General features: G+C 28.9%; 59 protein-coding genes. 10 read left to right on the forward strand and 49 right to left on the reverse strand.

The genetic code is table 11. The annotated features are described in order from the left end of the window. Positions 1 to 239: 239 nt before the first annotated feature. The 7 genes from IO99_RS15120 to IO99_RS15150 form a co-directional block, all read right to left on the reverse strand. Positions 240 to 764 carry a biotin transporter BioY gene (locus IO99_RS15120; RefSeq protein WP_035134924.1) on the reverse strand — a complete coding sequence of 175 codons (525 nt, stop codon included), beginning with the start codon at positions 762 to 764 and terminating at the stop codon, positions 240 to 242. Between the two features lie 266 nt (positions 765 to 1,030). Further along, a complete protein-coding gene (locus tag IO99_RS15125; protein ID WP_035134925.1) occupies positions 1,031 to 1,570 on the reverse strand; it encodes a DUF402 domain-containing protein in 540 nt (179 codons plus the stop codon). A gap of 36 nt (positions 1,571 to 1,606) precedes the next feature. After that, a complete protein-coding gene (locus IO99_RS15130) occupies positions 1,607 to 2,146 on the reverse strand; it encodes a 2'-5' RNA ligase family protein (RefSeq protein ID WP_035134927.1) in 540 nt (179 codons plus the stop codon). Between the two features lie 159 nt (positions 2,147 to 2,305). After that, entirely contained in the window at positions 2,306 to 2,836 is a 531-nt protein-coding gene (locus tag IO99_RS15135; protein WP_035134929.1) for a 2'-5' RNA ligase family protein, read from the reverse strand. Between the two features lie 4 nt (positions 2,837 to 2,840). Continuing rightward, the gene (locus tag IO99_RS15140) at positions 2,841 to 3,881 is read right to left on the reverse strand and encodes a S66 family peptidase (RefSeq protein ID WP_035135000.1); all 1,041 of its coding nucleotides are present in this window, start codon (positions 3,879 to 3,881) and stop codon (positions 2,841 to 2,843) included. Positions 3,882 to 3,961: 80 nt separating this feature from the next. Beyond that, a complete protein-coding gene (locus IO99_RS15145; protein WP_051824185.1) occupies positions 3,962 to 4,438 on the reverse strand; it encodes an NUDIX domain-containing protein in 477 nt (158 codons plus the stop codon). Between the two features lie 370 nt (positions 4,439 to 4,808). Further along, entirely contained in the window at positions 4,809 to 5,675 is an 867-nt protein-coding gene (locus tag IO99_RS15150; RefSeq protein WP_051824187.1) for a CAP domain-containing protein, read from the reverse strand. A 371-nt stretch (positions 5,676 to 6,046) separates the two neighbouring features. Between IO99_RS15150 and IO99_RS15155 the strand changes: the two genes are divergently transcribed. Both IO99_RS15155 and IO99_RS15160 read left to right on the forward strand, forming a co-directional pair. Further along, on the forward strand, positions 6,047 to 6,658 hold the full coding sequence (locus IO99_RS15155; RefSeq protein ID WP_035134931.1) for a histidine phosphatase family protein: 612 nt from the start codon (positions 6,047 to 6,049) through the stop codon (positions 6,656 to 6,658). Between the two features lie 30 nt (positions 6,659 to 6,688). Beyond that, complete coding sequence (locus IO99_RS15160) at positions 6,689 to 7,222, forward strand: GNAT family N-acetyltransferase (protein ID WP_035134932.1); 534 nt, start codon at positions 6,689 to 6,691, stop codon at positions 7,220 to 7,222. A 142-nt stretch (positions 7,223 to 7,364) separates the two neighbouring features. Here IO99_RS15160 and IO99_RS15165 read toward each other — a convergent pair whose 3' ends face one another. From IO99_RS15165 to IO99_RS19175, 10 genes are all read right to left on the reverse strand, one after another. Continuing rightward, positions 7,365 to 9,131, reverse strand: a complete 1,767-nt coding sequence (locus tag IO99_RS15165; protein ID WP_035134934.1) for an ABC transporter ATP-binding protein — start codon at positions 9,129 to 9,131, stop codon at positions 7,365 to 7,367. Continuing rightward, on the reverse strand, positions 9,128 to 10,873 hold the full coding sequence (locus IO99_RS15170; RefSeq protein WP_035134936.1) for an ABC transporter ATP-binding protein: 1,746 nt from the start codon (positions 10,871 to 10,873) through the stop codon (positions 9,128 to 9,130). Before IO99_RS15170 ends, IO99_RS15165 begins: the two co-directional genes overlap by 4 nt. 110 nt (positions 10,874 to 10,983) lie before the next feature. Then, complete coding sequence (locus IO99_RS15175) at positions 10,984 to 12,285, reverse strand: alpha/beta hydrolase (RefSeq protein WP_035134937.1); 1,302 nt, start codon at positions 12,283 to 12,285, stop codon at positions 10,984 to 10,986. A gap of 138 nt (positions 12,286 to 12,423) precedes the next feature. After that, on the reverse strand, positions 12,424 to 12,966 hold the full coding sequence (locus tag IO99_RS15180) for a GNAT family N-acetyltransferase (protein ID WP_035134938.1): 543 nt from the start codon (positions 12,964 to 12,966) through the stop codon (positions 12,424 to 12,426). 688 nt (positions 12,967 to 13,654) lie between these two features. Next, on the reverse strand, positions 13,655 to 15,340 hold the full coding sequence (locus IO99_RS15185) for a bifunctional metallophosphatase/5'-nucleotidase (protein WP_051824191.1): 1,686 nt from the start codon (positions 15,338 to 15,340) through the stop codon (positions 13,655 to 13,657). Positions 15,341 to 15,526: 186 nt separating this feature from the next. Next, the gene (locus IO99_RS15190) at positions 15,527 to 15,946 is read right to left on the reverse strand and encodes an RDD family protein (protein ID WP_035134939.1); all 420 of its coding nucleotides are present in this window, start codon (positions 15,944 to 15,946) and stop codon (positions 15,527 to 15,529) included. 190 nt (positions 15,947 to 16,136) lie between these two features. After that, positions 16,137 to 16,382, reverse strand: a complete 246-nt coding sequence (locus IO99_RS15195) for a YgjV family protein (protein WP_035134940.1) — start codon at positions 16,380 to 16,382, stop codon at positions 16,137 to 16,139. Positions 16,383 to 16,620: 238 nt separating this feature from the next. Further along, a complete protein-coding gene (locus IO99_RS15200; RefSeq protein ID WP_051824193.1) occupies positions 16,621 to 17,604 on the reverse strand; it encodes an IS1595 family transposase in 984 nt (327 codons plus the stop codon). A 210-nt stretch (positions 17,605 to 17,814) separates the two neighbouring features. Further along, positions 17,815 to 18,633, reverse strand: coding sequence for an Mrp/NBP35 family ATP-binding protein (locus tag IO99_RS15205; protein WP_035134941.1), 819 nt, complete (start codon positions 18,631 to 18,633; stop codon positions 17,815 to 17,817). 295 nt (positions 18,634 to 18,928) lie between these two features. Then, positions 18,929 to 19,096 carry a hypothetical protein gene (locus IO99_RS19175; RefSeq protein ID WP_156964381.1) on the reverse strand — a complete coding sequence of 56 codons (168 nt, stop codon included), beginning with the start codon at positions 19,094 to 19,096 and terminating at the stop codon, positions 18,929 to 18,931. Positions 19,097 to 19,485: 389 nt separating this feature from the next. On the opposite strand from IO99_RS19175, the gene IO99_RS15210 reads away from it, so the two are divergent. The 3 genes from IO99_RS15210 (at position 19,486) to IO99_RS15220 (ending at position 22,959) form a co-directional block, all read left to right on the forward strand. Beyond that, entirely contained in the window at positions 19,486 to 21,078 is a 1,593-nt protein-coding gene (locus IO99_RS15210; protein WP_035134942.1) for an ABC transporter substrate-binding protein, read from the forward strand. 83 nt (positions 21,079 to 21,161) lie between these two features. Next, positions 21,162 to 22,121, forward strand: a complete 960-nt coding sequence (locus tag IO99_RS15215) for an ABC transporter permease (protein ID WP_035134943.1) — start codon at positions 21,162 to 21,164, stop codon at positions 22,119 to 22,121. After that, entirely contained in the window at positions 22,114 to 22,959 is an 846-nt protein-coding gene (locus IO99_RS15220) for an ABC transporter permease (protein ID WP_035134945.1), read from the forward strand. Before IO99_RS15215 ends, IO99_RS15220 begins: the two co-directional genes overlap by 8 nt. Positions 22,960 to 23,079: 120 nt before the next feature. On the opposite strand, the gene IO99_RS15225 is transcribed toward IO99_RS15220, so the two are convergent. The 16 genes from IO99_RS15225 to IO99_RS15290 form a co-directional block, all read right to left on the reverse strand. Further along, positions 23,080 to 23,958, reverse strand: coding sequence for a DegV family protein (locus tag IO99_RS15225; RefSeq protein WP_035134947.1), 879 nt, complete (start codon positions 23,956 to 23,958; stop codon positions 23,080 to 23,082). A gap of 150 nt (positions 23,959 to 24,108) precedes the next feature. Further along, positions 24,109 to 24,672 (reverse strand): ferritin family protein, encoded by a 564-nt coding sequence (locus IO99_RS15230; RefSeq protein ID WP_035134948.1) that lies wholly within the window; start codon positions 24,670 to 24,672, stop codon positions 24,109 to 24,111. A 177-nt stretch (positions 24,673 to 24,849) separates the two neighbouring features. Then, positions 24,850 to 25,710 (reverse strand): polyamine aminopropyltransferase, encoded by an 861-nt coding sequence (gene speE / locus IO99_RS15235; RefSeq protein WP_035134950.1) that lies wholly within the window; start codon positions 25,708 to 25,710, stop codon positions 24,850 to 24,852. Positions 25,711 to 25,736: 26 nt separating this feature from the next. Next, complete coding sequence (speD, locus tag IO99_RS15240) at positions 25,737 to 26,546, reverse strand: adenosylmethionine decarboxylase (protein ID WP_035134951.1); 810 nt, start codon at positions 26,544 to 26,546, stop codon at positions 25,737 to 25,739. Between the two features lie 188 nt (positions 26,547 to 26,734). Then, positions 26,735 to 26,875, reverse strand: coding sequence for an LDCC motif putative metal-binding protein (locus IO99_RS19180; protein WP_156964382.1), 141 nt, complete (start codon positions 26,873 to 26,875; stop codon positions 26,735 to 26,737). A 132-nt stretch (positions 26,876 to 27,007) separates the two neighbouring features. Beyond that, positions 27,008 to 27,223 carry a hypothetical protein gene (locus tag IO99_RS15245; protein ID WP_035134953.1) on the reverse strand — a complete coding sequence of 72 codons (216 nt, stop codon included), beginning with the start codon at positions 27,221 to 27,223 and terminating at the stop codon, positions 27,008 to 27,010. A 258-nt stretch (positions 27,224 to 27,481) separates the two neighbouring features. Beyond that, positions 27,482 to 29,503, reverse strand: a complete 2,022-nt coding sequence (locus tag IO99_RS15250; protein WP_035134955.1) for a methyl-accepting chemotaxis protein — start codon at positions 29,501 to 29,503, stop codon at positions 27,482 to 27,484. Between the two features lie 287 nt (positions 29,504 to 29,790). Continuing rightward, positions 29,791 to 30,798, reverse strand: coding sequence for a hydrogenase expression/formation protein HypE (gene hypE, locus IO99_RS15255; RefSeq protein ID WP_035134957.1), 1,008 nt, complete (start codon positions 30,796 to 30,798; stop codon positions 29,791 to 29,793). A gap of 84 nt (positions 30,799 to 30,882) precedes the next feature. Next, complete coding sequence (hypD, locus tag IO99_RS15260; protein WP_035134959.1) at positions 30,883 to 31,974, reverse strand: hydrogenase formation protein HypD; 1,092 nt, start codon at positions 31,972 to 31,974, stop codon at positions 30,883 to 30,885. Position 31,975: 1 nt separating this feature from the next. Continuing rightward, positions 31,976 to 32,194 carry a HypC/HybG/HupF family hydrogenase formation chaperone gene (locus IO99_RS15265; protein ID WP_035134961.1) on the reverse strand — a complete coding sequence of 73 codons (219 nt, stop codon included), beginning with the start codon at positions 32,192 to 32,194 and terminating at the stop codon, positions 31,976 to 31,978. Between the two features lies 1 nt (position 32,195). Beyond that, positions 32,196 to 33,323, reverse strand: coding sequence for a Kae1-like domain-containing protein (locus tag IO99_RS19515; RefSeq protein WP_341349100.1), 1,128 nt, complete (start codon positions 33,321 to 33,323; stop codon positions 32,196 to 32,198). Continuing rightward, positions 33,302 to 34,498 (reverse strand): Sua5/YciO/YrdC/YwlC family protein, encoded by a 1,197-nt coding sequence (locus tag IO99_RS19520; RefSeq protein WP_242844136.1) that lies wholly within the window; start codon positions 34,496 to 34,498, stop codon positions 33,302 to 33,304. The genes IO99_RS19515 and IO99_RS19520 overlap by 22 nt, the downstream gene beginning before the upstream one ends. Before the next feature lies 1 nt (position 34,499). Continuing rightward, positions 34,500 to 34,841, reverse strand: coding sequence for a hydrogenase maturation nickel metallochaperone HypA/HybF (locus tag IO99_RS15275; protein ID WP_035134962.1), 342 nt, complete (start codon positions 34,839 to 34,841; stop codon positions 34,500 to 34,502). Further along, positions 34,834 to 35,295 (reverse strand): hydrogenase maturation protease, encoded by a 462-nt coding sequence (locus IO99_RS15280; protein ID WP_035134964.1) that lies wholly within the window; start codon positions 35,293 to 35,295, stop codon positions 34,834 to 34,836. Before IO99_RS15280 ends, IO99_RS15275 begins: the two co-directional genes overlap by 8 nt. After that, entirely contained in the window at positions 35,292 to 36,707 is a 1,416-nt protein-coding gene (locus tag IO99_RS15285; RefSeq protein WP_035134966.1) for a nickel-dependent hydrogenase large subunit, read from the reverse strand. The genes IO99_RS15280 and IO99_RS15285 overlap by 4 nt, the downstream gene beginning before the upstream one ends. Before the next feature lie 2 nt (positions 36,708 to 36,709). Further along, positions 36,710 to 37,582, reverse strand: a complete 873-nt coding sequence (locus IO99_RS15290; protein ID WP_035134968.1) for a hydrogenase small subunit — start codon at positions 37,580 to 37,582, stop codon at positions 36,710 to 36,712. A gap of 202 nt (positions 37,583 to 37,784) precedes the next feature. Here IO99_RS15290 and IO99_RS15295 point away from each other — a divergent pair, with 202 nt between their 5' ends. Next, on the forward strand, positions 37,785 to 38,330 hold the full coding sequence (locus tag IO99_RS15295; RefSeq protein ID WP_035134970.1) for a glutathione peroxidase: 546 nt from the start codon (positions 37,785 to 37,787) through the stop codon (positions 38,328 to 38,330). 16 nt (positions 38,331 to 38,346) lie between these two features. Continuing rightward, positions 38,347 to 38,775 (forward strand): MarR family winged helix-turn-helix transcriptional regulator, encoded by a 429-nt coding sequence (locus IO99_RS15300; RefSeq protein WP_035134972.1) that lies wholly within the window; start codon positions 38,347 to 38,349, stop codon positions 38,773 to 38,775. A gap of 65 nt (positions 38,776 to 38,840) precedes the next feature. On the opposite strand, the gene IO99_RS15305 is transcribed toward IO99_RS15300, so the two are convergent. The 4 genes from IO99_RS15305 to IO99_RS15315 all read right to left on the reverse strand — a co-directional run bounded on the left by IO99_RS15305 (position 38,841) and on the right by IO99_RS15315 (position 41,427). Continuing rightward, entirely contained in the window at positions 38,841 to 39,788 is a 948-nt protein-coding gene (locus IO99_RS15305; protein ID WP_035134974.1) for a 4Fe-4S binding protein, read from the reverse strand. Positions 39,789 to 39,991: 203 nt separating this feature from the next. Beyond that, entirely contained in the window at positions 39,992 to 40,732 is a 741-nt protein-coding gene (locus IO99_RS15310; RefSeq protein WP_051824195.1) for a LysR substrate-binding domain-containing protein, read from the reverse strand. 4 nt (positions 40,733 to 40,736) lie between these two features. Next, positions 40,737 to 40,895, reverse strand: coding sequence for a helix-turn-helix domain-containing protein (locus IO99_RS19525; protein ID WP_242844137.1), 159 nt, complete (start codon positions 40,893 to 40,895; stop codon positions 40,737 to 40,739). A 157-nt stretch (positions 40,896 to 41,052) separates the two neighbouring features. Then, a complete protein-coding gene (locus tag IO99_RS15315; protein ID WP_035134976.1) occupies positions 41,053 to 41,427 on the reverse strand; it encodes a YkvA family protein in 375 nt (124 codons plus the stop codon). Between the two features lie 316 nt (positions 41,428 to 41,743). Here IO99_RS15315 and IO99_RS15320 point away from each other — a divergent pair, with 316 nt between their 5' ends. Beyond that, the gene (locus IO99_RS15320) at positions 41,744 to 42,484 is read left to right on the forward strand and encodes an acyl-[acyl-carrier-protein] thioesterase (protein ID WP_035134978.1); all 741 of its coding nucleotides are present in this window, start codon (positions 41,744 to 41,746) and stop codon (positions 42,482 to 42,484) included. A gap of 60 nt (positions 42,485 to 42,544) precedes the next feature. Here IO99_RS15320 and IO99_RS15325 read toward each other — a convergent pair whose 3' ends face one another. From IO99_RS15325 to IO99_RS15335, 3 genes are all read right to left on the reverse strand, one after another. Then, the gene (locus IO99_RS15325) at positions 42,545 to 43,501 is read right to left on the reverse strand and encodes a patatin-like phospholipase family protein (RefSeq protein ID WP_035134980.1); all 957 of its coding nucleotides are present in this window, start codon (positions 43,499 to 43,501) and stop codon (positions 42,545 to 42,547) included. 143 nt (positions 43,502 to 43,644) lie between these two features. Continuing rightward, positions 43,645 to 45,051, reverse strand: a complete 1,407-nt coding sequence (locus IO99_RS15330; protein WP_035134982.1) for an MATE family efflux transporter — start codon at positions 45,049 to 45,051, stop codon at positions 43,645 to 43,647. Between the two features lie 84 nt (positions 45,052 to 45,135). Beyond that, entirely contained in the window at positions 45,136 to 46,041 is a 906-nt protein-coding gene (locus IO99_RS15335; protein ID WP_051824198.1) for a putative ABC transporter permease, read from the reverse strand. Positions 46,042 to 46,432: 391 nt separating this feature from the next. Here IO99_RS15335 and IO99_RS15340 point away from each other — a divergent pair, with 391 nt between their 5' ends. Then, positions 46,433 to 46,972: a beta-class carbonic anhydrase gene (locus IO99_RS15340; protein ID WP_035134984.1), complete on the forward strand. Its 540-nt coding sequence runs from the start codon at positions 46,433 to 46,435 to the stop codon at positions 46,970 to 46,972. A gap of 68 nt (positions 46,973 to 47,040) precedes the next feature. On the opposite strand, the gene IO99_RS15345 is transcribed toward IO99_RS15340, so the two are convergent. The 4 genes from IO99_RS15345 to IO99_RS15360 all read right to left on the reverse strand — a co-directional run bounded on the left by IO99_RS15345 (position 47,041) and on the right by IO99_RS15360 (position 50,863). Beyond that, complete coding sequence (locus tag IO99_RS15345; RefSeq protein ID WP_035134986.1) at positions 47,041 to 48,027, reverse strand: permease prefix domain 1-containing protein; 987 nt, start codon at positions 48,025 to 48,027, stop codon at positions 47,041 to 47,043. After that, a complete protein-coding gene (locus IO99_RS15350; RefSeq protein ID WP_035134988.1) occupies positions 48,014 to 48,358 on the reverse strand; it encodes a PadR family transcriptional regulator in 345 nt (114 codons plus the stop codon). Before IO99_RS15350 ends, IO99_RS15345 begins: the two co-directional genes overlap by 14 nt. 246 nt (positions 48,359 to 48,604) lie before the next feature. Beyond that, positions 48,605 to 49,939, reverse strand: coding sequence for an MATE family efflux transporter (locus tag IO99_RS15355; protein WP_035134994.1), 1,335 nt, complete (start codon positions 49,937 to 49,939; stop codon positions 48,605 to 48,607). 105 nt (positions 49,940 to 50,044) lie between these two features. After that, positions 50,045 to 50,863, reverse strand: a complete 819-nt coding sequence (locus IO99_RS15360; protein WP_035134997.1) for a MerR family transcriptional regulator — start codon at positions 50,861 to 50,863, stop codon at positions 50,045 to 50,047. Positions 50,864 to 51,241: 378 nt separating this feature from the next. On the opposite strand from IO99_RS15360, the gene IO99_RS15365 reads away from it, so the two are divergent. After that, positions 51,242 to 51,925, forward strand: coding sequence for a Bax inhibitor-1/YccA family protein (locus IO99_RS15365; RefSeq protein WP_051824203.1), 684 nt, complete (start codon positions 51,242 to 51,244; stop codon positions 51,923 to 51,925). Between the two features lie 23 nt (positions 51,926 to 51,948). On the opposite strand, the gene IO99_RS15370 is transcribed toward IO99_RS15365, so the two are convergent. The 5 genes from IO99_RS15370 to IO99_RS15385 form a co-directional block, all read right to left on the reverse strand. After that, complete coding sequence (locus IO99_RS15370) at positions 51,949 to 52,377, reverse strand: bacteriohemerythrin (RefSeq protein WP_051824207.1); 429 nt, start codon at positions 52,375 to 52,377, stop codon at positions 51,949 to 51,951. Positions 52,378 to 52,492: 115 nt separating this feature from the next. Then, complete coding sequence (locus IO99_RS19185) at positions 52,493 to 52,639, reverse strand: hypothetical protein (protein ID WP_156964383.1); 147 nt, start codon at positions 52,637 to 52,639, stop codon at positions 52,493 to 52,495. A gap of 34 nt (positions 52,640 to 52,673) precedes the next feature. Then, positions 52,674 to 53,363, reverse strand: coding sequence for an ATP synthase subunit B family protein (locus tag IO99_RS15375; protein WP_035134998.1), 690 nt, complete (start codon positions 53,361 to 53,363; stop codon positions 52,674 to 52,676). A gap of 4 nt (positions 53,364 to 53,367) precedes the next feature. Continuing rightward, entirely contained in the window at positions 53,368 to 53,817 is a 450-nt protein-coding gene (locus tag IO99_RS15380) for a hypothetical protein (protein WP_035134999.1), read from the reverse strand. Between the two features lie 4 nt (positions 53,818 to 53,821). Further along, positions 53,822 to 55,178: AAA family ATPase (locus IO99_RS15385; RefSeq protein ID WP_035135017.1), on the reverse strand; the 1,357-nt coding region annotated here is incomplete at its 5' end.

A 55,178-nucleotide genomic window follows, 5' to 3' on the forward strand; every position in this document is an offset into this window, starting at 1 on the left:
AAAATGTCTTTTAAATTCATCAGTATATGTAATTGATTTTGATGAAATAGTCTGTACATATTTGTTTTGAGATAAGTTCTTAATTTGATATTCAGTGAAAAATTTGTTGCTCATATAATCACTCCTAAAGCTATATATTAATTTTATTATACATAAAAATACCCTATATAATAGACTTTTTTTAAAGTGTCTACTATATAGGGTACATTTTAAATATCTACCGTGCTTTTATTAATCCTCTATACATATTTTTTTAACCTTTTAACTAAGAAAGCTGATAAAATTATTTTTAATATATCTCCAATTAAAAATGGTACTACACACATAAGCAACGCCTCTATTAGTCCATTTCGAGTTATATGCATAAACCATACTGTTCCTACGAAGTAACATCCTAAGATACCTACTACCATAGCCACTGTATAAGAATATATACTGTTCCCTAACCTTTTAACTATAACTCCAATTATAATTGTAGTTATAATATATCCTACTATATATCCTCCTGTAGGACCAACTAGAATTCCAAGCCCCCCTGTAAAGTTTGCATAAACAGGAACTCCAATAGCTCCAATTATTACATATACCAATTGACTAATTGCACTTATCTTAGTTTCTAACAAGCCACCTGCAATAAAAACTGATATCATGGCAAGATTTATAGGAACAGGAGTAAATGGCAGTGGTATTGATATTTGTGAGAGAATAGCTGTTAATGCAGCAAAAACAGCGCATAATATAATGTTCTTAGTTGTAATTTTCAATGTTGTACCTCCCATATTAATACTTATTATATTTTATTTCAAATATTTATTCCCTCATATATTAACATATGTGTGCATCCATTTCTATAGATTTTGCGAAAATTGTAATCTTTTTATTCAGATCAGGTTTACAATTTCTTTTATGGATTTTTTTAATTATACCTATACTAAAAAATATTACACGAATCCTTATGAAATCTTCAATTTTGTTTGAAACATGCTTAGAGGTATCTTATACAAAACATTTCTTATATGTAATATATTTCCTAAGAAATATTTTGTAAATGGTTATAATATTTCTTAGTAAGTTCATATAATTTTTCAAAGTTTTTATTTATCCATACAATAAGTTCCTTAGCCTGTTCTTTTGCATCTCCATATTGTTTTTCTGTTATTTCCTTATTATTTAAAGCCTCTTCTAATTCCTCTTCGTCTAATAAAATTACTTCTCCTGTAGTTAACACTACTATATCCAAAAATAAGTCATCATAAAAAGGTATTCCATCCTCAGTAAGTTCATATTTTTCTGAAATGTCAAAATACCATTGAATTATATTGTGTTTTTCATCAATCATAACTGTTAATACATAGTTTTTATTTTCTGGAAAATACTGAATCCAAGAATATTCCTTATCCACAATACAATAATCCACACCCTTAGTTTGTATAATTAAGGGTTCTGTTATCTCTTTCATATGGATACTTGATATATATCCTCTTAACTCTTCATTATCTATGAATTCAATTTTAAACTCTTTCCTTAATACTCTACTCCAATCTGGCTTATTAGCAAATCTTCTCTTCATTATATATCGTCTCCTTATAATGCTTATTAATATAATCTACTCTTGTAAATTAATCTCTATTTCCCTAATCGATCTGTCATTTTTAACTACAATTTCTGCAGATATCTTGTCCACCTTAGAAAAAAACTTTTCTTTCATGTTTCCAATTTTTTTATAAGCAATATTTAGCTCTTCCTCAGAACTAAATTTACCAATAGTCATATGTGGTATAAATTCAACCTGACTTAACCACTGTGGCTTATACGCCTTAAGTATTCCATAATATAATCTACTGTGAATTTCTCTTATTTCTTCTTTGCCTTTCTTTACCTCTAAACATAAATATAAACTTGAATCACTGCTAATTTTTATTATTCCTTCAAGTTCCACATTAAAGGGCTTTACACCCTTTAATGCTTCATTCATCCAATTCCTCAATTGGTACTCTTTAATTTTACTTTCAAAAGGAAAGACTAACGTTATATGAGGGCTCACATTATTTACAAAAGGATCATAAGTTTCTCTTATTTCATTAATTGTATTTATATTTTGAAACTCTGGAAATATCATTATACATCTTTTTATATCATTACCCATAGCTACTCCTATCCAGATATATATTATAAATATATAAAGTTTATTCTAGCTTAAACTAAAAATTTATTGTAATTTTAATTATATATATAACTATATCTATATTAATTTTCTATAATAACTATTGATATTAAATTATCACTCAGTAGTTATTATATTATTTTACTTTTGGAAAAGATACTCTCTATGTAATACCCAAGTATTAGTCTCCCACCTATAAATACATACATTATCAAAATAGCCATGAAAATTGCATGGATACTTATTTACATAATTCCAAAGATCATAATATATGGTTTTTATTCCTTTTGAACCTATGGTAATATGAAATATTTTATCCTTACCATCTTTATTAGTAAATTCAATATAAGGAATCCTACTCATTTCACTAATTAATTCATCGTGAAGAGCCTTTCCCTCTTCACTCATTTTCATATCCATATATATCACTCTATCATCAAAGTGATTATAACCTTTAATCTCTAAAGGCTCTCTTTTATGAGATTTACAATAATTTTCTATAGATCTCTCTAGTTCTTTAATATCTCCATCATATTCAAAGGGGGCTTTTATAGTAAAATGTGCAGGTAATTTTGAAGACCTAGCTTTAAACTTATCATAAACTTCTTTTCTAAGATTATTATTAAAATCTCCAGCTTCCCCCTTTATGACTGAAACAACAACGTATCTCATTTTATCACTTCCTAACTCCACTTTCTATTATTGAAAAACCCTTCTCTTCGCAATCTATTTCAGCCTTTGCTCCATAAGGAATTGTAATCATAGGTGCAGTGTGTCCAAAATTCACATTAAATAGTATTGGTAAATCTTTTAGTTTCAATTCATCTCTTATGACCTTAATAAAAGCTTCCTTATACTCATTATAATAAACATTATCATAAGGTTTCCCAAAAACTATTCCATTTATATTTTGTAAAATTCCTTGAGCACCATAGTTTCGTAGCCAACATTCCAAATAAGTAGGTTCTGGTTTATCTTCTGATGTTTCCAAAAACAATATTCCATCTTTCCACATGTCACTACTTGGCCATACTTCAGTTCCTTTTAACATTTCTAATACATCAATACAACCACCTATTAAATGTCCTTGAACCTTTCCACTTCCTTGCAATAATTCATATCCCATATTTTTATTTACTTTTCTTGAAATAAATTTATTCTTTACTTCCCAAGGTAAATATTCACTTGTCCAAATTTCTGATGGTCTAATATTACCAATAACATCATTAGTAAATAGTACTCTGTTTATATAAAACTTAGTATAGTCAAACATTTTTATATTTTCTGCAAATTCAGAAAGTACCGCAGGTCCATAAAAACTACAAATTCCAGCTTTCATACATATAAAATGTGTAACTGTACTATCAGAATAACCAATAAAAATTTTAGGATTATTCCTTATTATTTCGTAATCAATATAAGGTAAAATTCTTATGCTTTCATTGCCTCCGATACAAGAAAAAATACCTTTAATCGAAGGATCTTTAAAAGCTTCCATCAAATCCTTTGCCCTTTCTTCCGGATTATTATATATATATTCTGTACCCTTAAGAGTTGTCTTCATTTCCATAACTTGAAGCCCAAAATCTTCTTGAAGTCTTTTTTTCCCAACTTCATATCTCCAAAGAATATCTTCATCTCCTGCTCCACCCCAAGATAAACTTATAGTTGCAACTTTATCTCCTTTCATTAACATAATAGGTTTTTTAAGTCCCATGGAGTTTAAATCATTTCTTTTATTATTATAATCTGATTTTAACATATCTTCAAAGTTTTTTCCCATTTTTTAACTCCCTTCTACCTAATACTTATAGGTTTATTTAATTTTGCTCCATCATCTAAAGTATATATTCTGTTAACTTTATTAAATAAATGAGGCTGTATTAATGGATAAGTAAGATTTTTAGGTTGATTATCAAATAAGCAAATTTCCCCAATTTCCAAGTTAGGAAGTTCACCTAACTCCTCAATATCGGCAAAGAAAAGTGCCCCATAGGATTCATCATATTCATCAGTGTCATTACTCTCCCTTACAACAGAGTATATATTTACAGGATTAAGTTTAAATTTTATAGCTCCTGTTTCTTCTCTCAATTCTCTATTTGCAGTATCCTTTATACTTTCATTCTCTTCTCTATGTCCTCCTGGAATCTCCCAAGTATCTCTTTCTTTATGCTTTACAAATATCCATTGATTCATATATCTTGCCATTATTACTGCAAATTTCAATTTATAATCATCTATTTCGCTAAATTTATAAAAATTAACTTTCATTATTCCACTCCTTACCAATATAAGATTACTCTATAAACAGAGTTCTTAGCTTCTCTGAAGGTTACTAACAGAATTCTTAGTATCAATTTATTTGATACTTAGAATTCGTTGTCCTTTAGGGGAAATCGTTATCCAGGGACGTACCAGCTCTTAACCCCCACTTTAAAAAAAGAGGGAGTATTAGAGCTGGTAGTCATCGGATTAACCTTTATTATATATTACAATAAACTTACAGTATTAACAAATGAATAATAACTTTTAATAAATGTTTTATGTAAAATAAAAGCACTAAAGATATTTTTTATCTTAGTGCTTTTTTAATTTAATCCTTAATTACATATTTACAGTGAAACTTTTAATGCTTGTACTATTATTTATAAAACTCTTGTGTAGCATAGTATCTATTCCCAGCTTTATATACACCAACACCTATACTTGTAAAGTTAGGGGATAGTATGTTTTCTCTATGCCCTTGTGAATTCATCCAATTTATCATAAATTGATTTGCAAGTTCATTTATATCAGATACTCCACCTATATAAGCTATATTCTCTCCCCAAGATCTATAAGAAATACCGTCTCTAGCCATTTGTGCTGTTATAAGCTCACCCTCTAGATTTCTATGGTCAAAATAATTTTTATCTCCCATATCCTTTGATTTTATTCTTGCGTATTTCTCCATAAGAGTACTGTAACTTAGGGTGCTCATACCCGCTCTAGCTCTCTCTTCATTTACTTTTGTAAATATAAGCTGTTCTATTTGCGATGAAAAATCACCTGTAACTGTTGTAGTCGGTGTAGTTGATTTAGATGGTGTATTCACTTTTTCCTGAGATGGTACCGATGACTTTTCAGTATTACTATAAGAATTATCTTCAGTTATTTCTTCTTGATTATTAACTGTAGTATTAGAACTTTCTTTTTCCTCTAAATTCCTTCCTTCATCATTATTAACTACATTTTTATCATTTTGTGAATTATCAGCTTGTCCACTACCTCGAGATAACCTAGTATCTTTACTAAGGTTTATTTCTTCATTACTGTTTTTATCTTCTTCATTTACTTCATCATATAAAGCAATTTCATTTCTCTTGTCCCCTATTGTGTCTTCTTTTTCATCTACACTTTCAATAGCTGAATTATTAATGTACTTAGAATTATTTTGTAAAGTTAATCCTACCAGTGCAGTGCCTGCTAATGCTCCACATATAATTAATGTAATAAGTTTCCTCTTCATTAGTATCACTCCTTTTAATTCCCTTATTATTTATTTATAACATAAAATATAGAATTTTTTATTAGTAGAACACTTCCTATGATTCTATAATAATTAATAATTTCATATTATTTACTTATAATAACGTTCCTCTCTTCTATAAATTTTTCTACTAACTATAATACAAATGCTATAATTGTTACACTTTTCCAGATTAATAAATGAATATAATCTATATATAAATTTTAATTTATTTAAAAATTTATTATTCTTCACCTATGAATAGCCACTTAATTGCAATTATATTTAACTAAAAATTCATATAATTCACTTTATTTATATTATATAATTATTTTATAACCTTAAATTAATTATGAGGGGGAACTATAAATTTGGATATCATTGTAATTAGACATGGTCAATCAGAAGCAGACATATTAAATGTTCATGAAGGAAGAGCAGATTTTCCATTAACAAAGCTTGGAAATAAGCAAAGTTTAGCTATGTCAAATTTTTTATCAATTAATTATAATATTGATAAAATTTATTCCAGTCCGTTAAAACGTGCTAGTGAAACTGCTAAAATATTATCTAATGCTACTAACATTCCTATTATATATGAAAATGGACTTATGGAATTTAATAATGGACTATTAGCAGGGTTATCTAGAGAAGAGGCAAATGAACGCTATCCTGAACCTGCTATAAGATGGCCACACACATCTATGTATGGAATGGAAAGTATGATAGAATTCAGATCCAGAGCTGAATCCATATTATCAAAGATAGTTAGCGAAAACTCCTCTGATTCTACTATAGCCATTGTTGCTCATGGTGGCATTATAAATATGCTTTTTAGAAGTTTTCTTGAGCTTCCTATAAATTCACAACTTTTTATATCTACAGGTGATACTGGAATACACCACTGGCAGATAACTAGCTGTTGTCATAGAATAATTTATACAAATAAATTATCTCATTTAGATACCTTAGATAGTAAATAATCTATTAATATAAGTTATGAAAGGAAATAAATGATGATATATAAAGAATTAAAAATAACTGACTTGGTTCCTGAACTATTAAATGATTTTGATAGACATGAGAAAATATACAGAGCTTGGAGACTAAGAGATGATGGAAGTGAGTATCTAAAAGATATCTATTATGAAGAGAATTGGGATAATAATGAGCTATTATGCATATGTAATGAATTAAAATCTACATTTGAAAAAGGTGGTTCAGTTTTTGCAGCCTTTGATGAAAGTAAATTAGTAGGATTTGCTTCCCTAGAAAATGAATTCTTTGGGAGTAAAAAACAATATATTCAATTGTCCAATCTTCACATTACAAACAGCCACCGCCATAAAGGTATTGGGAAAACACTATTTAACATGTGTATTGATAAAGCTAGAGAATTAAAAGCTAGTAAAGTTTATATCTCTGCCTCATCTTGTGAAAATGCTCAAACCTTTTATAGGTGTATGGGATGTATACTAACTAAAGAAGTAAATAAAAAGCTATATAATCTTGAACCCTTTGATTATCATATGGAATATATCTTATAAAATATATTATATTTAACTCAGTATAAAATGCTTAAAAGGAAGTAGATTAATTAAACATGCAATTAATCTACTTCCTTCTATTCAATAGGTAAATGAATTCTAACTTTGGATATTCAAAAACTTCTTCTATATAGGCTATCTTCTAAGCTTCAAGGCCCCATATCTGCCTCATTTCTTCACAGTTTTTAAGAAGTTCTTCAAGTTTTCCCTGTCCTTCAAGTTTTCCATCCTTCATAACTAAAATTTTATCTGCATTCTTTAAGGCTACATGTCTATTAGAAACTACTAAGGCCGTTATATTTTTCCTTTCAAACATCCTATCCCAAAGCTTTATTTCTGTTTCTATGTCTAAGGCACTAGATATATCATCAAAGACATATAAATCAGCCTTTCTTGCAAACATTCTTGCCACAGCTACTCTTTGTCTTTGACCTCCGGAAAGTTTTACTCCTTTAGAACCTATCAAGGTATCTATTCCATCCTTAAAATTCTTAATATCCCTATCTAATACTGCTGAATATATAGCTTGCTCCAATTTTTCTCCTTCATCCTTTAGTCCTAAAAGAACATTATTTTTAATAGTATCACTAAATAGGTTAGAATTCTGAGATGTATAAGCTACTGTTGGCGGTGTTAGCTTTTCACTATTATTTTTAACTTCTTCATTATTTAGATAGATTTTCCCACTATCTACAGGTAACATTCCTAAAATAGATTTTATAAGAGTTGTCTTCCCTGCTCCAATTCTTCCTGTAACTACTACGAAATCACCCTTATTTACTCTTAAGTTAATATTTTCTATACCACTAGTTTCATTATACTTATAGGTTAGCTCCTTAACCTCTAAACTCTTAAATTCTATATCTTCTTGTTTACATTTCTCTTCAATTAATTCACCTTTTAGATATAATGAATTATGAGCTAATAACTCTTTTTCCATATTTTCATCTAAGAGTTTAAACATCCTCTTAAAGGCAATTCCCCCTTGCTGATACCTAGCAAAAATTTCTCCAAGGAAGCCTGCAAAATCAGCTACAAAGGGAAGATAATATAGAAATAGTGAAAAATCTCCTACTGAAAAGCTCCCTTCCAGCATATATTTACCTGTTAATAGCAATATAAATCCAGTACCAATAGTTACAGCATTTTCATATATAGCATCCATGATATTTACAAAAATCTTATCACGCACCATATATTTCATTCTTTTTTCATTAAGATTATTTAGATTGTTAATTATATACTTCTCACTTCCAGATATCTTTATGGCTTGTATTCCAGTAAATATTTCCCCGATAGCCCCTGATACATCACCAGTTGCTTCCCTAGCAGTAGTCCTGTATTTTGAAATATACTTCATAGCCTTTTGTGATAATAATATTACTATAACTAAAGGAGCAAAAATAAATAAAGTTACCTTTACATTTATGGTTAATAAAATAATTAGTGCTCCTAAAGCAAATAATCCATCCCCAATTATATCTAAGGTGAAGCTTATAACAGTCTCAATCTCTTCTATATCATCTCTAAAACAGTTCATAGACTCACCTAAAGAAGTCTTATTTTCAATTAATGGATTATTTATAATACACTCTAGTAGATTTCTTCTAAGTAATCCACTCATAGAAAATCTATGGTTAGCATCTACTCTTCCACCCATAGCTATAATAATTGATCTAGTTAATGCTACTACTAAAATTAATGCCATGAGGCTTAGAATTTCACTATTCAACCCTCCACTTTTCTCTAAGACTTCAAAAAATCTCTTAGTAATTAAACCAGGTATCAGTGGAAACATATGAATTGTTATCCATAAAAAGCAGTTGAGTAAATAATACCACGGTCTATACATTATCATCTTACCAATATACTCAAGCACTGGAATTTTCTCTTTTTTGCTTTTTATCATGCCAGCACCTCCTCCATACCCTTTTGTAGTAAATTATAAAATTTTGAATTATTATCGTTATAAAGTTTCTTTCTATTGCCGAACTCTACAATTGTTCCTTCTTCAAGAATCAAAATGCTATCTGCTCTCCCAACTGTTCCAAGTCTATGAGCTATAATTATACAAGTCCTATTTTTCAATAGTTTATTTAGTGCATTATCTATAAGTCCTTCAGTGATTGGATCAAGTTTTGAAGTAGCTTCATCTAAAATAACTAATTTGGGATTTTTAAGAAACACTCTTACAAAAGCGAGAAGTTGAGCTTCTCCTGAAGATAAGCCACTACCACCATTATCTAGAATAGTATTTAGTCCCTGGGGTAAATTATTAAGCCATGGCAATAATCCAATATCTTCAATGATATTAAGTATAGTTTCATCTTTAATACTAGGATTAAATAGTGTGAGATTTTCTCTAACTGTTGCATGAAAAATTTGTACTTCTTGAGTAACATAACTAATATTTTCCATTAAACTTTCTTTAGTGAAGCTCTTTAAATCCTCTCCATTAAATCTAATAGTTCCACTGCATACATCGTATATCCTCACAATTAACCTAGCTAGGGTAGTTTTACCACTCCCTGTATGACCTAGTACTCCTAAAATAGCATTTTTCTCTATATTAATATTTATATCTTTTAGTACAGCTTCTCCATCTTCATAACTAAATGAAACTCCATCTATAGCTACATCAATAGAATCTTTACTATTTAAACCATTATCGCCGTACTTTATTGTGCTTTTAATTTGCAAAAGCTCTTTTACACGCTTAATACTCGCTTCAGCTCTTTGAAGTTTTTGCATCTGTGATCTGATTTCTTCTAGTGGATTAGCCATAAGCTCAACATAGTGAAATATTAAATATACAGTGCCAAAGGATATTAATGAATTCCCATAAAAATAGGCTGAAAGTATTAATGCTGCAGCATTACCTAATGCAAAGACAATTATGTTAGCTATCCACATATAATAATGGCCTAAACTGGCTTTTATTTCAACGGGTAGCATTTTTCTGAATAATTTATATAAACTATTCATAGTATAATTTTTACTGCCACAAGTATTTATATCTTCCACACTAGTAATCTGTTCTCCTAAAAAACCATACAACTGTGCACTATATTCCCTTGATTTTTCCCAATGCTTTGATGAATGTTTTTCTATATATTTCATTACAACCATATCCAAAATTGCAATCATGGTTAATGTTAATCCAATCCTCCAATCTTCTTTATATAGCAATAAAATTATTCCTATTAAAAGTCCTAAATTTGATATAAATTGCAATACAAAAGTGGAGAAGAAACTAAATAGAGCATTTACATCTCCATCAACCCTTTCAAGCATCTCTCCTGATTGATGTGTTTTATGGAAATCCATATCTAAGTTTATACAGTGCTCTATTAAATCTCCTCTTAATGCATTAGTTGCTCTCCATCCAACTTTTTCACTAATATAAGTTGATATAATTTTAAATACTTGCCTTATAATTCCAAAAGCTATAAATAATAGAGCTGCTATTACTAAATTTTCGCTGCCCAAATTCTCTGTTACAGCATCAATATAATATCTCAATATTTGTGGATTTGCTAATTGTATTACTAAGTTAGTAACTAATATAAAAAATAGTAGTATTACCATATTTTTTTGCTTTTTTAAGTACTTATACAATAATCCAAAGTAATCTTTTATTGGCAACTTCATTGTCATCCCTCCTTTCAATTGATTATATTGAAACCATTTCTTTTAATTAAACTAACCTCATCTGTGTCAGCTCAAGTCCCTTTAAAAAGCCTATTTAATTAACCTCTTTACTATTGTTTATCTACTAGCAAAGCTTTTACTCCATTTGCTAGATTATCTTGCCAATCATAATAAAGATGAGCACCTATAAACGTTTCAGAAGTTACATTGTATCCCTTACTTTTTAATGTAGCTATCATTCTGTTGTTTGCCTCCACATGACCTTTTGAAAATCCCTCTAGGCTTCCCATATTTAAATAGAAGTCTATTGGTAATGCCTCTGAATCCTTGTATTCCTCTATTAGTTTACTATTTCCTTCAGAATCAAGTTGTATTTCTCCCTTATCATCAATAAACCATGCAAAGGCTCCTGATTGTGATAGAACATTTCCGAATACATCAGATCCATTAAGTGCTGCATAAGCTGCAAATTGTCCTCCTAAACTTAATCCTGTAATAATTGTATTTTTAGGATTTTTTGTCACCTTATAATTTTCCCTAACCCATGGTAATATATCTTCTATAATAAATTCAAAATATTCATTATTACAAATCAATTCTTTCGCTCTATTATCTGAACTTTCAATAAATACAGCACAGGTAGGACTTATATGACTATCACCTATGAGATTATCTAGTATTTTAGGAGCTTCTACTAAGTTTATATATTCCCATCCGTCAGTAAACACCATTAGATTGTTATTACTTCCATCTTCTTCATATCCATAAGGGGTGTATATCCAAACTCTTCTTTCCTTTTTATCTGACTTAAATTTAAATCTAGACATATGAATTTTTCCTATATTATTATCAGTTCTTTCCTTTGTCCATATTTTTTCTTTAGCCTCAGGCATCTCAATTATATTTTCGGTAGGTACAAGAAGCGCTATATCTTCTGGATTTTCTTCATCTCTTACAGGTGTATAAGTTTTAGGATTAAGAGGATCTATGATTACATCTTCATCCCTCCACTCATACTCTTCATTAACATTTGCTATCAATATATATAAACAACGAGCTTTTTTAGATAAAATAGCACTTCTATACCATAAATCACTATTGCCTAATCTATATAAATTAGTTTTTTTATCGCCTTCTCCGAACATCCAGCCTCCAAAGATTTCACTGAAAACAAATATATTATCAATTTCTCTATCCTGTTTCCAAATTACAGTTACAATTGAATTTTCTTCATCTCCCTCTATGTCTTCAATAAGAGGCGCCCCTTCTCTTTCGATCTTTTCCCAAAATATATCTATAGCATTATCATTTCCAGAATTCATATCCTCTTCAAGTTTTAGTATCATTGGACTTAATATTTTTTTATTCTTCATAATTAATTTAGCAATAAGGTTATCTAATAGATACCTCAATCACTTCCCCCTTCAATTTAAGTATATTTTAATTTATTCTTTATCTAAACTTACTGAATTCAACTATTTAACTAGTTGTATAGTTCTATATTTAAATAGTTTCATATGTAAATTTATGTATATGAAACTATTTAAAATTTAATCGTTATGAGATTGAATATCCATTACTATAAATTTAAATTCTTCATCCTCAATATACTCATCACATTTTTTAAATCCTAGCTTATTAAATAGCGCTAAGGATGGCTCATTGTTTTCTTCAATCTCCACATATATTCTGTTTATATCCATGGTATTAAATATATAGCTCATGGCTATCTTTATAGAGTCATAAGCTATGCTTTTCCTCCAATATCTTTTATCACCTATGGTAACTCCCATTTCCCCCTGCTTTGCAACTGTATCTATACTAAAGAAGTTGACAAAACCTATAAAATTTTCATCATTATCGGTGATTATAAAATACCTATACATTCGATCTTCTAATTTCTCATTGATTACATTTCTTTCAAAGTTATCACAATAAATTTTACATTCTTGAATTAATTCTCTACTATTACTTGGTATAGGTCTTGGATCATACCTATTAATCTCCTTGTCAATTCTACAAGAAAATAAATTAATTATATCTCCTTTTTCTATATCTCTTATCCTAATATTCTTATCCTCATAATAAGTCACTATTAAATCCCCCTTTTTCTACTTTATCTTTTTACTTTTTTAGAAATCCTCTTATTGTAAAATAAAAAAGCTGTAAGAAAGAATCTCTCTCTTACAGCCAAATCTAACATTTTTATTTTACTTAATTAATATACTAATCTCTGATTTAGTATATATTATCTACTTTACCCAGTATATACAGATAAAGTTTCATATTATTATACATCCTATAAATTCAAAGACACAGCAAAGTATTAAATATGTTACCATATTTACTCATACTTTAAGTCCTTCTTTACATTTATAAAATATATATTAACAAATATTATTATAAACTTAGGACACCTTGTAAATCACAAATTATTTAAAACATAAATAATTGTGGCATTCACTAAAAATAATCCTATAAAATACCCTTCTTAAGATTCACATCTTAAGCAAAGCTAATTATAATAATTAAGTAAAATTTAGAAATAGCTCAATAAGATTGATTTCATTTCAATTGTTTTAAAAAGAAGTATCACAAAAAATCCTATAGATGTACCATAGACCTATAACGTATACAAAACCTCTTTTAATTTAAATATTTTCTTTTCTCGAAAATTTAACTAACAATTGATTCTAATCAACATCTCATTGTCCCCTTCCTAAATTTAAAATTACAAGTATAATTTACCATAATAAATATATATAGTCAATACAAATATTCCTACTTAATATTAATTAAACCCATTTTTTTAAGTTCGTATATATTTAAAGCCTTATTATATGGTAATTCAATACTACCTTCATTAACTAACTTAATTATTTTTTCTTTATATGGTGATTCCAAATTAACTCCAGTTATCTCCCAGTTATTATCAGTTTGGGGAGATATAATACCTTGATTTTTAATATACTCTACAATCATTTCCCTAATTGTATTAGAAGATTTCCATATATAATTATTCTTTGCTAGCTTCCTACCTTTTAAATTTGCAAAATAGCAATAATCACTGGTTGCTAATTTTAATATTTGATTTTCTTTCACTAACTCACCTTTAAATTTTAAATCTACAATTCGATGACCTATTGGTTTAGAAATATCTACTTTATAATTTACTCCAGCAAAAAATTCATGTTGATATCCTGGAATATCCATAGTAAAACTTATAGAAATATCTCCTGGCTTCCACTGATTGTAAGCTGAGGCTGCCCATTCCATGTAATCCTTTAACTCTTTCCCAGTAACTTCTACTACATAAAGAAAAGTAGTAAACTTGTATACATTGAAAATATATCCATAAGTAATAGCACCTTTTTTTATATTACTATCATCCCTAATTAAAGAAGTTGATGTAACATCTGCACCAGAATTTATAAGCTGAACCTTATTTATCAACTCTATAAGTGGAGTATCTCTAAGCCGTCCTTCAGGTATAAAGGTTATCTCATCCTTTGGTTGAAAATCTTCTGTGGCTTCTCCTATTATTTCTGTGACAAAATCCATAGTTGTTTCATGTGCTTTCTTAATAACTGGTAATTCACTTAACTCTTCACTAGGATAATAGGGCTTCATGGATACAACTTTCACTTGTCCATCTATAACATGATTATTATTGTCCAAGGTTAAATCAAAACGAATTACTTCCTGTCCACTATCTGTAGCCCCTCCAATGAGCATTTTTCCTCTTTTTTCTTTTACTGTTATATGAAAATGCCCAACTACTAGTACATCTATCTCCGGACATAATCTCAATATTTTTTCAGCTGCATCTCTTTCATTCTTCTTATCATGTTCTGAAACCATGCTTGCATGAGCCATAACCATTATAATATCTACTTTATCCCTAATTTCACTTACATACCTATAGGCAGTTTCACCAAGATCATGAAAATTTAGATCCTTCACTAGATTTCCTACCCATCTTGGTACATTGGGAGTAGTTAACCCTATAATTCCAACTCTCACTCCACCACAATTTATAATTGTATGTGACTTTACAAAGTCTTCACCACTTTCTCTATAGGCTACATTTGCTGAAAGAAATGGAAAGTTACTTTGCTTTTCAAGAGATTTTATTAAATCAAGTCCAAAGTTAAATTCATGATTTCCCAATACCATAGCATCATATCCCATAAAATTCATAGCAGAAATCACAGGATGTTTTTCATCCTTCTTATTACTATACATTTCATCTGTTAACGTATTTCCTTGAATTATATCTCCATTATCCACTACCAAAGTATTAAGATTTTCACTCTTAACTTGCTTTATATAAGAATAAATACGATTCATTCCACTATTATTGAAGCTTTCACCCTTATCATAGTTATATCCTAAAATGTTTCCATGTATATCTGTAGTTGCTAAGATTGTAATTTTCTTATTCTTTGTTGTAGTGATTCTATTCATTTATATTTAATCCTCCAGCTTAAAACATTAATTATTAATAATAATTTTCTCAACAATAACTTCTTAATTCAATTTTTTCTTATTATAATTATATCATTTGCTTCTGTATAATATATACTTTAACATGGTATCTATCTTTTTCTCCATAAATAAAAAACGCATCTAAACACAGACACGTTTTCACTACTATAATTTAAAAATAGATTTTCCTATAGTCGTTTTTAGCTTAGTAGCTTCCATTATAATACCATATAAAATATTTACAATTACATATATTACTAAAAATCCTAATACTTTGTCTCCAAATCTATATCCAAAAGGCATTAATATTAAATTAAATAAATAGAGTAATGCAAAACTTATTAATAAACTTATGCTCTGATCAATTATATTAGCACCTAGTTTGGCTAAAAATCCACCTTTCTTTTTAACATTTTCATTAGAACACTCTTCTGCCTTTTCAGCTTCATCTATATGCTCTAATACTTCTTCATTTTCTAAAGTTGCTTCCATGTTTTCTTGTGTTTCAGCTATAGTTTCTTCTGTTACATTTTCCTCTTCTATACTTTCATTATCACTTTTTATATTTTCTTCATCCATTAACATCCAATATCCTCCTTAAATAATAATTATAAACTCTCTGATAAATATACTATACTTTAAATTATCTGTAAATTAATTCTATGTAAACTTAGTATGAATTTACATAGAAAATTAACTTTTTAATTCTATATTTAAAGCTATAGTGTAATTTTTCTATTTCACTATAGCTTAACTTTTATTATTATATTAAAATTTAAATGTTATTTTTAGTATTCATTTCTCTAAATAACTTGTATAAGTAATATAGATTTATAAAAACTATTATTGCATTAGCTATAGCTACGGGATATGCTCCAATAATCAGCCCGTATATTACAAATAATATACATCCCATTAAATTAATAAATCTTAGCTTAAATATTTCCTTCATAAACATAGAAATAGTAATTAGTATAGATGCTAAATAACCTATCCACTCAATCAATGTATCATTAAACATAGAACTCCTCCTAAAGTTTATTATATTCATTAATAAATAACAAATATTCACTCTAAACACTAACAAACCTAATGTTTTAAAAAAATATGTTTATTTATAGTTTCTCTATTATATATTTTTTTATTTATATAATAATTTTTTTTTATTTTAGTTTTTAGATTTTTATCTCTTATATAACAATGTAGATTAATCCTTAGATTTAGGCTCTGTTGAAAATTACAGTGATAGAATATCCATGCTATGAGAATATTGGTGGACGTCCCTTAAAATTCGTGCTGAAATAAGGCTTTGTGCCCCTAAAAAATATAGGCGTAGCCTCACATTTTGACTCTATGTATTTAAAGAGAAACATATAATTACTAAGATACTTAGTTGAAACACCTTTATAGGGCCTCATAAAACTTTTTACTTTGCTATGAAGGTTATTAATTCTTTGGATATTATATGAACCTACTCTGCGAGAACCCGTAGGGATTGCTACATGTTTTGATTTACTATAGGAAGATAGTGTTTTGTAACTAAACAGCGAATCGGTTACAAGCACACTATCTTTTTTTATTACACTTCCTAGTACTCTTAAAAGATCACTACTTCCTGGACGTCCCATACAGCTAGGCTCAATTATAATACTTTTCTTACTATCTAAAGCCGTGAGTACACATACTTGCATCTTAGATATTCCTCTAAATTTAGCTGGAGTTCCTCTCCTGTGAGGTTTTCTTGGCATGATAAAGCCATCCCTACTGTGATTACCTTTGAATGATTCTCTAAAGTAAATTTCATCAGCTTGAATTTGCCCACATAACTCTTTAGTTTTTAAGTTGTCTCTTAAAGCATCAAGAATCTTATGACGCCAAAGAAAAGCTGTCTTTAAACTTATGGGAATGATTTTTATAGTTTCTCTCAAGGAATATCCTTGAAATAATAAATGAACATACTCACTCCAAGTATTAATTTCTTTTCTTGAATAATATATTGGAGTATTTGTAACACTAATAAAAGATTTTAAGCAAGTTTTGCATAGATATCTCTGTGTTGTTTTATTCTTACCATTCTTTACAATACGGCTTCTATCACAGTAAGGGCAACATAACTCCTTAGCCTTTTTATTTATTAAAACATCATTCATTGTTTTACTTATTTCTAAAATTAGTTTTAATCTTTCATTTTCTTTTAATTCACTAGCTAACGCTAACACTTCGTGATAATTTGGCGAACTCATTTTCAAACCTCCATAATTAATGTTCATATAAATTCTCTCCAAGATTTATCACTTTAATCAACTACAGAGCCTAGATTTAAAACAAAAAATATAAAAACTATCTCAAATCAAAGACTTAAGATAGTTTTTATATTTTTATACTGTTATAAACTGATATAATGATACACTAATTTATAAAAAAGTTATAATAATTATCTATTATACTTACTCTTATAAATTATTAATTATGTTTTCAACAATTTTATTAAATATGTTTTTAAATTCATCTTGATGCTCTTCACCTTTTGATAAATTGCTTATACTACTTATCATAGGTAATTCACCTAAAAGATTTAAATCTAGATTTTTCAAGAACTTTTCTGTATCTTCTCCATTAAATAATTTAATTTTTTTATCACAATCAGGACACTTAATATAACTCATATTCTCAATAACGCCTAAAACTTTTATATTTAATTTTCTAGTCATATTAACTGCCTTTGCAACTATCATAGATACAAAATCTTGAGGAACAGATATCATTACTATTCCATTTATCGGAATATCTTGCATTACAGTTAGTGCTACGTCTCCTGTTCCTGGTGGCATATCAACAACTAAATAGTCTAATTCTCCCCAAATTACATCTGTCCAAAACTGCTTAACCATTCCACCAATCATAGGACCTCTCCAAATTACAGGATCTTCTTCATTCTCTACTAGCAGATTTAACGACATAACTTTTATTCCTTCTTGAGATTCAATAGGATATATATTTTTACCATCCGCCATAGCTTTTTGTCCTGTAATTCCAAGAAGTCTTGGTATACTTGGCCCTGTAATATCTGCATCTAAAATCCCTACTTTATATCCTTTTTCCTTTAATTGTCTTGCTATTAAAGTAGCCATGGATGATTTACCAACGCCACCTTTTCCACTCATAACTCCAATAATTTTTTTAACATTGTTTAAAGGATTGTTCTCAACTCCACAACTTCCTTTATCTTTACTGCATCCACCATTGGATGGACATGTATCACATGTTGACATAAAATCATCTCCTCATTATTATTGGTATTTACTAAATTTATATTACTGCTGTTTTAAATTGTTGTCAAATGCCAATAATGAAATTTATTATGATCCTATATGAATAAATTATATTTTTGTCTAGCATATTATAAAATTAAAATATAACATCTAAAAATCACTCTAATAATCCCTAAAGGACAACGACTTCTAAGTATCAAATAAACCAATACTTAGAAGTCTGTTAGCAAGCTTCATGGAGAGAAAAACTCCCTCTAAAGCAAGAACTCTGTTTATATCATTAACCCATTTAATTTTATTCCCACGTTTCACTACAGTAACTACATAATCTTTTATTGTCTAAACAATCCCTATTACCACATCGTATACATTCTTCATATCCTTCATCATAATAACTAATTTCATTTTCAAAATTATATTCTTCTCCTAAATTGTCTTCTGGTAATACATAATTATTCATCATATTTTCCTCCTAATTTTAATATTCCTTACTCCATAGAATTTAATAATATATTTTCCTGTTTTTAATATATTTATACTTAACAAACCATTTTATAATACAATTCACTATTATGAAATGTTAAGAATTTCAGAAATTATTATATGGCTTATTTCTGCTAGTTACTATTAGCAAAACTTTTAATTTATTATGTAATAAATTGTTGGTTTTTGTAGTTATAACGTTTTCTGATAGACTGATTTTATTTATTTTAATTTATAATAAGAGTTATATACTAATATTTATTATGTTATCCTATATAAGGAATTGTTGCGTATTTTCACGTAACTACAACTATCATAAATTTCATTCATAAACATGAATTGATTTTACAGTGTATAAGGGGGATTACAATGAAAAAGACTAGATTTCTCAGTATTGGACTATCTTTAATACTATCCTTGTCCTTAATTGGATGTAGTTCAAAAAATAGTTCTACTAATACTGAGTCCAAAAAGAATGAAACTGCTCAACAACAAATAAAGGATGGAGGAACAATGATATTTTCAGCTAGAACTGATCCAAGTTGCCTAAATCCTTTTTTTCAACAAAACAGGGTTACTTATACAATAAACAATGCCTTATTTGATCCACTATATGTAGTTGATAAAGATGAAGTAAGATATTACTTAGCAGAAAGTATGGAAACTTCTGAAGATAAACTTACATATACATTAAAATTAAAAGATAATTTAACATGGCATGATGGTACAAAAATAACAGCAGATGATGTTGTTTATAGTGTAAATGTAGCTAAAGATGAAAGTCAGGGAATTGATGCTAGACAAACTTTTGTTATTGATAAAAAAGAAGTCCAAGCTAATAAAATTGATGACTTAACTGTTGAATTTAAACTTCCAAATACCTTTGCACCATTCTATATATCAATTGGAGATTTTAAAATAATTCCAAAACATATCTTTGAAGGTGAAAGCAATTTAGCAGAATCAGATAAAAATAATACTCCAGTAGGTTCTGGTCCTTTTAAATTTAAAGAATGGAAAAAGGGTGAAATGGTAACCCTAGAAAGATTTGATGATTACTATTTAGGAAAACCTCATTTAGATAGTGTGGTTTATAGAATAATTCCAGATGATAATACTTCAAAAATTGCTTTTGAAAATGGAGAAGTTTCTGCAGCATACTTAGCTGAAGATAAGTTTGAAACTTTCTCATCAGATGATAGGTTTAAAACTCATTCTTTTGATGAAGGAATGCTAAACTATATTATACTTAATGAAAAAAATGAAAACTTAAGTAAAAAAGAAGTTAGACAAGCTATATCCTATGCCCTAAATAAAGAAGAGATTTTAAAAACATCCTATACTAATTTAGAAAACACTGAAAAAGCTTACTCTATTTTAACTCCAAACACAAAATTCTATACTGATGATGTAGAAAAATATGATCAAAACTTAGATAAAGCAAAAGAGCTTATGGAAAAGTCTGGTGTAGGTAATATAAAATTGAATTTTCAATACACTCCAAAAGATAGCAAAATTGCCATGGTTGTTAAACAACAACTTTCTACTATCGGCATAGAAGTAGATGCTCAGCAAATAGATGACAATGTATACTTCTCAAAAATCCTTGGGGAACAAGAAAGAGATTACGATATACTTATAAATGGATATGTAATGGGAAATGATCCAGATGGATATTCTAGTGCTTATATGTCTGGTGGTAGCTTTAATGCTCAATGTTATAATAACAAAGAACTAGACAAGTTGTGGAAGGATGGAGCTTCTCAATCAGATGATGCAAAGAGAAAAGAATTATATGAAAAAATTCAAAAGACCATAGCTGATGATGCTGTAGTATACCCATTATATTATTCAAAGTCATTAATCGGAGTTGATGCTAAATTTGGTGGAATTGAAGATGCCAAATTAGTACCTATATATATGTTTGAAGATTTATCAAAAATATATATGATTCAACAATAAAAATATATTTCTATGGCTCATTTACCCTTTCCGGGTACTTGAGCCATTTTTACATAAATTTTTTACATAGAAAGGATAGTATTATGAAAAATAAAATTACAAAGAGAATTTTACAAGCTATTCCTATGCTTTTATTTATATCTTTTGTATCTTTTTTACTTATGAATCTGGCTCCAGGAGATCCAGCTCAAGGATATATAACCCCTAAAATGTCAAAGGAACAAGCAGATTTAATAAGAGTAAGTCTTGGACTGGATAAACCTATGCTAACTAGATATTTCTTATGGCTAAAAAATGTATTAAGTGGTGATTTTGGTTACTCCTTGGTTTCTAGACAAGCTGTAGCTAGTGAAATTTCTTCAAGATTTTTTGCTACCCTTGGACTTATGGGTTCTTCCCTACTTCTAGCTATTTTTATATCAATTCCCCTAGGATTATATACGGGCATGCATAGAAATAAATTCTTAGACAGATTTACAAATATATTAAACTATATTGCAATCTCTATACCTAGCTTTTGGTTTGCAATGATATTGCTTTCAATATTTTCTTTAAAATTAAAGTGGCTTCCTAGTGTTGGTATGAGAACTATAGGTGTAACTTCAACATTAGATGTTATAAAACACGGTATATTACCTACTATAGTACTCAGTTTTTCTAATATAGCTGTTCTTACAAGATATGTACGTTCTTGTACTATAACAGAATTAAAACAAGATTATATTGTTACCGCAATTTCCAAAGGTGCAAGTAAGAATAGAATTCTATTTAAACATATCATGAAAAATGCTCTTCTTCCAATGATAACAATTCTTGGAATGAGCTTACCATCTTTAGTTTCTGGTGCATTTATCACTGAAACTATCTTTGGATGGCCTGGTATGGGGAGACTTGGCATTAACTCAATAAAAGCCTTAGATTATCCAGTTATAATGGCTATGACTTTAGTTACCTCAATAATGGTTGTTATAGGAAATCTACTTGCTGATATTAGTTATGTACTAGTAGATCCTAGAATACGTAGGGGGAATGAAAATGTTTAGTGTTAGATTTAAAGAAAACTTTATAAGAGAGCTTAAAAAAAATAAATTAGGAATATTTGCTTTAATATGCTTAACATTAATAATTATTTTATCTGTTTTTGCATTTTTGACTCCTTATAATCCCGATACTATTGATATGAGTAATCAATTTATTTCTCCAAATTTAAAAAATATATTTGGAACAGATGAACTCGGAAGAGATTACTTTACTAGAGCTTTATATGGTGCACGAATCTCCTTAATAGTAGGTGTACTCTCCATGATGGTATCTATATTCATCGGCACCCTAGTTGGTGCTATAAGTGGACTATTAGGAGGCAAAGTTGATGCTATTATAATGAGAATAATAGACATGTTAATGAGTATACCTCTATTCTTTTTACTACTAATAGTAAATTCTTATTTAAGACCAAGTATAGCCAATATAATAATCATTATAGGTATATTTGGATGGATGAGTATCGCTAGAATAGTCCGCTCAGAAACATTATCTATAAAAGAAAGGGATTATATTCTATGTTCTAAAGCCTTAGGTAGCAATAATATAAAAATAGTAAAAACACATATAATACCTAATGCTATTTCCACAGTAATTGTTGCAGCTAGCATAAATATAGCCGATGCTATACTTATGGAATCATCTTTAAGTTTTTTAGGTCTAGGGGTACAACAACCGATGGCTTCTCTCGGAAGCATGCTTCAAACTGCTCAATCCAGAATTGGTGATAAGACTTACTTAGCAATTTTTCCAGGTCTTATGATACTATTAATTGTATTAAGCTTTAATGTTCTTGGTGATATCTTGAGAGTAGCATTAGATCCGTCTCAAGGAGAGTAAATTTAAAAGAACACTTAGAATATCTAGATATATAAAAGAAGCCTAGGTTAAATTACCACTAACCTAGGCTTCTTTTGCTATATTATAAATAAATATTCCATAATAATTCTTAATAAGTTCTTATTTCAAGTTTTTGTTTCCCATAAATGTTAGACCAATCATTCCTTGTCCAGTGTGAGTTCCAATTATGGGACCTATAGTACTAATAATAATATCTTTCACGAGTTCCTTTTCTCTAATAATATTAGCAAGATACTCAGCCCTTTCTAAGCTATCTGCATGACCTATGATAATAGTTTGATCCTTCAGGTTCATACCATCTTCTAGCATCTTATCTAGTAATTTCTCCAAGGATTTTTTCTCTCCTCTTACTTTAGACACATTCACTAGCTTTCCCTCATAGTCAACACTCAATACAGGCTTTATCTTTAAGGTTGTCCCAATAATTGCTTCCACTGAAGAAATCCTTCCACCTCGTTTTAAGTGATGTAAATCTTCAACTGTAAACCAGTGACAAGTATTATTTCTATGTTCTTCTATCCACTTCACCAATTCCTCAATGGCTAAGCCTTCTTCTTTTTTCATTGCAGCATTATATACTAGAAGCCCTTCCCCAACTGAAGCTGAAAGAGAGTCAACTGATATAATTTTTCTTTCAGGGTATTCCTCTTTAAGGTCTTGTATCACTAATTGAGAGTTATTATATGTTCCACTAAGTCCCGAAGAAAATGCTATATATAAAATATCCTTTCCTTCCTTCAACAACTTTTCAAAGCACTCTCTATAAGTAAAATAATTTATCTGTGTTGTAACAGAAGTATCACCATTTTTTAGTCTCTCATAAAACTCATGGCTTGTCATTTCTCTCTCATCAGGATAGTGTGTATAAGTTTTATTTTCCATATCAAAGGCCATAGGTATAATGCCTATATTTATTTTCTCTATAATATCAAGAGGTAAATCTACCGTTGAATCTGTAATAATAACATAATCTTTCATATATTCTCCTCCTTTATAATTCATTTTTTCCATACTATATGTGCCTAAAATACTATTTTAACATTTTTTAAGCCTAATGTATATGAATAGATTTCTCAATTTGTTCATATAGTAACTAATTTTCTTGTATTTAAGCTATATAAAGCTTATTTATATTAAATTATACTCATAGGTAAGCTCTATATGTTCCTTTTCCACTTCAATTAAAGCTTCGAAAACTCTTTTTACATTTTCATCGCATACTTCATTCTTATATCTTTCATAATAGTAAACAGCATGCTCTTCTCTTTCCTTTGCCAATTTCAAAAGTGCTTCGTCACTATCATACTTGTCATAGTTTATTTTAGTCAAAGCAGGTGTTTTAGTAAAACCTCCTAATCCCATATGAACCTTTGAATGAAAAATTTCTATTTTCGATAAAGCCTGAAAAGCCTTAGAAACTTCTTCACTCTTTGCTTTTTTAGCTGCTTCTTTATAAAACTCTCCATTAAATATTTCAAGCTTAACGGCATGGTCTAAAATTCTTAATGTGTTTATATCTAGCTTCTTACTATCTACTTCAATAACTTCATCATCACCACTTAAATAAATACTGCTTACTCCACAGAACGGACAGTATACTATGTTACTTATAGAATTTTTATTTATAAAAGCAAATGAATTAAAATCATAATTCTTCTCATTAATATTCATTCCACATATTTTACACTTCATATTAATTCCTCCTAAACTCAATATACATTTTACCATATATTCAAAATGTTTAAAAATAAAAAACCTTTAAAACATGTTAAATTAATTTTAATATGTCAAAGGTTTTTTATTAATATTTTTAATTTTATCTATATAGAAAAATATATCTTCAATTTCCTTTATTATGTATATTGAATATTATTCTTCATCACAAGCATGATCTAGCATATCTAAAACATAGTTAGGGAGAGCAAAAGATCCCACATGTAAGTCTGTATTATAATACTTAGTCTTTAACCCTAAAGAGTTCCATGCCTCAGCATTTAAATCTTTTACTGGATCATACTTTTTAGATGCGAATCCAAATAACCAATGCCCTGATGAGTAAGTTGGAATATGAACTTGATACACTTTCCCTATTGGGAAGGATTCTTTTATACGCTTATGAGCTCTCTTCATAGAACTAGCATACATTTCATAATAAGGACTTTCATGTTGATTTACTAAAATTCCTTCTTCATTTAATGCATCGTAACAATCTCTATAGAATTCTTTTGTAAATAAGCCCTCTCCAGGTCCTATTGGATCAGTAGAATCTACTATTATTAAATCATAGTAATTTTTCTTATTTTTTACAAATTTAATACCATCTTCAAAGTATAAGTTTACTCTTTCATCCTTTAGTTTACTTGATGTTATAGGAAAATACTCTAAACATACATCAACTACTTTTTTATCGATTTCAACCATGTCTATTTCTTTTATTGTATTATATCTTGTTAGCTCTCTAATTGTTCCACCATCTCCAGCTCCTATAACTAAAACTTTTTCAATCTTAGGATTTGTAGCCATAGGAACATGAACTATCATATCATGATAAATAAATTCATCCTTTTCTGTTATCATAACTATTCCATCTAAAGTGAAAAATCTTCCGAATTCCTTTGTCTCAAATACATCTATTCTTTGAAAATCACTTTTTCCAGCATATATTTGCTTGTCAACCTTTATTGAAAACCTAACAGTCTCTGAGTGATTCTCAGTATACCATAACTCCATTTTTCATCCTCCTAGTTAATATAATATTATTCATTATAAACATTCTTACCACTAAATATTTCTATCATTTCTTTTCTAAGTGCATTACTTATATTAAGTCTTTCTCTTGGTAAAAATTCATGAGTATCTTTTTTAAATAGGTAGTTCTGTAAATCAATTTCCTTTATAAGCATTTTAGTATGAAATATATTTGTTTGATACATGTTTATATCCATAGCATCATACTTTTGCAAAGTCTTATCATCAATATAATCTTGAATTGATTTAATTGGTGTATCTATAAAACACTTCTTACCATTAATGTCACGAGTGAATCCTCGAACACGGTAATCAATGGTAATTATATCAGAGTCAAAACTGCTAATTAGATAATCTAATGCATTTAGCGGAGAAATTTGCCCACAAGTAGATACGTCTATATCTACACGAAAGGTTGCTATAGAATTATCTGGATGATATTCAGGATAAGTATGTACCGTTACATGACTCTTATCCAAATGTGCAACAACAGTCTCCTTAGTTTTTAAAATATATTTACCACTATTACATGATTCATCTATTACCCCATCTCCTAAAGGTTCCTCAGAAATTAATATGGTTACACTTGCACCTTGAGGATCATAGTCCTGCTTGGATATGTTTAACACATGAGCACCAATAATATCAGTAACATCGCATAATATTTTAGTTAATCTTTCTGAATTGTATTGCTCATCAATATAATCTACATACTCTTTTTGTTCTCTTTCACCCTTTGCATAGCAAATGTCATAGATGTTAAAACTTAGTGTCTTAGTAAGATTATTAAAGCCATATAATTTGATTTTATTCTCCATTCTTTTATATACACCTTTCCTTTAGATGAAATTCACTGAGTAAATTTTATTAGGAGTTGTTGAATTTGTCAATAAAAATTTAAAATATAATTATTATATTTTGTTATATGTGAAACCTTATCTATAATTTCAATGTATATACTATAAATATATCTTATAATTCTTATATTATATAAAACATTTATCTATTACTTATTTCTTATAGACTTCTTCTGATTTTGATTATTTAAATTACAGCAATCCATTTTTCTCTTCCCATATAGTTCCTCATTTTGTTTTGCAATCTTATCTAAAAAGCTATTAACCGATTTCTTTATTCTAGTAAACATGCTATCCCTCCATAATAATTATTTATTAGATTATACCAATAACTTATGTGTTTTTAATGGAGTTTTTAATTAAAATATTTTTCATAAAGTTTATGCTCTATCTTAAATAATTTATTAAATATCACTCTAAAATTATACTACGTAACATTTTATTAAGTCATCACCATCTTTATTTTTATCAGTACTTAATATTTTTTCAAGACCTTCTATGACAAAATACTCATTATCCTGTTGTCTTACCATAACTTGAGTATTACTTAACATCATAGGTTCTTTTGAACATCTATTAATTTGATCTGTTGAAACATTTTTAAGTAACTGGCTTTTGGGAATTTCTCTTATATCCATAAATATCTCTCCTTTTAACATGCACAATATTGCACGAAACTAAATATATTTTGAGTTCTAACATATAGTATAAACAAATTAAAATATTTTATTTGATATTGACCTAGGTCCTTAAATTTAATTATGCATCTACATAATACTAAGTTTCTATTACATATTATACATATTATTGAGAAAAAAATTTATCCTTTTATTAAATAACTTTTGTATAAAATAAGAAGGAATACAGCTTATTCCATATTCCTTCTCTTATAATCTTTATTCAAATTTGAAAGTATTTATTATTTCTTTTAGTTTTTCAGACATATGTTGTAACTCATTAGCATGACCCGTAAGCTCCTCTGAAATTCCTGTTACCTCTTCTGTTGAAGCAGTAACCTCTTCTGAAGACGCCGCAGTCTCTTGTGATATAGATGATATATTTTCTATCTGAGTTACTACATTATCCTTCTTTTTATTAATAACTACTATATATTCACTAATTTCAGTAACTTTACTTATTAAATCTTGCACTCCTGCCATTATATCGTTAAATACAGCCTTTGCTTCGTCTACTACACCATCTTGTTCCTCTACAATTTTTTCAGTATCCTTAATAGCCACAACAGCAATGTTAGTCTTAGTTTTTATATCATCCACTATCTTCTTAATTTCCATGGTAGAATCCTTTGATTGCTCTGCTAGCTTTCTAATTTCTTCTGCTACTACTGCAAAACCTCGACCAGCTTCACCAGCTCTAGCTGCTTCAATAGATGCATTAAGAGAAAGTAAGTTAGTTTGTTCTGTAATCTGAGAAATAGTATCTGATACTGAATTTATTTTTCCTGTACTTTCATCCATATCTATAACTAACTCTGAAACCTTATTAGTGGAAACCCTTGTATCATTAGACTTTTCTATCAATGTATCTACCATGGTCAATCCTCTGTTGCTTAGGTGATTAGCATTTTCATATACCGCACCCATAGCTTCTGTAGCTTCATTTAATAATTTTAAGTTCTCTGATAATTCAATCATAGCTGTGGCTCCGTCTTGAGCACTATTAGCTTGTTCAATGGCTCCACCAGACACATCTTCTATAGCTCTTGCTACTTCACTGATAGAAGCACTAGTTTCCTCGGCTATAGCAGATAAATTTGATGAAGTTTCTAAAACTATATTAGAAGACTTGTTAACGCTTTTAATTAATGATGATATGTTTTCTATCATTCCATTGAAATTTTCACCTAAGTCTTTAAATTCATCTCTTGACTTTATATTAACATTAACCCTTAAATCTCCATCTTTAACTTTGTTAAAAGCCGTCAATAATCTATTAATATTCTTTGATATAGAATTACTAAATATTAAAGATACTGCTATAGCTATTATAGCTATTACTCCTGAGGTTAGTATAATTATATTTAGAATATTTTGTGTATCCTTTAATAGTTCTTTCTCATCCAAAGATGCTACTATTTTCCAGCCTGTTAATTGACTTGTAGTGTAAACTGCAAACTTCTTTTCCCCATTAAAATCATATTCAGTAAATCCTTCTTTATTTGAGCTTATGTCACTCCAAACAGAAAGCTTAGCAGCTTCATCAGTACCTATGATTTCTTTATTAGGATGTGCTACTAAATTACCATTTGAATCAGATACATACATGTACCCTTCGTTTCCTACCTTAATCTCAGATAATCCATCAGAAAGATTTTTTAAACTTACATTAACTCCTACAACTCCAACTACATTGCTATTTTTTTCTATAGTCTTAGCTACAGTTACTACATTTTCACCAGTAGTTGCACTTTTATATGGTGAAGTTATCACTATTTGCCCTTTATTTTCCATAGCCAGTTTATACCATGGTCTAGATTTATAGTCATAATTAGCGTCAGTATTTGCTTCTGGGTAAATATGAAATTTCCCCTTTTCTGTTCCCATAAATACATTTAGAATATCTTCATCCGAATTTTTAACATCTGTCATTAATAGTTTAGCAAATTTAAAGTATTCTTCTTTATCTTCCGCTTCCACAATATTTATATTATTAGATAGTAGCTCTATAGACTTAGACATGCCGATAAAATAGTTATCTATTCCTCTATTCACCTCTAAAATTGTTTGTCTGCTTGTAGTTTCAAGCTTATCGCTTAAAATTGATTTTGATTGTGAGTATATAGTTATTCCCATTCCGGAAACTGGTACTAAACAAATCAGTAAAAGTATAACTATAAGTTTGACTCTAATGCTCTGTAATTTAAATTTCTTAAGCTTATTAAGTTTCTTATGTTTCATATTTTTTCCTCCTAAGTGTATAATTTTTTTTAATTTATATATTTTTGTAATTTATATACTTATTATTAATAATGATTAAATTACTTAAAAATCTATAATATTTAATCTATAAAAATATTTCTTTAACCCTTTCTTTAAATTTAATTACAAAATATATTATAAAACTTACTATTATATACTCGAGTACATCTTATTTATCTTTATAAATAATTTAATTATATTTTTATTGAATATAGGTATTTTTAATAATAAAAAAGAAGCAAAATTTCTCTCACTTCTTAAATCAATCAACATATTCTTGGGATTAATTCTCCTTGTAGCATTCCCAAAACCTTAGTTCCTCCAATGTAAGTTTTTAAATACAGCTTACTTTTGCCATCATCTAGCACTTTACCAATAATAGCGCCTTCTCTTCCTAAAGGATTTGATTTAATTACATTTAAAACCTTATGAGCATCTTTATTACTCACAATACAAATTAACTTGCCTTCATTAGCCATATAAAGAGGATCAAATCCTAAAAGATCACAAAAACTCCTTACATCACCTCTTATAGGTATATCCTTTTGCCATATTTCCATAGACTTTCCACTAGTGCTCACTAACTCCTTTAAAGTGTTAGCTAACCCTCCTCTAGTTGGATCTCGCATTACTCTAATTTCATTGCTAGTATCCATTATAGCTTTTGTTAGTTCATTAAGAGCAGCACAATCACTCTTTAAACCTGACTCTATATCTAAATTTTCTCTTTCATTTATAATAGATGTGCCATGATCTCCAATAGTACCACTTATAATTATTGCATCCCCTTCTTTTATCTCCTTTATGTTTAACTGATAATTATTTTTTTCTATATATCCTATTCCTGTTGTATTAATATAAACTTTATGACCTTTTCCACTTTGTACAACCTTAGTATCTCCTGTTACTATTTTAACTCCTATTTTATTAGCAGTATCAGCCATAGATTTTACTATTTTCTCTAAATCTTTAAGTTCTAATCCTTCTTCAAGAATAAAACCAGCAGATATATATAGGGGAGTTGCACCACTTACGCACAAATCATTCACAGTGCCACAAATACTCAGTTTCCCTATATCTCCACCCTTAAAAAACAGAGGATCTACAACAAAACTATCTGTAGTTACTGCTACTTTTCCCTTAATCATATCTAATATAGCTGAATCCCCTTGTTCCTTTAAGATATCATTATTAAAATACCTTAGAAATACATTCTTTATTAATTTATATGTTTCCTCTCCTCCACTACCATGGGCTAATGTTATAACTTCCATAGCTCCTCCTAATATTAAACTTCAAAATAATTTAAATATGCATATAATTAAACTTGTTAACTTATTCTATGTTAAACTTATAATCTACAATTCTTTTGTACTGTATAGAATGCCACAACTTCCTTCTTTAGATACCATGCATGGACCAATTGGAGTCCTTGGTGTGCACATCTTTCCAAAAGCATTACAATCCATAGGACTTTTTATTCCCCTTAATATATCTCCACAAATACACTGATTATTTTTATTTACAATTTTATTTTTTAAAGAAAATTTATTTCTAGCATCAAAGTAGCTATATTCCTCTCTTAGTTTATATCCTGTACCGTCTATTTCTCCAAACCCCCTCCAAAAACTAGATGAAGTTTCAAAGACCTGATTTAATATCTCTTGTGCTTTTCTATTTCCTTCTGGATAAACAAAACCTTTATATAAATTTTCACATCCATAATTACCTCTCTCCTTTTTATCTATGACATAAAGTATCCCAGCTAATATATCTATAGCCTTGAAGCCGCATATAGCCATAGGAGTTTTATACTCATTAGATAATCTCTCAAAAGGTCTGCAACCAATTATTGTTGCTACATGTCCTGGACATATAAATCCATGAATTTTAACTTCTTCACCTAAAATTAGGGTAGACATAACCTTAGGCATAGTCTTTAAGGAATTTAAAATAAAAAAGTTATTTACATTTTTCTCTAGTGCTTCTTTTATTGTAAGAGCTATTATAGGTGCTGTAGTTTCAAAGCCTATAGCTAAAAAAACTATATTCTTATCTCTATTATTTATTGCTATCTTTAAGGCATCTAATGGGGAATATACAACTTCTATCTTTCTTCCTTTAGCCATCTGTTCTCTTAATGAGCTACAACTTCCTGGAACTTTAATCATATCACCAAAGGTAGTTATTACTACATCTTTTCTCTCACTTAACTCTATTGCATGATCTATATAGCTCTCATCTGTTACACAAACGGGACATCCTGGTCCAGATAACAACCTAATATTAGGTGGTAAAAGCTTATCAATACCTGAATTATAAATACTTCGTGTATGCGTACCACAAACCTCCATTATATTTATGTTTTCCTTACATTTTTCCTTTATGTTTTTTAACAACTTAATTGCCAAATTAATTTCCCTCGTATCTCCTTCATCTCTATAAAACATTCTAAAAGTCTCCCATTAACTCCTTAAATATATTTAAAGTCTCCATAGCTTCTTTTTCTTCTATTTTTTCAATGGCACAACCAACATGAACCAAAACATATTCTCCAACAACTAAATTTTCTATTAGACTAGTATTGATTCTTTTTCTTAAACTCCCAAACTCAACTAAGGAATTACCTTCATATATTTCTAATACCTTTCCTGGAATAGCTACACACATATTAATACTCCTTACATAACTCATTTCCTATAACTACTTGACCTATAGATAATCCCCCATCATTGCAAGGTATTAATCTATGGGTTATAACTTGAAATCCACTTTCCTTCAACGTCATCTCTATTCCTTCTAATAAAATAGAGTTTTGAAATACACCTCCACTTAAAGCTACCTTATTTATGCTATATTCTTCTCTCAACTTAATACAAATTTCATTTGAAAAATCTATTATTGTATTATGAAATTTAAAAGCTACACACCCTTTATCAATGTTATTATCTAAATCCTTTATAATGTCTCTAATCATATTATTTATATTTATAATATAAGGAAGGCAATCACCAATTTCCCACTGATATCTATTCTCACACCTTTTTATATAATCATAATTTCTAGTATCCTTTAAAGAATCAATGAAACTTTCTGCTAAGCTTTCAACATACATAGCAGCCTCTCCTTCATAGGACACATCTTTGTTAAAATCTAAAAGGCTGGCAATTCCATCAAATAGTCTTCCCATACTAGAAGTTAGTGGACAATTAAAATTCTTTCTTAGAATATTAATAATTATCCTTGATTCCATACCGTGAAAATATCTACAAACAGCTTCTTCAATCTCCTCTTTCTTTAATGCTCCTAATAAAATAGATAGTCCAATTCTCCATGGAAATTTTACTGCTCCATCCCCTCCAGGCAAGGGAATATATTTTAAGTGTGCTCCCCTAATAAAGTTTTTTTTGTCACATATTAAAAACTCTCCTCCCCAAAGGTTTCCATCTTCTCCATACCCTACTCCATCAAAAGCTATCCCTATAACTTTATCATTTTCTTTATTTTCTACCATACAGCTCACTATATGACTATGATGATGATAAACACCTAAAGTTTTCACCTTGTTTTTATCTAAATAATTCTTACTCCAATAGTTAGGATGCATATCATGAATAATTGTACTCGGTTCAACTCTAAAAATATTCTTCATGTGCTTTAACACTATATTAAATCTTAAATAATTCTCTTCTCCCTCCATATCTCCAATATAAGGACTTGTAAAAATACAATCTCCACTTCCAATGGAAAATGAATTTTTAAATTGAGATCCTAAGGCTAGGATATTTTCTTTGAATATATATTTATTATAGTAAGGCGCATAACCTCTACCAGCCTTATAACCCTACCGTAACCGCCAATTACTTGAACTACAGAATCATCGACGGGCATATTAATTTCTCTATTATGAATTAAAAAATAATCTACTATTTCACTAAGATTGTCTATAGCCTCTATATCCTCATGTATTATTGGCATAGTACTTAAATTTCCGCTAGTAAAAACTAAAGTATCTATGTTGTTATCAAATATTAAATAATGAAGAGGAGAATAGGGTAATACTACTCCTAGTCTTTTATTATTAAAGGAAATATTAGTTGGTAGTTTATTGTTCTTTTTCTTTAAAAGCAATATAGGTTTCTTATTTCCTGTTAAAATTTCTTTTTCTTCATTATTTACATAACAGTATTTTTCTACTACATTTATATCTTTCATCATAAGGGCTAATGCCTTATCTGGTCTATGTTTTCTAAGCCTTAGTTTTTCTATAACTAGTTCATTATTTCCATCACAAACAAGATTAAAACCACCTATGCCCTTAACTCCAATTATTTTTCCTTCCCTTAAATACTTTCTCACACTTTCAAATTCATCCTTAGATTTTATAGGGTTCCCCTTATTATCTAAGAGGATTACTCTTGGACCACAAGCAGAACAACAAGTAGGCTCTGCATGAAATCTTCTATCATTAGGATTTTCATATTCTTTCTTACATTTGTCACACATAATAAAATTTTCCATAGAAGTATATTCTCTATCATAGGGAGTATCTTTTATTATGGAAAATCGAGGACCACAATTTGTACAATTTATAAAAGGATATAAATATCTTCTTAGATTATTACTATCCCCTAGCTCTTTTTCACACTCCTTACATGTAGCTATATCTGGAGAAATTAAAGTCCGCCCCTTCTCCTCGGTACTTTCTACTATTAGAAACTCCTTATAATCTTTTAGGCTTTTTTTATTCTCAACTACTACTTCTTCAATACTACTTAACTCAGGTGCCCTTTCCTTAAGGTTAGTTAAAAAATTATCTATACCTACTTCAGCTCCTTGAACTTCCATAACCACTCCCTTACTTGTATTATTCACCCAACCTGATAGTTGATTTTCTAAAGCTATTCTATATACAAAAGGTCTAAATCCTACGCCTTGAACTGTCCCTTTAACTATAATTCCTTTTCTAATCACTTTATTCTCCCTCTATTCTGTAGAGCAAAATTTCATAACCTGAAGTTATTTCACTACTTACATGATTACAAATTGGACACTTTTTATTAGTAATCTTTAAAGGAAATTCCTTATGACAATTATAACAATATGCCTTACTTAATAACTTTTCTATAATAAGTTTTGCACCCTCACAACAACTCCCTGAACTCATTTCTTTAAAAATAAAATCAATGGAAGAATTATCTATACAAGAAAATTCTCCTATTTGTAAAATTACCTTTGCTACCTTAGTTATATTATTTTTAATACACTGTTCCTCTACCATATCTATAACGTAACTAATTATTGAAATTTCATGCATTTATATCACCAATTATCCTTTTAATTTCCCTAAATACTTTTTTAGTAATTTCAGAAAAATTATCCTTTAAAGTTTTAGATAACTCTAAGGAATAATTCACTTTTTCCACTTCAATACCAACTAAATATCCAGGAATTTCTCTATATTCTTCTCTTAGAACCCTCAAAAGATTTTCACTATGCATATCTCTGCAAGGGCTAATAAATTTATCACATTCCTTTAAATTTAAGACTGAAACCCTACCAGGCTCAATTCCAAAGTAGGTACTGTCTACCAGAATAACAGTATCTTCCTTATTAATTTCATTTAAACAATATATATAATCAATTCCAACTATTAATACCTTAACTTCTTCGCTATAGCTTTCTAATTGGGCCCCTATGAACTCCATTACCTTTACTCCTATACCATCATCACCCAAAATAATATTTCCTATGGCAAAAATCTTTATCATAGTATATTTATTGTTATAGGCTCATATTTATCACTGGTTACATGTGCGGCACAGTTTAAACATGGATCAAAGCTCCTTACTATACGTCCTATTTCTACTGGGTGGACCATATCTTTTATTTCCGTTCCTATCAACGCTTCTTCCACTGGTCCTTTTATTCCCCTATTGTCAGTAGGTGATAAATTCCAAGATGAAGGTGGTATTAAAGTATAGTGATGTACTAACTTGTTTTTAATAGACAACCAATGTCCTAGGGATCCTCTCTCTGCTTCTATTAATCCAACGCCTCTTGATTCCTCAGGTATTTCCCATTGCTCTTGATAAGCCTTTTTTAGCTTTAATAAATCTATTAATCCCTCTATAGCTTCACAAAGTCTCTTCGCCTCTATTGATTTAGCAATTATTCTATCCATAGTAGATACTCCTCCACTATAGTCACCACTTAAAGTCATTCTAGCTAGTGCTCCAACCTCCATAGGATTCCCCTTATATCTAGGTGCATTAACCCAACTATATGCTTCTGGTTTATAAGGATTATAGGTGATTTTATTGTCTTCTCCTGGTATTAAAGTTTGCAAATCTGATTCTACCCAAGTTTTAGAAATATCTTCTGCTATATTGCTAGATTGAAATTCTTCTCTAATTCCATTTATCATTACTCCAGTTGATACCATTTTAATTGGATGTAAATAATTATCATATAATCCATAACTCATAAAATTCTTATATCCACCACCAATTTTAAAATAATCTTCATAAGTGGCTGCTATAGCATATACATCCGGTATAAGTTTATCTACAATAAAACTTTTTATTACTTTTATACTATATTTAATGTTTTCTATTTGAGGTATATCAATATTTGTAGTTGTGCCACCTACAAAAATGCCATGACAATGAGGAACTTTTCCAGCTAATTCAGCTACTGCTCTATGTGCTTCTCTACTATACCTTACTGCTCCTAAGTAATCTTCATTTATTCTTTTTGTATCCTCTCTAGATAACCTGTAATCAGCAGCTTTAGCACTTTCCGTTTTATACAACGGATTTATATGAACTATATCTACATAATCTGGAAATACGAAAAAATATATGTGCCTCAAATAATTCTGCAAAAATTCAAATCCGTTAGCAATATCTCTAACTACTTTTCCATTAAAATCAGGTGTAACTTTCATTGCATCTTCTAGACATAAAGTAGCAGCTACAGCATGATGAGTAGAACAAATTCCACATACCCGTGGAGCCAGTCTTATAATATCTAAGGGATATCTACCTTTAAACATCTCCTCAAATCCTCTAAACTGACTTCCACTACTTTTTGCATCTATAATCTTATTATTAACTACATTCACTTCTATATTTAAAAGTCCACTTACCCTAGTCAATGGGTCAATTACTATCTTAGTCATAATTAAGCTCCTCCATATTTTACAAAAGGCTCTGTTCCATCTGGAAATTTAGGTCCTGCACAGCCTATACAATTAGTATTATCCCCTATTGGCCAATTATCAGTGCCGTTCCATCGACTTACAGGACAATATGCATAAGTTATTGGACCTCTGCAACCTAAAGAAAATAAACATTCTGGATCTCCAAATTTCTTAGCAAATATCCCATTATCAAAAAACCTTCTTCTTGGACAATTGTCATGAATTGTCTCTCCATAATAAGCCTTTGGTCTTCCATCACTATCAACTTCTGGCATACCATAAGATGTAATGTAACCCAAAGTTCCCATAGTCCAAACAGGATTTGCAGGACAACCTGGTATTCTAATGATGTCATCTCTTTTTAAAAACTCTGATATGCTAACTCCATTAGATATATTAGGTCTTGCTGCAGTAGGTCCTCCATAACAAGCACATGTTCCTACTGAAATAATATATTTAGCATTTTTAGCTATGGTTTCTACCGCCTCCATTGCTGTTATTTTTCTTCCATTATAGGTAGCAACAGTAGTAAATAGACCATTATCTCTTAATGGTACTGCCCCACAAACTAAAAATATATATTCAGTATCTAAAATTTCAAATATTCTCTCATAGCTTTCCTGTCCCTCATCTCCATTTATACTGCCAAAGAAAATCATATTAACAAATTCCTTTAGCATATATAAAACATCAGGTTCATCTCCATTTAACAGAGAAATTACTTCTCCAAAACACCCTGATATCTCTAACCATATAGCATTGATTCTTCCCTTTTTCCCTTGTTGTACTTCTTCTATAGCTCTTTTTGCATAGGAGATAGCCAATTCTTCTTTATTTCTTAGAAAATTACACATAATTATTCCTCTTTTAAATTACTACTATAATAATAGTTTTTTAGTATAAATTTTATGCAATAATTATTAAATTTATCTTATTTTCATATTGACATACTTAAGATTTTACTGTAGTATTAATATAAAGATATTAATTGTGTACAATTTAATTGTTAGCTATTTCATATTGCACTATATACTCATCATGAAAGGAGAAATATATATGAATATTTATGATTTTAAAGTTAAAACTATAGATGGAGAAGAAACTACTTTAGAAAAATACAAAGGTAAGGTTCTAGTGGTTGTAAATACAGCTAGTAAATGTGGATTTACACCTCAATATTCTGATTTAGAAAATATCTATAAAAAATATAAGGATATGGGGCTAGAAATTTTAGGCTTCCCATGTAATCAATTTGCTGAACAAGAACCTGGTAATAGCAATGATGTAAAAGCATTTTGTCAGTTAAACTATGGTGTTACTTTTCCATTATTTGAAAAGGTAGATGTTAAGGGACAAACAGCTCATCCCCTATTTAAATCTTTAAGTAATTCTATGCCTTTTAAGGGTTTTGATTTAAGTACCCCTAGCGGAAGACTACTGGATAACATCTTGAAAGAAAAATACCCTGAGTATATTATTGGTAATAGTATTAAGTGGAACTTCACTAAATTCTTAATAGATAGAGATGGAAATATAGTAGATAGATTTGAATCTCCGGTAGATCCTACGGATATGATTCCAGAAATAGAAAAAATTTTATAGGACTGAGGTTTCTAATATGAGTTATGAACACTTAGATATTGATAATCAACTATGCTTTGCTTTATATGCTTCTTCAAAAGCTGTAATAAAAAGTTATAAGCCACTATTAGATGAACTTGGCATTACTTACACTCAATATATTACCCTTTTAGTCCTTTGGAAAGAGGATAATATAACTGTAAAAGAGTTAGGTAAGAAACTTTATTTGGATTCTGGAACCCTTACACCTGTATTAAAAAGACTTGAATCCATGGATATAATACAAAGAATAAGAGCTTCTCAAGATGAAAGAAATGTATATGTGAAACTAACAGATAAAGGTATTGCAATGAAGGATAAAGCTTCAAAAATACCTGGAAAAATGTTCTGTAGTACTGGTCTTTCTTTAGATGAAGTATCAGGCTTAAGAGAAAAACTTAAATTTTTATTAAATAATCTACAATAGAAAAACAAGCTAGGTACAAGTGTTTCAACTTAAACCTAGCTTACTTTTTTATTTCTATATCTTAATTAACAGGAATAGTTTCTCTTGGTGTGGACCTCTGCCTTTAATATTTCTTCTTTCTCTTTTAGAATTTCATTACCCAATATTCCTCTAGATACTTCTTCAAATCCAATTCTCTCTACCATATCACCAAATCTTTCTCCAGTTTTTCCGTTATCTCTATAATATAAAATTGCTTTTTCTATTATATTCATAGCCTCATCATATAAATAAATCCCTTTCAATGGTTCACCACGTCTTGGAGTTTTACCCCATTTCCCACCTATAAATAGTTTTACACCATCTTTTTTGCATACCATTGAACCAAAATGACATTTATCTATACAAAGTCCACAGTTTGTACACTTCTCCCTATCTATTTGAAGCTTTCCATTAATAACTTTTGCTGCTCCTTTTTTACAAGCTTCTTCTACTGAACACTTTTTACATCCTAAACATAAATCCTTATTGCAGTCTGGTACTCTTTGACCCATTATGCCAAAATCATTTAAGTCTGGCTTTATACAGTTATTTGGACATCCACCTATACCTATTTTAAACTTATGTGGCAAAAGTACATTGTAATATCCTTTATAAAATCTTTCATGTATTTTCCTCGATAATTCTTGTGTGTCTAAAAGCCCAAATATACATACCGTTCCTTTGCACGCTACTACAGGTCTAACTCTGGGACCTGTGCCTCCAGCTTCTAGTCCAGCGTCACTAAGCTCTTCTTTTACCTTTTCAATATCTTCAAATCTTATCCATGGAATTTCTACTGTAAGTCTTGTAGTATAACTCATATATCCTCTTCCATATTTCTCAGCTATTTCAGAAAGGACTCTTGTTTCCTTTGAATTTAAGCATCCATCCTCAGTTATTACTCTACATGCAAAGTGTATTCCATCTCTTTGTGGAAGAAATCCTTGCCCCTTTAATTTTGATTTTTCTTCTGCCGATGCTATTATTGCCATTTTCTTCACTACCCTTCTTTATTTCATTGTATTGACATTCTAATTGTTAATCTTTCTGCACTTGTCATATCCTTGTAATATTTTCATATTTATTATATCTCTGCAATTTTACAAAGTGAACTTAAGATTAGTTATAGTAAAATAAAGATTATTTATACTTAGGATAACTTAAATATAAAATAGAGACTAAATTAGAAGATGTTTTATTCTAATTCAGTCTCATCACATTGCTTTTTACAAAAATCAATAAAGTTCTTTATAAAATCCATATTTGAGTTTTTTAAATATATAAAATTAAATTCTCTTTTCATTTTCATATTTTTGGTTGATAATGCTTTAAATTTTTTACACATCAATGGTGAATTTAATGCTTCCTTTGATACCACCGTTGCTCCAAGTCCAGATTCTACTAAAGACATAATTGCTGTTATATCTCCAATTTCCATATAAGGATTAATATTCTTAGGTTCAAATCCTTGCTGCACCATATAATCTTCAAATATCTGTCTTGTCCCAGATCCTTTTTCTCTTAGTATAAGTTTTTCTGAAAGAATTTCATCTATTGTTATTTTCTTTTTCTTAGCCATTTCATGACTTTTTGAAATAACAAATACTAGTTCATCATCTTTAAATTTTTCATAAATCACCTTACTTTTATCAAAGGGCCCCTCTATAACACCCAATATAATCTCACCACTAAAGAGTTTTTGGATTATATTCCCTGTATTTTCTACATGAAGTATTACATCTATGTTTTTGTTGCTCACCTTATAATTTCCTATGATAGGTGGAAGTACATATCCCCCTATAGTAAGAGTTGCACCTACATTATATCTCTTTATAATAGATGATTCATTTGAAAGATGGTTTTTTGCCAATTTACTTATTTTATCAATTTCTAAAGCATACTTATAAAGTATCCTTCCGGCCTCCGTAAGCTCCATGTTCTTATTTTTTTTTTTCTAATAACTTCACATTGTAATATTCCTCTAAAAGTTTTATATGATGAGAAATTGCAGGTTGAGTCATATTTAATATGCTGGCAGCCCGTGTAAAGTTCTTTGTATCAGCCACAGTAATAAATGTTTCAAGCTTTATATCGATCACAGCTTATATCCTTTCCTTTCCAACTTACTATAAGATATCCTAATTATACTACGTATATCTATAAAGTTCTAATTCATCATATTAAATACTCTAATCATATTCTAGTTAATATTCCATCTACCTATATCTTCCTTAATAGAAATCGATTTATATATTCCTATAATAAACTTTTATTTATTATAACTAATGATATGAATATCCATATTAATATAATAACTCCACTAGCCACATAATTTTTAGGTTTTCCTTCCTTAAAAATATTTTCTGCTTCAAGTCTGCAACTTTCTATAACTTCTTTTGGAATGAGCTTTAAGGACAACCAAATGAGAACAGGTAATAAGATAGCATCATCTAAAAATCCAAAAATAGGTATAAAATCCGGTATTAAATCTACTGGACTAAACGCATAGCCTATAGTTATTGCAACTACTACCTTTGCATACCATGGTGCGCTTCTTTTTTTATATACAAGATACAAAGTATCTATATGTACTTTTAACTTTTTTGCCCAATACTTTATCTTTTCTATCATACTATTTACCCTCATCCACTTATTTAAATTATCAATACATAATTCTATACTATCAAATCTACTATATAAATAGTTTATTTTATAAACTGTTTATATACAACAGTTACTTTACATAGTTGAATTTTATTTTTATATTTATATTTATCTAAACATATTTGCGTAATTCATTTTAATTTACATATACTTTATTTAATAGTTTAAAAAATTTATTATATTTACAAATTAGTTCAATTATAAGCATAAAACTCGCTCTAAATTTGTGGTAAAATATTCTTATGCCTTAGTAACATTTATTATTACCGTAGGAGGTATTAGCATGAGTTTAATAACTAGTAAAAGTTATAATGTACACTATTATGAAGTGGATGCCAAGAAAAGAGCTTTAATTTCCACTATTATGAATTATCTTATGGACATATGCTCTGTACAATCTGATAGCCGTGGTGTTGGTGTAGAATACCTAATGGCAAATAATAAAGGATGGATACTAACACAGTGGAATATAAAAATAAGTAGATACCCTTTGTATGATGAGAACTTAAAAGTATCTACGAGAGCAAATTCTTTCTATAAATATTACGCATATAGAACAAACTATATTGAAGATAGTTTAGGTAAATTAATAGTGGATGGACGGTCTATATGGCTCTTGGTTGATTCAACTAAAAGACGGCCTGTAAAAGTAAGCAATGATATGTATGCTGCATACAATATATCCAAGGATGAAAATGAACGCTTTATTCATTCCTCATTTAAACCTTTAGAAAGTTGGGATACTGAAAAGGTCTTTGATATAAGATATAGTGATATAGACACTAATCAACATGTTAATAATGTAAAATATGTAAGTTGGATAATTGAATCTATACCATTAGATATTGCTTTAAATTATGAAATGCGTGAGATTACAGTAGTATATAAAAAAGAAACCTACTATGGTCATAGAATAAAAGTTCATACCAAAATTGAAAAATCACAAACTGGATATATATGTACTCATGATATCATAAATGAAGATGGAGAGGACTTGACCTTAGCTATTACCTATTGGGAATAAAATATAACTTTAAAATGGTATCATAGCTTCCAATGTATAGAAAACTATGATACCACTTTTTTAAAAGAAATGATTATTACTTAGTAATTCTTTGTTATATTCCTCATGCTTTTCAATTAACTTCCCTAACGATTTTCCCTTCATCATGTCTATTATCATAGGGGATAAAATTGAAAGCCCATCTCGGTATCCCAGGTCAATATGTTGATTTAATGTACTTTGTCTTATATTAACTGTACCTATACCACTTACTGCTTCTAAATGCATAGAAGGATATATTTCAATAATATTGCAGTCTTCAAATCCTGTTCTATCTAATTGATGCTTATAAGATAAATGTACAACTATGATAACATCACAATTATGATTTTTAAGAGGAGCTATTGGTACATTATCTGCATTTTGATAATCATATTTAGGACTATTTATACCCCCATCTGAATATCTATACTCATTTATAATTATAGGCTTAAAAATAAATGGTACTGCACAGGACGCAAGTACAATGTCTATAAGTTTCTCATTGTCATAATCATTTAATCTAAAATACTCAGGTGTTTTCAGGTCTATATTATATGCACATGCATAGAGAGTTTTTCTGGACTCTTTAATTACTTTTAAATCAACATACTCCTCAATAAACTTACGTATGCCACTTTGAGAAAGCAAACCTATATCACTTACACTAAGCAGTTCATTAAATTTTTGTTCCTTACCTATATTCTTAGCTTTTTTTATTAACTGAGAAATCTTTAAATCTCTTGCTAGACTTTCATGATTAATAAATCTAGAATAAGTTAGACTTGACCAACTCTTGTCCATTATACTATTGTCATTCATAGATAATAAAAGTCCATTTATTGTACCAATTGACGTTCCTGATACAACGGAAACTCTTCTTATTATGTCTAACTCCCAAAGTGCCTTAAATACCCCTGCCTCATAGGCACCTTTTGCACCTCCACCTGCTAATACTAGTCCAATATTCAAATCAAATAATTTTTTTATTTCATCCATGCTTTCCCTCTTAACTTATAATTTATTCATTACTACACTATAATCTAATCATATAAAACCTAAAGTAAATTAAATAAAATATTATTCATACTAAGGCTTTATAAGTATCTATTTAAGATAACCTTTATAGTGTATATGTATATCTACCTTATTTTTATATATTTCCATTTTCCTGTTCTAAATCTCATGTAAACAAAAAACCATCGTACAAATTGATCCATGAATACAGCCATCCATGCTCCTGCTAATCCATACCCAAATATATTTACAAGCAAATGAGCTAAAACAACTCTTATTAATAATACCCCAACAAAGGTAGCAACTAGTGGCCAGAAGGTGTCCCCTGCACCTCTTAAAGCCCCTGCTAATATTAGTTGTGATGATTGAAATGGTTGAACTAACGCTATTATTTTTAAGGCTATAGATGCATTTTGTATAATCCTTGGATCCTTTGAATATAAACCTACAATCTGCGGACCAAAAAAGAAGAAAATTATAGCCATAAAAGTGGATATCAATGAACCAATCTTTCTGGTTTCCTTGGCATAACTCTCCGCCTTTGAAAGTTCTTTAGCTCCTATGCTTCTACCTACCAGGGATGAGGCTGCAATTCCAAAAGCTTGTCCTGGTTGAAAAGAAAGACTTAATATATTTAATGATATTTGATGTGATGCATACACTACAGTTCCTAGTCCTGCAACTATTCTTACAAACATAAGTACTCCAGCTCTTAAAACTAACTGCTCAAGAGATGCAGGTACACCTATCTTTACTAGATTATAAATAATATTTTTATCAATTTTAAATGATTTTTTAATATCTAATTTAATTATGCTTTTACCTTTTATAATATACCTAAATAAAAATACACTTGCTATTACATTAGATATAGCCGTAGATATTCCAGCTCCTGTAACACCAAGCTTAGGAAGTCCAAAAAGACCATATATAAGAACTGCATTCCCAATAACATTAAAAAAGTTAGCTCTTAAATTTATCTTCATAGGTGTTTTTGTTTCTCCTATACCTCTAAGTGCTGCAGATATTGACATATTAAAAGATTGAAATATAAATCCAACCATAATAATTTTAAAATAGCTTCCACCTACTTGTAACGTATCATTTGCTGCCCCCATAAATTTCATAATTGGTCCAGTAAAAATTATTCCTAATACCGATATAGGTATAGCTAACATTATCAAACTCAATAGTATTACATGCTTTAAAGTAGTTTCTATTTTATCTGTTCTTTTTGATCCAAGGTATCTAGCAATCATTGCTGTTCCACCAACATTTAAAGCTTGCACAAGAGACAATCCTATAAATAATGGCTGATTTGTCATACCTACAGCAGATACAGAAGCTGCAGCCAATGAATTATCGCCCATTCTTCCAAGCATCATCATATCTACCATTCCAAAAAGGGAACCCATAAGAAGTTCTAACAGAACAGGCCACGCAATGTTGATAACATCATTTCTTGTAGAATTTTTCGACCACATAAATATTCTAGTCTTTTTTCCATCTCCACTTTCCTTTGAAGCAAACATTATCATTCTCCTTTACAAGTTAATTTAAAGACAATACTTCTAATACTATATACACTCTTTTTATACAACTTAATGTTTTATACTTTAAAAATTATTACTTCTTTTAAAAACCTTTTTTATAAATTTCAATATTTTTTTAAAATAATCTTCATTTTCAATGTCCTTTATAGCCTTTCGTAATTCATGTAAAGCTTCATTATATCTTTGAGATTTTAATTTAGGAAAGGCACATATTAATCTCCGCTCCGCATACTTAGTTTCCATTAAGAGAGACTTATACTTTTTACGAAGGGATATTTCTACTTTATCTATAGATATATTTTCTTTAAATTCAGTTAAATTTTCCTTTAATTCCTTTAGGTTATTTAATTTGCTATCTGTTATTATTCGTAGGTTTTCTAATTTTCTTACTATACCCTCTTCATATAATTTAATCCATATTTCTTCTTTAACATAATGAATTTCTTCTAACTTACGATTAAGGTTTACTATGGAATTTATAGATATGAATAAATCTACTAGAATAGATATTAAAATACAAATAGATAATAAGTGTACTATTGTCATTGGAATTCTAGTCATAATATTCTCTGTGAAAGGATGTATTATCTCAATTAGTACAACACATAGAAATCCAAACAAAAAAGAGTTTCTCAAACAAACTCTTCCTCTAATATTAAATTTATAATCAGAATAATCCCACCATCTCATTTTAAATAATTTTTCCATAATAAAACTAGTTATATACTCTATAATAGTTGTATATATCATACCAAAAATAAATACTATAACTACATTATCACTATATTGATTTAGCAATAATAAAACAAAAAGTGCTCCAAAACCATATATAGGACACAATGGCCCATTTAAAAAACCTCTTTCTACAAAATAGCCATCAAGAACAGAGCAATATATTGTTTCTACTATCCATCCTAACAAACTGTAAATTATCCAATACATAAATAAAACAGAAAGTTTATCTACCATAGCATCAACTCCCCCAACACCTAAAGTCAAATATATAAATTTATTTCCTTTAGATAGTAATTTAACAAATTATCATAATAATTATTATACTCTGAATAATATTATATCATATAAGAATACTCTTGTTAATCTATTCCATTACATCATATTCACTAGTAATTATTATAAATACTTTATATATTTCTATAATTAACTAATCATCATATTATTTTCAAGTTAATTTTAAATTTATTTTTTATATTGTGAAAAAAATTAGAAATTCCTTGTATTTAGTTCACATTTAAAATAAAATCTATTTATTAAGTGATAATTAAGTATTTGTATAACACTATTAAGATATTTAAAATTTACTTTTTACACTTGATAATACTTATATTGAGGAAGTGAAAACATGATAGATGAAATTTTGAAATACAATAAGGAATTTGTAGAAAATAAAAAATATGAAAGATATATTACAAGTAAATATCCAGATAAAAAAATAGCCATAGTTACATGTATGGATACTAGGCTAACGGAACTTCTTCCCGCTGCCCTTGGATTTAAAAATGGTGATGTAAAAATTATCAAAAATGCTGGTGGTTCAATATCTCATCCCTTTGGAAGTGTAGCTCGTAGCTTACTCGTAGCTATATATGACTTAGGGGTTGAAGAAATTTTTGTAATTGGTCATACAGACTGTGGAGCACAACACATGAATAGTAAAAAAATTATTGAAAAAATGAAACATAGAAACATTACTGAAGATCAAATTAATTTGGTTAAATACTTCGGAGTTGACTTTGATTCATGGTTAAGTGGATTTGATAATGTTAATACTTCAGTAGCTGAAACAGTAGATATCATTACAAAACATCCTCTTATACCAAAAGATATTAACGTCTATGGTTTTATTATGGATTCCACCACTGGAGAGTTAGCTCCAGTATAAATAGAATTCTTTGCTTAAAGTATAATAGCTAGTCAAACTCTCAGTTTATGACTAGCTATTATACTAAATTATCTTTTATTGTTACGCTTTATTAAGGCATATAATCCACTAAAAGCTCCAAATAGTATTCCAGTAATAGGGAATATAATCCAACAAATATGCCATCCATTAAATCCCAAACCCCAAATCAAAAATATTGCTGTGGCAATAGGCCATACAACTGATGCAACATCACCTATAGCTGTATTATTTTCCTTACATTTTGATGAATATTCTTCAATTTGTAAAAGTGCATTATAGCTATTATTTATATTTCCTACTCTTACAAATATAAAAACTGCAATAGCTACCATTATTAATAATACAATTGCTCCATAATTAGATAATATGTCATTATCATATCCTCCAATTGCTGATATACCAATTAACGCAACAGGTGACAGTACACAAAGTGTAACTCCAATTATATTTAATTTAGTAAAATTGGATGAGAATTCTTCTTTTTTAATTTTTACTCTTTGCTGCACATGTAGTGGACATATGAAATCATCTTCTAAATACTTATACTTGTCAAGTTGAGTACCAGCATAGATAAATAGCCCCACAGCAATAGCTATAAGAATAAATAATGGGATAACACTGAGTCCTTCTAAAGTTTCCACATTAATTTCTGTACCAAATACTCCACCTATTATAATATTATGAGTAAACATTAGTATTGCTGGTGCTAATATACATAACATAACACCAACAGCAATAAGCTTTCCATATTTAACTTTATCCCTCATGTAATTTTCTGCTTCTTCCATGGTAATAGTCGGAATATTATCTAATTGCTTTCTATTTTCAATTCCCAACTCCTTTATTAACTCATCAATGTTCCCAAACTCAGAAATTACAATTCCAATAGCTTCATTTTCAGTTTTTCCACTTTCTTTAAGTTCCCAATATTTTTCTTCCATATTAGAAAGCAACTCATCTTTTAATTTTATAATTTCTGCTGATTTTGGTAAACTTGAAAAAATATTTTCTAAATAATTTCTAATGGTCTCCATACTCATCCATCTCCTTTATAAATTTACTCATTACTTCTTTAATAACCTTCCATTCTTCACACTTTTCTTTGTAGTAATCCAGTCCTTTTTGTGTGATTCTATAGTAAGTTCTTCTCTTTCCAAAGGTCTCATCTCCATAAAAAGATTCTATATAACCGTTGTTTTCCAGCCTTGTAAAGGCAGAATATAATGTTGTTTCCTTTATAATATATTTTTCCTCTGATAGTTTTTTTATAGTTTTAGATATCTCATATCCATAGGACTCCCTATCTAGGAGAGTGAAAAGAATTATAGTATCATTATATCCTCTAATAACATCACTACTTATCAAATGTTATCCTCCTTTCTCCACCTAATACTTACCTATTTCATATATAACTATATCTTTAGTGTATATTATGCAATTACTCTGCCTATCGTACTTTATCTGTCGTAGTAATTATAATATATCACAATTACTACGACATGTGAAGTAGTTTTTCCAATTTTTTAATTTTCATCTATATATTTATATAAAAATACAGCATATAAATGTGCATAGAAGCAAATTTATATGCTGTAACTTTATTCATTAATTTTATGCCTTAGACTTTAAGTAATTCATATTATATTTAACTATAAATATACCAATGATTAAAGTAATAAATTCTGCAACTGGTATAGTGGACCATAATCCATTTATACCGAATACTTTCGGAAGAATACATAGATTAATTAATACTAATGCAAAACTCTTTATAATAGACATGGTATTTGATATCTTAGCATGACTAATTGCTTGGAAAAATGATATATTAACCATATTAATTCCAATAAATATAAATGCTACGAAATATATCCTCATACCTCTAGCTGTAATTTCAATAAGCTTTAAGTCTGAATTATTAAAAAAGCTAATTACTTCTTTTGTAAAGACATTTCCTACTAAGAAAAATACTATTCCAAAGGCAATTGCAATGTATATGGCTGCTTTTCTAGTTTTAATTACTCTATCATAGTGTTCAGCTCCAAAATTAACACTTATTATTGGCTGAATAGCTTGGCTTATTCCAGATAATATTGCAACTCCAATTAAAGCAATATTACTAATAATACTATAAGCAGCTACTCCAATCTCTCCTATCATATCTATTAAAATATAATTGAATAGTATTATAACAATAGCTCCAGATACCTCAATGAATGAGCTTGATATCCCTACCTTAAATATATTTGTAATATATGGAATTTTAATTGATTTATAGTTGAATCTAAGATGTCCAGATTTTTTAATAAATTTAGTAGCTATAATTATTAAAGTTACTATTGGTGCTATAGCAGTTGCTATGGCAGCACCTCTCATACCCATGTCAAGTACAAAAATAAATATATAGTCAAAAACTACATTAAACATGTTACCAGTAATTCCGGCAACCATAGAAAGCTTTGGAGCACCATCATTTCTTATAAATGCCTGTAAAACGCCTGATAATATAAAATTTATACCTGATAATAATATTATTTTTAGATATTCATCAGAAAGCCCTAATATTTGTTGTGAGGCTCCAAACATTATAGCTATATTTTTTGAAAAGATATATCCAAAAATAGAAATACTTAACCCTATTATAATTGCTATAAAAATTGATGTATTAAAGACCTGATTTGCTTTTTCATTGTTCTTTTTACCCATATTAATAGAGTATAAAGTAGCACCTCCCATTCCTATTAAAAGGGATACTGCATTATATACATTATATATAGGTATAGCTATTCCTAAAGCCGAAAGACCCTCTTTTCCAACTCCTTGACTTATAAATATGGTATCACAAAGAATATTTACTGACGTTGCTAGCATAGCTAATATGCTAGGAAACAAAAATTTTATCAATAATTTCTTTAATCTCATTTCCGTTAATTCTACAAAGTTCATAATATCACCTACTTAAAATAATTTATCTTATGTGTAACTACTGTAACACTCTTATATCTCACAAGTTAATATTCTAAACCTTATAGTAACTATAATGTCAATCCTTTATTTTAAAGGAATCTGTATTTCTGTTAAATACTCTTCTTCCTTTGAAGAAAAAGCAGAATCAGTTATGGTAAGAACTATACCATCTCCAACACTCTCTAGTTCATTTATATCCATGAACTTTATCAGCTTATTAAAGTAGGTTTCTGCATAATCATAGAGTCCTCTATAAATTATCCTTGCATATCTTCCTTTATGCAAAGTTTTTATATTTTTATGGTTGAAAATCCCATGATCAAAAATTAAAGCAATATCTCTGAAGGTAGTATACCTTTTATTTAAAATATCTTCTTGTGAGATAAAAGCTCCTATTCTTCCATCAAATAAACAAAGATTATCTCCCAATCTATTACTTAATTCTTTTATTCCATATTCTACACTATATATATCTGTTCTATCATTTAAAGAAATATATATTATATCTCGATCTTCTAACTCAATTAGTTCACATTCTTCAAGTCTAGCTTCTTCTATACTTTCTTCCAAAAACTCAAGCTTTTTAGAGATACTTTTTTTATATCTTTCCAAAAGTTCAATTTCCTTATCTATGTCCTTCTCTTTCTTATTAAGGAGATCAGTTAGTATTTTAAGATTTCTATTTGAAAAATACTTTTTTATATCCTTAAGGGGCATTCCCAGCTTTTTTAAAAATAAAATAGAATCAAGCTGAGCAAACTGTTCAATATCATAATATCTATATCCATTCTCCTCATCTTTATGTCTAGGCTTAAGTAATCCAATCGAATCATAATACCTTAGTGTCTGAGTTGATATATTGTGAATCTTAGCCATTTCTCCTATAAGTATCTTTTTATCCATTTAATCCTCCATAAGTTATATTCTCAAATATAATTTTCCCTATAAAAATATATAAATAGTTATATAGCGAACTATTTATATATTTAACTAGTTAACTAGTTGTTGTGGCTGTGCGGTTTTGTGGTATTTATATATCTTTATCCTATATTTTAATATCCTAAACAAATTTTTAATTAATATAAATATTATATCATTTCATTGAAATTCTTTCCAAGTTCATTCTATTTCTTTATGTTTTACTTATAAAACCTCTATAATTGCTATAAAATACATTAATAGTTCCTGAATTTTTTTCTTTTTAATGTATATAATCTATTTATTAATTCTTAATATATTGTATAATATTACATATATTATATTTATTGAAGGAGTGATATTATGAATGAAATTTCATATAGTAAGAGCCAAAATAATTTTATAAATAAGACCTTATTATATATGGCCATCGGACTAATAATTACCTTTGCTGTAGGTTATTTTATTTCCACTAGTGTTTCTATGATGATGTTAATCTATAGTAACTCAGCTTTCGTAATAGGTATTATTGTTGTGGAATTAGCTTTAGTAGTTTTACTTAGCAGAAAGATTAATAAACTTTCTGTTCAAGCTGCTTTTGCCATGTTTATAACCTATTCTATAGTAAACGGATTTACTTTTGGGGCAATATTTACTATCTACAGTCTCGAGTCCATCATAAGTATTTTTGTAGTAACTTCTGCCATGTTTTTTTGTTGTAGCATGATAGGTATGACCTCCAAAAAGGACTTATCAATGGTAGGTAGAATTGCTATAATGGGGGTTGTTGGAATATTAGTTACTAGCTTATTCAATCTCTTTGTAGGTTCTGATGAGTTATCTATGTTAGTTAATTATATTGGTATTGCAGTTTTCTGTGCATTAACAGCCTATGATATGCAAAAAGTTAAATTAATACATGAACAAAATTACGGTTATGATGCCGCTACCACAAATAAGTTTGCTATAATTGCTGCTTTAGAATTATATTTAGATTTTATTAACTTATTTATATACTTAATACGTATTTTAGGTAAAAAGAAATAAATTTTAAGAGTCCAACTTACATTCTAAATGTAGGTTGGACTCTTTAATATTTCTTCTGCCATTGCTTTATCTTCTATCATCATGTGCTGAAAAATCCAGTCTTGCACAGAATCCTTAATTTTCTTTAATTCTTCACAAGGCTTTTTCTTTAATACTGATAGCTCAATATTCATAATCACTTTTTTTAATTCCTCATGGGATTTTATATGTTCTTCATAATTAGAGTAATTAGCTTTTTTCATTATTTTCTCTTCTTCATAAAAGCTATAAGAAATATATTCTCTAAGATCACATATTATATCAAGAAGAATTTTAGTATCTACAGTAGCACATTTTGTTATCAATAATTGTTCTATATTACGAGCAATTCTAAAAAGTTCTTTATGCTGTTCATCAATTCTCCCAATATTGGTATTTAAATCATCTTGCCAGTCAAATTTAAAGTCAAACATTTTATATACCTTCTTTTTATTTTATAGATATATATTATTTTATTATAAAAGAAACACTTTAACAACGCAAATAATTTCTTATATAGGGAAAACATGTAATTATAATTCATAAAATTTAAAATAAATATAATATAACACTGATAACTATATATAAATAAGCAGTGATGTAAATTATTCCATGTTTATAGTGAGAGCTAGGTTGACTACTAAATGTAATTGCATTTTTCTTCTCTTTAGGAAGATTTAAAAATTTATTATTCAAAAAGCTCCCCCTTCATTGACCGTACCTGTTAATTTTATTCTTTAATTAATGTATAAGTGTTTAATTCACCTTCAGGGGTACCATTAAAATAGCTAGTTCCATTAATATCATATCTAATTGCATAGGTTATACCACCTCCGCCGTCTCTTATTCCTTTTATTTGAACTTTCCCTACTGCTGGTACAATAATTTCTTTTGGTTTGTGTTTAATCATAAATGCTTCCCCTAATGGAGCATCATCTACAAGTACTTGTACATAGTCACCATCCTCACCAGCGTAATCCCAAACCCAAATTTTAGTATCATTTGTATTAGATTTATGTGTAATAGTATAATCCTGTGCTTGAGTATTTTCATCCTTTGATAAGAGAATAGTTCCTGCTGAAATAGCTGTAGATACTCTATTTTTAAGGGCATTTTTAGCTGATTCTGAAGTATCTATTTTGGATACTCCTTCAAAAATAAGAAAACATATTCCAAAAGAAATACATATCAATCCAAAAATCTTTAATGGCTTATCTTTTCTTTTTTGCTCAATTTTTTTATTAAATTCATCATTATTTTCTTCAATTATATTTATTTTTTTACATTCAATATCATCCTGAGCCTCACTATACTGATTATCATGAATGTTTAATTGTTCACTTGTATTCTCATTTGTATTTATAAAATTTTTCTTAATCTTATCATTACCCTTTTTTAAACTATTTTGTTTATTACTCATAAATTTACCTCTCATTAATGATTTTTGCTGGCTTTATCTTAAAATAAATGCACATTGCTAATCTACAAATAACTACCTGTAATATCATCAAAATAAAAAATACAGTATGACGAGTATTATTTTGTGTTTGATAACCAAAATTTAATATTATAAGTCCAATACCAAGAATTATTAGATTAACATAGAATATTTTTACAAATGAATACAACCATGGTAATACTCTATACATCTTCCTTAGTGGTGGTATAAGAAGAGATACTCCAGTAAAAAGCCCACACATACCTATAAATAAACCTGCTGTATTTTGACCAGCGAACCCTGAACTTCTAACTGTACTAACATCCGTTATAAAAAATAGTGGCATAAGAATTAACATTAGCAAAACTAAGCACATAGGAAAAATAAAATAAATAGTAGCAATTATATATCCTAGTAAATTTTTTAATTTTTTCATTTCATTACAACCTTTCTATATCCGTATCAACTATAGTAGTTAAATCTTCTTTTGTTAAATCCATATCTGTACTTAATCGCATTGCTTGATTATTCACTGCTTTTTCATACAAGTTACGTACATAGCGTCCATTTCCAAACTGTGCTTCAAGTCTTACTATGTCAAGTATATCTTTAAGTTTATCTTTAGCTAATGAATCAATTTCATATCCTTTACTCTTAAACAACATTCCAGATATCTCTATAAGCTCTTCTGTAGAGTAATCTTCAAATTTTATTATATTAGGGAATCTTGATTTTAATCCAGCATTTACATCAAGAAATTCATCCATGTCATCACTATATCCTGCTAATATGATAACTATTCTATCCCTATAATCATCCATTAGTTTTACTAATGTATCTATTGCTTCTTTTCCAAAATCATTAGTTCCACCCTGTGAAAGTGAATAAGCTTCGTCAATGAACAGTACACCATCTATAGCTTCCATAACTTTTTCCTTAGTTTTTATTGCTGTTTGTCCAACATATCCTGCAACAAGTCCAGACCTATCTGTTTCTATTAACTTATTTGTTTTAATGACACCTATATTATATAAAACATCTGCTACTGTTCTTGCAACCATTGTTTTTCCTGTTCCAGGGTTCCCCTTGAATATCATATGCAACGTCTGCGTATTATCTGCTACAAGCCCAAGTTTTTTGCGTTCTCTTTGTACTCTAAGTCTTGCATTTAAACTACGTATATACTCCTTAACTTCTTCAAGTCCTATAATTTTAGATAATTCACTTTCTAAATCAAAGTTAACTATTGATTTATCTTTAGGTTGTATATCGTCACTTATAATCATATTCATTTCATTTACAGGTATATCATTCATTGCAATTCTTGCTGATTGCTTTCTCATTATATCCTCAATATAATTTCTTACCATACGTCCATTGCCAGAATGTTCATTGGACTGTTTCTGCAATAGAATAACTTCCTCCTTAAGGACTTCACCAGCTCCTTCTCCTAGCCTAAAACCTGTATCTTTAATCATCTTTAAAGCTATTCCAAATAGCTCATCTGCTGAATAATCTGGAAAATTTATAATAAGTGGAAATCTAGATTGAAGCCCAGAGTTAGTTTTTAAAAAATCTTCCATCTCTTTCTTATATCCAGCTAGAATAATAATTATTTCTCCTCTATAATCTTCTATAAGTTTAACAAGAGTATCTATTGATTCCTTTCCAAAACCACTGTTATCATTTGCTAATGCATAGGCTTCGTCAATAAATAAGATACCTCCTAAAGCAGATCTAAATACCTCTTCAGTTTTCTTAGCTGTTTGTCCTGCATATTCAGCCACTAATCCACTA

This window comes from Clostridium sulfidigenes, assembly GCF_000732635.1.
Taxonomy (GTDB): domain Bacteria; phylum Bacillota; class Clostridia; order Clostridiales; family Clostridiaceae; genus Clostridium_J; species Clostridium_J sulfidigenes.

Excerpts from the sequence above, each read along its gene's own strand:
- IO99_RS15125 (WP_035134925.1), bottom strand. The coding sequence starts at position 1,570 with ATGAAGAGAAGATTTGCTAATAAGCCAGATTGGAGTAGAGTATTAAGG.
- IO99_RS15130 (WP_035134927.1), bottom strand. The coding sequence starts at position 2,146 with ATGGGTAATGATATAAAAAGATGTATAATGATATTTCCAGAGTTTCAA.
- IO99_RS15135 (WP_035134929.1), bottom strand. The coding sequence starts at position 2,836 with ATGAGATACGTTGTTGTTTCAGTCATAAAGGGGGAAGCTGGAGATTTT.
- IO99_RS15140 (WP_035135000.1), bottom strand. The coding sequence starts at position 3,881 with ATGGGACTTAAAAAACCTATTATGTTAATGAAAGGAGATAAAGTTGCA.
- IO99_RS15145 (WP_051824185.1), bottom strand. The coding sequence starts at position 4,438 with ATGAAAGTTAATTTTTATAAATTTAGCGAAATAGATGATTATAAATTG.
- IO99_RS15150 (WP_051824187.1), bottom strand. The coding sequence starts at position 5,675 with ATGAAGAGGAAACTTATTACATTAATTATATGTGGAGCATTAGCAGGC.
- IO99_RS15160 (WP_035134932.1), top strand. The coding sequence starts at position 6,689 with ATGATGATATATAAAGAATTAAAAATAACTGACTTGGTTCCTGAACTA.
- IO99_RS15165 (WP_035134934.1), bottom strand. The coding sequence starts at position 9,131 with ATGATAAAAAGCAAAAAAGAGAAAATTCCAGTGCTTGAGTATATTGGT.
- IO99_RS15170 (WP_035134936.1), bottom strand. The coding sequence starts at position 10,873 with ATGAAGTTGCCAATAAAAGATTACTTTGGATTATTGTATAAGTACTTA.
- IO99_RS15185 (WP_051824191.1), bottom strand. The coding sequence starts at position 15,340 with ATGAATAGAATCACTACAACAAAGAATAAGAAAATTACAATCTTAGCA.
- IO99_RS15190 (WP_035134939.1), bottom strand. The coding sequence starts at position 15,946 with ATGTTAATGGATGAAGAAAATATAAAAAGTGATAATGAAAGTATAGAA.
- IO99_RS15195 (WP_035134940.1), bottom strand. The coding sequence starts at position 16,382 with ATGTTTAATGATACATTGATTGAGTGGATAGGTTATTTAGCATCTATA.
- IO99_RS15200 (WP_051824193.1), bottom strand. The coding sequence starts at position 17,604 with ATGAGTTCGCCAAATTATCACGAAGTGTTAGCGTTAGCTAGTGAATTA.
- IO99_RS15205 (WP_035134941.1), bottom strand. The coding sequence starts at position 18,633 with ATGTCAACATGTGATACATGTCCATCCAATGGTGGATGCAGTAAAGAT.
- IO99_RS19175 (WP_156964381.1), bottom strand. The coding sequence starts at position 19,096 with ATGATGAATAATTATGTATTACCAGAAGACAATTTAGGAGAAGAATAT.
- IO99_RS15210 (WP_035134942.1), top strand. The coding sequence starts at position 19,486 with ATGAAAAAGACTAGATTTCTCAGTATTGGACTATCTTTAATACTATCC.
- IO99_RS15215 (WP_035134943.1), top strand. The coding sequence starts at position 21,162 with ATGAAAAATAAAATTACAAAGAGAATTTTACAAGCTATTCCTATGCTT.
- IO99_RS15220 (WP_035134945.1), top strand. The coding sequence starts at position 22,114 with ATGTTTAGTGTTAGATTTAAAGAAAACTTTATAAGAGAGCTTAAAAAA.
- IO99_RS15225 (WP_035134947.1), bottom strand. The coding sequence starts at position 23,958 with ATGAAAGATTATGTTATTATTACAGATTCAACGGTAGATTTACCTCTT.
- IO99_RS15230 (WP_035134948.1), bottom strand. The coding sequence starts at position 24,672 with ATGAAGTGTAAAATATGTGGAATGAATATTAATGAGAAGAATTATGAT.
- speE (WP_035134950.1), bottom strand. The coding sequence starts at position 25,710 with ATGGAGTTATGGTATACTGAGAATCACTCAGAGACTGTTAGGTTTTCA.
- speD (WP_035134951.1), bottom strand. The coding sequence starts at position 26,546 with ATGGAGAATAAAATCAAATTATATGGCTTTAATAATCTTACTAAGACA.
- IO99_RS19180 (WP_156964382.1), bottom strand. The coding sequence starts at position 26,875 with ATGTTTACTAGAATAAAGAAATCGGTTAATAGCTTTTTAGATAAGATT.
- IO99_RS15245 (WP_035134953.1), bottom strand. The coding sequence starts at position 27,223 with ATGGATATAAGAGAAATTCCCAAAAGCCAGTTACTTAAAAATGTTTCA.
- IO99_RS15250 (WP_035134955.1), bottom strand. The coding sequence starts at position 29,503 with ATGAAACATAAGAAACTTAATAAGCTTAAGAAATTTAAATTACAGAGC.
- hypE (WP_035134957.1), bottom strand. The coding sequence starts at position 30,798 with ATGGAAGTTATAACATTAGCCCATGGTAGTGGAGGAGAGGAAACATAT.
- hypD (WP_035134959.1), bottom strand. The coding sequence starts at position 31,974 with ATGTTTTATAGAGATGAAGGAGATACGAGGGAAATTAATTTGGCAATT.
- IO99_RS15265 (WP_035134961.1), bottom strand. The coding sequence starts at position 32,194 with ATGTGTGTAGCTATTCCAGGAAAGGTATTAGAAATATATGAAGGTAAT.
- IO99_RS15275 (WP_035134962.1), bottom strand. The coding sequence starts at position 34,841 with ATGCATGAAATTTCAATAATTAGTTACGTTATAGATATGGTAGAGGAA.
- IO99_RS15280 (WP_035134964.1), bottom strand. The coding sequence starts at position 35,295 with ATGATAAAGATTTTTGCCATAGGAAATATTATTTTGGGTGATGATGGT.
- IO99_RS15285 (WP_035134966.1), bottom strand. The coding sequence starts at position 36,707 with ATGACTAAGATAGTAATTGACCCATTGACTAGGGTAAGTGGACTTTTA.
- IO99_RS15290 (WP_035134968.1), bottom strand. The coding sequence starts at position 37,582 with ATGTGTAATTTTCTAAGAAATAAAGAAGAATTGGCTATCTCCTATGCA.
- IO99_RS15295 (WP_035134970.1), top strand. The coding sequence starts at position 37,785 with ATGAATATTTATGATTTTAAAGTTAAAACTATAGATGGAGAAGAAACT.
- IO99_RS15300 (WP_035134972.1), top strand. The coding sequence starts at position 38,347 with ATGAGTTATGAACACTTAGATATTGATAATCAACTATGCTTTGCTTTA.
- IO99_RS15305 (WP_035134974.1), bottom strand. The coding sequence starts at position 39,788 with ATGGCAATAATAGCATCGGCAGAAGAAAAATCAAAATTAAAGGGGCAA.
- IO99_RS15310 (WP_051824195.1), bottom strand. The coding sequence starts at position 40,732 with ATGGAGCTTACGGAGGCCGGAAGGATACTTTATAAGTATGCTTTAGAA.
- IO99_RS15315 (WP_035134976.1), bottom strand. The coding sequence starts at position 41,427 with ATGATAGAAAAGATAAAGTATTGGGCAAAAAAGTTAAAAGTACATATA.
- IO99_RS15320 (WP_035134978.1), top strand. The coding sequence starts at position 41,744 with ATGAGTTTAATAACTAGTAAAAGTTATAATGTACACTATTATGAAGTG.
- IO99_RS15325 (WP_035134980.1), bottom strand. The coding sequence starts at position 43,501 with ATGGATGAAATAAAAAAATTATTTGATTTGAATATTGGACTAGTATTA.
- IO99_RS15330 (WP_035134982.1), bottom strand. The coding sequence starts at position 45,051 with ATGTTTGCTTCAAAGGAAAGTGGAGATGGAAAAAAGACTAGAATATTT.
- IO99_RS15335 (WP_051824198.1), bottom strand. The coding sequence starts at position 46,041 with ATGGTAGATAAACTTTCTGTTTTATTTATGTATTGGATAATTTACAGT.
- IO99_RS15340 (WP_035134984.1), top strand. The coding sequence starts at position 46,433 with ATGATAGATGAAATTTTGAAATACAATAAGGAATTTGTAGAAAATAAA.
- IO99_RS15345 (WP_035134986.1), bottom strand. The coding sequence starts at position 48,027 with ATGGAGACCATTAGAAATTATTTAGAAAATATTTTTTCAAGTTTACCA.
- IO99_RS15355 (WP_035134994.1), bottom strand. The coding sequence starts at position 49,939 with ATGAACTTTGTAGAATTAACGGAAATGAGATTAAAGAAATTATTGATA.
- IO99_RS15360 (WP_035134997.1), bottom strand. The coding sequence starts at position 50,863 with ATGGATAAAAAGATACTTATAGGAGAAATGGCTAAGATTCACAATATA.
- IO99_RS15365 (WP_051824203.1), top strand. The coding sequence starts at position 51,242 with ATGAATGAAATTTCATATAGTAAGAGCCAAAATAATTTTATAAATAAG.
- IO99_RS15370 (WP_051824207.1), bottom strand. The coding sequence starts at position 52,377 with ATGTTTGACTTTAAATTTGACTGGCAAGATGATTTAAATACCAATATT.
- IO99_RS15375 (WP_035134998.1), bottom strand. The coding sequence starts at position 53,363 with ATGAGTAATAAACAAAATAGTTTAAAAAAGGGTAATGATAAGATTAAG.
- IO99_RS15380 (WP_035134999.1), bottom strand. The coding sequence starts at position 53,817 with ATGAAAAAATTAAAAAATTTACTAGGATATATAATTGCTACTATTTAT.